This window comes from Desulfosalsimonas sp., assembly GCF_055149105.1.
This window is the reverse complement of the sequence record NZ_JBSRLA010000039.1, coordinates 1-57,354: the sequence shown is the minus strand read 5'-3', so window position 1 is coordinate 57,354 and position 57,354 is coordinate 1. Positions and strand designations below refer to the sequence as shown.

General features: G+C 53.1%; 54 protein-coding genes (1 of these 54 only partly in view). 35 read left to right on the top strand and 19 right to left on the bottom strand.

Annotation, left to right across the window (positions count from 1 at the left end):
- The 4 genes from ACTCIA_RS10600 to lepA all read left to right on the top strand — a co-directional run.
- On the top strand, positions 1-416 hold the final stretch of the coding sequence (locus ACTCIA_RS10600; RefSeq protein WP_463001788.1) for a valine--tRNA ligase. 2,263 nt of this gene lie to the left of the window's left edge; the window shows 416 of its 2,679 coding nt (coding positions 2,264-2,679); its start codon lies off the left edge, out of view; it ends in the stop codon at positions 414-416.
- On the top strand, positions 413-1,270 hold the full coding sequence (gene nadC / locus ACTCIA_RS10595) for a carboxylating nicotinate-nucleotide diphosphorylase (RefSeq protein WP_463001787.1): 858 nt from the start codon (positions 413-415) through the stop codon (positions 1,268-1,270). The genes ACTCIA_RS10600 and nadC overlap by 4 nt, the downstream gene beginning before the upstream one ends.
- Before the next feature lie 50 nt (positions 1,271-1,320).
- Positions 1,321-2,304: a rhomboid family intramembrane serine protease gene (locus tag ACTCIA_RS10590; protein ID WP_463001786.1), complete on the top strand. Its 984-nt coding sequence runs from the start codon at positions 1,321-1,323 to the stop codon at positions 2,302-2,304.
- A gap of 115 nt (positions 2,305-2,419) precedes the next feature.
- Positions 2,420-4,213 (top strand): translation elongation factor 4, encoded by a 1,794-nt coding sequence (lepA, locus tag ACTCIA_RS10585; protein ID WP_463001785.1) that lies wholly within the window; start codon positions 2,420-2,422, stop codon positions 4,211-4,213.
- 44 nt (positions 4,214-4,257) lie between these two features.
- Here lepA and ndk read toward each other — a convergent pair whose 3' ends face one another.
- A complete protein-coding gene (ndk, locus tag ACTCIA_RS10580; protein WP_463001784.1) occupies positions 4,258-4,674 on the bottom strand; it encodes a nucleoside-diphosphate kinase in 417 nt (138 codons plus the stop codon).
- A 344-nt stretch (positions 4,675-5,018) separates the two neighbouring features.
- Between ndk and ACTCIA_RS10575 the strand changes: the two genes are divergently transcribed.
- Positions 5,019-5,204 carry a hypothetical protein gene (locus ACTCIA_RS10575; protein WP_463001783.1) on the top strand — a complete coding sequence of 62 codons (186 nt, stop codon included), beginning with the start codon at positions 5,019-5,021 and terminating at the stop codon, positions 5,202-5,204.
- A 159-nt stretch (positions 5,205-5,363) separates the two neighbouring features.
- Here the strand turns inward: ACTCIA_RS10575 and ACTCIA_RS10570 are convergent, their stop codons facing one another.
- Both ACTCIA_RS10570 and ACTCIA_RS10565 read right to left on the bottom strand, forming a co-directional pair.
- Positions 5,364-5,633, bottom strand: a complete 270-nt coding sequence (locus ACTCIA_RS10570) for an HU family DNA-binding protein (protein ID WP_463001782.1) — start codon at positions 5,631-5,633, stop codon at positions 5,364-5,366.
- Positions 5,634-5,918: 285 nt separating this feature from the next.
- Positions 5,919-6,698 (bottom strand): prepilin peptidase, encoded by a 780-nt coding sequence (locus tag ACTCIA_RS10565; RefSeq protein ID WP_463001781.1) that lies wholly within the window; start codon positions 6,696-6,698, stop codon positions 5,919-5,921.
- Positions 6,699-6,932: 234 nt separating this feature from the next.
- Between ACTCIA_RS10565 and lon the strand changes: the two genes are divergently transcribed.
- The 8 genes from lon (at position 6,933) to folE2 (ending at position 14,548) form a co-directional block, all read left to right on the top strand.
- A complete protein-coding gene (gene lon, locus ACTCIA_RS10560) occupies positions 6,933-9,404 on the top strand; it encodes an endopeptidase La (RefSeq protein ID WP_463001780.1) in 2,472 nt (823 codons plus the stop codon).
- A 16-nt stretch (positions 9,405-9,420) separates the two neighbouring features.
- The gene (tsaB, locus tag ACTCIA_RS10555; protein WP_463001779.1) at positions 9,421-10,125 is read left to right on the top strand and encodes a tRNA (adenosine(37)-N6)-threonylcarbamoyltransferase complex dimerization subunit type 1 TsaB; all 705 of its coding nucleotides are present in this window, start codon (positions 9,421-9,423) and stop codon (positions 10,123-10,125) included.
- A gap of 141 nt (positions 10,126-10,266) precedes the next feature.
- A complete protein-coding gene (locus ACTCIA_RS10550; RefSeq protein ID WP_463001778.1) occupies positions 10,267-10,938 on the top strand; it encodes a phosphatidylserine decarboxylase family protein in 672 nt (223 codons plus the stop codon).
- 80 nt (positions 10,939-11,018) lie between these two features.
- Positions 11,019-12,086, top strand: a complete 1,068-nt coding sequence (locus tag ACTCIA_RS10545) for a 3-isopropylmalate dehydrogenase (protein ID WP_463001777.1) — start codon at positions 11,019-11,021, stop codon at positions 12,084-12,086.
- Positions 12,087-12,099: 13 nt separating this feature from the next.
- Complete coding sequence (greA, locus tag ACTCIA_RS10540; RefSeq protein WP_410270118.1) at positions 12,100-12,567, top strand: transcription elongation factor GreA; 468 nt, start codon at positions 12,100-12,102, stop codon at positions 12,565-12,567.
- A 19-nt stretch (positions 12,568-12,586) separates the two neighbouring features.
- The gene (rpoZ, locus tag ACTCIA_RS10535) at positions 12,587-12,898 is read left to right on the top strand and encodes a DNA-directed RNA polymerase subunit omega (RefSeq protein WP_463001776.1); all 312 of its coding nucleotides are present in this window, start codon (positions 12,587-12,589) and stop codon (positions 12,896-12,898) included.
- A 17-nt stretch (positions 12,899-12,915) separates the two neighbouring features.
- The gene (locus ACTCIA_RS10530; RefSeq protein WP_463001775.1) at positions 12,916-13,662 is read left to right on the top strand and encodes a tRNA lysidine(34) synthetase; all 747 of its coding nucleotides are present in this window, start codon (positions 12,916-12,918) and stop codon (positions 13,660-13,662) included.
- Between the two features lie 97 nt (positions 13,663-13,759).
- A complete protein-coding gene (folE2, locus tag ACTCIA_RS10525) occupies positions 13,760-14,548 on the top strand; it encodes a GTP cyclohydrolase FolE2 (protein WP_463001791.1) in 789 nt (262 codons plus the stop codon).
- A 61-nt stretch (positions 14,549-14,609) separates the two neighbouring features.
- Here folE2 and ACTCIA_RS10520 read toward each other — a convergent pair whose 3' ends face one another.
- Both ACTCIA_RS10520 and dtd read right to left on the bottom strand, forming a co-directional pair.
- Positions 14,610-15,830 carry a D-alanyl-D-alanine carboxypeptidase/D-alanyl-D-alanine-endopeptidase gene (locus ACTCIA_RS10520; protein WP_463001774.1) on the bottom strand — a complete coding sequence of 407 codons (1,221 nt, stop codon included), beginning with the start codon at positions 15,828-15,830 and terminating at the stop codon, positions 14,610-14,612.
- Complete coding sequence (gene dtd, locus ACTCIA_RS10515; RefSeq protein WP_463001773.1) at positions 15,827-16,276, bottom strand: D-aminoacyl-tRNA deacylase; 450 nt, start codon at positions 16,274-16,276, stop codon at positions 15,827-15,829. The genes ACTCIA_RS10520 and dtd overlap by 4 nt, the downstream gene beginning before the upstream one ends.
- 239 nt (positions 16,277-16,515) lie before the next feature.
- Between dtd and ileS the strand changes: the two genes are divergently transcribed.
- The 6 genes from ileS to ACTCIA_RS10485 all read left to right on the top strand — a co-directional run bounded on the left by ileS (position 16,516) and on the right by ACTCIA_RS10485 (position 25,746).
- On the top strand, positions 16,516-19,329 hold the full coding sequence (gene ileS, locus ACTCIA_RS10510) for an isoleucine--tRNA ligase (protein ID WP_463001772.1): 2,814 nt from the start codon (positions 16,516-16,518) through the stop codon (positions 19,327-19,329).
- The gene (lspA, locus tag ACTCIA_RS10505) at positions 19,326-19,814 is read left to right on the top strand and encodes a signal peptidase II (RefSeq protein WP_463001771.1); all 489 of its coding nucleotides are present in this window, start codon (positions 19,326-19,328) and stop codon (positions 19,812-19,814) included. Before ileS ends, lspA begins: the two co-directional genes overlap by 4 nt.
- Before the next feature lie 64 nt (positions 19,815-19,878).
- Positions 19,879-20,643, top strand: a complete 765-nt coding sequence (gene lgt / locus ACTCIA_RS10500; RefSeq protein ID WP_463001770.1) for a prolipoprotein diacylglyceryl transferase — start codon at positions 19,879-19,881, stop codon at positions 20,641-20,643.
- Positions 20,644-20,652: 9 nt separating this feature from the next.
- Positions 20,653-21,963, top strand: a complete 1,311-nt coding sequence (gene holA / locus ACTCIA_RS10495; protein ID WP_463001769.1) for a DNA polymerase III subunit delta — start codon at positions 20,653-20,655, stop codon at positions 21,961-21,963.
- The gene (locus ACTCIA_RS10490) at positions 21,950-24,847 is read left to right on the top strand and encodes a DEAD/DEAH box helicase (RefSeq protein ID WP_463001768.1); all 2,898 of its coding nucleotides are present in this window, start codon (positions 21,950-21,952) and stop codon (positions 24,845-24,847) included. The genes holA and ACTCIA_RS10490 overlap by 14 nt, the downstream gene beginning before the upstream one ends.
- 284 nt (positions 24,848-25,131) lie before the next feature.
- Positions 25,132-25,746, top strand: coding sequence for a TetR/AcrR family transcriptional regulator (locus ACTCIA_RS10485; protein WP_463001767.1), 615 nt, complete (start codon positions 25,132-25,134; stop codon positions 25,744-25,746).
- Here ACTCIA_RS10485 and ACTCIA_RS10480 read toward each other — a convergent pair.
- The 3 genes from ACTCIA_RS10480 to recJ form a co-directional block, all read right to left on the bottom strand.
- Positions 25,724-26,767: a ribonuclease Z gene (locus ACTCIA_RS10480; RefSeq protein ID WP_463001766.1), complete on the bottom strand. Its 1,044-nt coding sequence runs from the start codon at positions 26,765-26,767 to the stop codon at positions 25,724-25,726. The two genes, ACTCIA_RS10485 and ACTCIA_RS10480, sit on opposite strands and share 23 nt — an antisense overlap.
- Positions 26,767-27,192, bottom strand: coding sequence for a hypothetical protein (locus ACTCIA_RS10475; RefSeq protein ID WP_463001765.1), 426 nt, complete (start codon positions 27,190-27,192; stop codon positions 26,767-26,769). Before ACTCIA_RS10475 ends, ACTCIA_RS10480 begins: the two co-directional genes overlap by 1 nt.
- 83 nt (positions 27,193-27,275) lie before the next feature.
- Positions 27,276-29,015, bottom strand: a complete 1,740-nt coding sequence (gene recJ, locus ACTCIA_RS10470) for a single-stranded-DNA-specific exonuclease RecJ (protein ID WP_463001764.1) — start codon at positions 29,013-29,015, stop codon at positions 27,276-27,278.
- 68 nt (positions 29,016-29,083) lie between these two features.
- Between recJ and ACTCIA_RS10465 the strand changes: the two genes are divergently transcribed.
- From ACTCIA_RS10465 to ACTCIA_RS10400, 14 genes are all read left to right on the top strand, one after another.
- Positions 29,084-29,335, top strand: a complete 252-nt coding sequence (locus ACTCIA_RS10465; RefSeq protein ID WP_463001763.1) for a DUF4911 domain-containing protein — start codon at positions 29,084-29,086, stop codon at positions 29,333-29,335.
- A gap of 7 nt (positions 29,336-29,342) precedes the next feature.
- Positions 29,343-30,827 (top strand): tRNA (N6-isopentenyl adenosine(37)-C2)-methylthiotransferase MiaB, encoded by a 1,485-nt coding sequence (gene miaB / locus ACTCIA_RS10460; RefSeq protein WP_463001762.1) that lies wholly within the window; start codon positions 29,343-29,345, stop codon positions 30,825-30,827.
- Entirely contained in the window at positions 30,817-31,314 is a 498-nt protein-coding gene (locus tag ACTCIA_RS10455; protein WP_463001761.1) for a bifunctional nuclease family protein, read from the top strand. The genes miaB and ACTCIA_RS10455 overlap by 11 nt, the downstream gene beginning before the upstream one ends.
- Positions 31,315-31,988: 674 nt before the next feature.
- Complete coding sequence (locus tag ACTCIA_RS10450) at positions 31,989-32,792, top strand: 2-amino-3,7-dideoxy-D-threo-hept-6-ulosonate synthase (RefSeq protein ID WP_463001760.1); 804 nt, start codon at positions 31,989-31,991, stop codon at positions 32,790-32,792.
- A gap of 32 nt (positions 32,793-32,824) precedes the next feature.
- The gene (locus ACTCIA_RS10445) at positions 32,825-33,820 is read left to right on the top strand and encodes a 3-dehydroquinate synthase II (RefSeq protein ID WP_463001759.1); all 996 of its coding nucleotides are present in this window, start codon (positions 32,825-32,827) and stop codon (positions 33,818-33,820) included.
- Entirely contained in the window at positions 33,820-34,671 is an 852-nt protein-coding gene (locus ACTCIA_RS10440) for a shikimate dehydrogenase (RefSeq protein ID WP_463001758.1), read from the top strand. The genes ACTCIA_RS10445 and ACTCIA_RS10440 overlap by 1 nt, the downstream gene beginning before the upstream one ends.
- Before the next feature lie 207 nt (positions 34,672-34,878).
- Positions 34,879-35,154: a type II toxin-antitoxin system Phd/YefM family antitoxin gene (locus tag ACTCIA_RS10435; protein ID WP_463001757.1), complete on the top strand. Its 276-nt coding sequence runs from the start codon at positions 34,879-34,881 to the stop codon at positions 35,152-35,154.
- On the top strand, positions 35,154-35,483 hold the full coding sequence (locus ACTCIA_RS10430; protein ID WP_463001756.1) for a type II toxin-antitoxin system RelE/ParE family toxin: 330 nt from the start codon (positions 35,154-35,156) through the stop codon (positions 35,481-35,483). The genes ACTCIA_RS10435 and ACTCIA_RS10430 overlap by 1 nt, the downstream gene beginning before the upstream one ends.
- Positions 35,484-35,490: 7 nt before the next feature.
- Positions 35,491-36,756: a 3-phosphoshikimate 1-carboxyvinyltransferase gene (gene aroA, locus ACTCIA_RS10425; RefSeq protein ID WP_463001755.1), complete on the top strand. Its 1,266-nt coding sequence runs from the start codon at positions 35,491-35,493 to the stop codon at positions 36,754-36,756.
- Entirely contained in the window at positions 36,753-37,301 is a 549-nt protein-coding gene (locus ACTCIA_RS10420; protein ID WP_463001754.1) for a shikimate kinase, read from the top strand. Before aroA ends, ACTCIA_RS10420 begins: the two co-directional genes overlap by 4 nt.
- Positions 37,270-38,346, top strand: a complete 1,077-nt coding sequence (gene aroC / locus ACTCIA_RS10415; protein ID WP_463001753.1) for a chorismate synthase — start codon at positions 37,270-37,272, stop codon at positions 38,344-38,346. Before ACTCIA_RS10420 ends, aroC begins: the two co-directional genes overlap by 32 nt.
- 65 nt (positions 38,347-38,411) lie before the next feature.
- Positions 38,412-38,600, top strand: a complete 189-nt coding sequence (locus ACTCIA_RS10410) for a hypothetical protein (RefSeq protein ID WP_463001752.1) — start codon at positions 38,412-38,414, stop codon at positions 38,598-38,600.
- 44 nt (positions 38,601-38,644) lie between these two features.
- Positions 38,645-39,085, top strand: coding sequence for a type II toxin-antitoxin system VapC family toxin (locus ACTCIA_RS10405; RefSeq protein WP_463001751.1), 441 nt, complete (start codon positions 38,645-38,647; stop codon positions 39,083-39,085).
- Positions 39,082-39,288, top strand: coding sequence for a hypothetical protein (locus tag ACTCIA_RS10400; protein ID WP_463001750.1), 207 nt, complete (start codon positions 39,082-39,084; stop codon positions 39,286-39,288). The genes ACTCIA_RS10405 and ACTCIA_RS10400 overlap by 4 nt, the downstream gene beginning before the upstream one ends.
- Positions 39,289-39,306: 18 nt before the next feature.
- Here ACTCIA_RS10400 and ACTCIA_RS10395 read toward each other — a convergent pair whose 3' ends face one another.
- The 3 genes from ACTCIA_RS10395 to ppdK form a co-directional block, all read right to left on the bottom strand.
- Positions 39,307-42,834: a DUF748 domain-containing protein gene (locus ACTCIA_RS10395; protein ID WP_463001749.1), complete on the bottom strand. Its 3,528-nt coding sequence runs from the start codon at positions 42,832-42,834 to the stop codon at positions 39,307-39,309.
- A 78-nt stretch (positions 42,835-42,912) separates the two neighbouring features.
- Positions 42,913-43,344, bottom strand: coding sequence for a nucleotidyltransferase family protein (locus ACTCIA_RS10390; RefSeq protein ID WP_463001748.1), 432 nt, complete (start codon positions 43,342-43,344; stop codon positions 42,913-42,915).
- 163 nt (positions 43,345-43,507) lie between these two features.
- Entirely contained in the window at positions 43,508-46,222 is a 2,715-nt protein-coding gene (gene ppdK, locus ACTCIA_RS10385) for a pyruvate, phosphate dikinase (RefSeq protein ID WP_463001747.1), read from the bottom strand.
- Positions 46,223-46,600: 378 nt separating this feature from the next.
- Here ppdK and ACTCIA_RS10380 point away from each other — a divergent pair, with 378 nt between their 5' ends.
- Entirely contained in the window at positions 46,601-46,897 is a 297-nt protein-coding gene (locus ACTCIA_RS10380) for a toxin-antitoxin system TumE family protein (RefSeq protein WP_463001746.1), read from the top strand.
- The gene (locus tag ACTCIA_RS10375; protein ID WP_463001745.1) at positions 46,878-47,225 is read left to right on the top strand and encodes an HVO_A0114 family putative DNA-binding protein; all 348 of its coding nucleotides are present in this window, start codon (positions 46,878-46,880) and stop codon (positions 47,223-47,225) included. Before ACTCIA_RS10380 ends, ACTCIA_RS10375 begins: the two co-directional genes overlap by 20 nt.
- A gap of 101 nt (positions 47,226-47,326) precedes the next feature.
- On the opposite strand, the gene ACTCIA_RS10370 is transcribed toward ACTCIA_RS10375, so the two are convergent.
- From ACTCIA_RS10370 to ACTCIA_RS10335, 8 genes are all read right to left on the bottom strand, one after another.
- Positions 47,327-50,350 carry a pilus assembly protein gene (locus ACTCIA_RS10370; protein WP_463001744.1) on the bottom strand — a complete coding sequence of 1,008 codons (3,024 nt, stop codon included), beginning with the start codon at positions 50,348-50,350 and terminating at the stop codon, positions 47,327-47,329.
- Between the two features lie 661 nt (positions 50,351-51,011).
- Entirely contained in the window at positions 51,012-51,323 is a 312-nt protein-coding gene (locus ACTCIA_RS10365) for a hypothetical protein (protein ID WP_463001743.1), read from the bottom strand.
- Between the two features lie 73 nt (positions 51,324-51,396).
- Positions 51,397-51,981 carry a PilX N-terminal domain-containing pilus assembly protein gene (locus ACTCIA_RS10360; RefSeq protein ID WP_463001742.1) on the bottom strand — a complete coding sequence of 195 codons (585 nt, stop codon included), beginning with the start codon at positions 51,979-51,981 and terminating at the stop codon, positions 51,397-51,399.
- Positions 51,982-51,986: 5 nt separating this feature from the next.
- A complete protein-coding gene (locus ACTCIA_RS10355; RefSeq protein ID WP_463001741.1) occupies positions 51,987-52,376 on the bottom strand; it encodes a type IV pilus modification PilV family protein in 390 nt (129 codons plus the stop codon).
- A 26-nt stretch (positions 52,377-52,402) separates the two neighbouring features.
- Positions 52,403-53,077, bottom strand: coding sequence for a PilW family protein (locus tag ACTCIA_RS10350; RefSeq protein WP_463001740.1), 675 nt, complete (start codon positions 53,075-53,077; stop codon positions 52,403-52,405).
- Positions 53,078-53,087: 10 nt separating this feature from the next.
- Complete coding sequence (locus ACTCIA_RS10345; RefSeq protein ID WP_463001739.1) at positions 53,088-53,633, bottom strand: GspH/FimT family pseudopilin; 546 nt, start codon at positions 53,631-53,633, stop codon at positions 53,088-53,090.
- A gap of 259 nt (positions 53,634-53,892) precedes the next feature.
- Complete coding sequence (locus tag ACTCIA_RS10340; protein ID WP_463001790.1) at positions 53,893-55,059, bottom strand: vitamin K epoxide reductase/DsbA family protein; 1,167 nt, start codon at positions 55,057-55,059, stop codon at positions 53,893-53,895.
- Positions 55,049-57,148: a tetratricopeptide repeat protein gene (locus tag ACTCIA_RS10335; protein WP_463001738.1), complete on the bottom strand. Its 2,100-nt coding sequence runs from the start codon at positions 57,146-57,148 to the stop codon at positions 55,049-55,051. Before ACTCIA_RS10335 ends, ACTCIA_RS10340 begins: the two co-directional genes overlap by 11 nt.
- Positions 57,149-57,354 lie beyond the last annotated feature (206 nt).

Below are 57,354 nucleotides of genomic sequence, written 5' to 3'. Positions count from 1 at the left end.
CGGCTTCCTTGTCCGTGCTTGTTCAGGCAGAGGATTCAGCGGTGCGCACAAACCTGGAAAGCCACAAAAACATGATTGTCACCCTGGCGCGGATTGCAGATCTGGAAATCGCTTCTGCAGGTGAAAAACCCAGGGGAACAGCCACGGCCATTGCCAGCTGCGCAGCCGTATCGGTTTACCTGGAAGGGGTGATTGATTTTGCAAAGGAACTGGCACGGCTTGACAAGGAAATCACCAAGCTGGAAAAGGAAATCCAGGGTCTGGACAAAAAATTAAACAACCAGGGGTTTTTGTCCAAGGCACCGGCTGATGTGGTGGAGCAGGTCAGACAGCAGCACGCGGATGCAACCGAGAAAATCCAAAAGCTGCAGGCCAACCGGGAAAAAATCAGGCAGCTTGAATCGGTGCAGACATGACCCGGGTCAATGAAATTTTCTTTTCCCCGCAGGTCTCCCGGTTAATCGATTTGGCCGTGGAAGAAGACATCGGCCACGGGGATATCACCACCAGTGCCCTGGGCCTGTCAGGCCGGCAGGGCAGGGCGTGGATCGAGACCAAAGAGCCAATGGTCATTGCCGGGCTGAGCCTTGTGCCCCGGGTCTATGATCGCGTGGGCGGGCTTGGCGCATTTCAGGCAAAGGCTGAAGACGGGGATTTCATTGATTGTCCCGGCACAGTGGTGGCTGAAATGACCGGCAGCCTGGACACCCTCCTGATTGGCGAGCGCATTGCCTTAAATTTTCTCCAGCGCCTGTGCGGGATTGCCACTCACGTGCGCAGGCATGTGGATACTCTGGGCTCCTCACCCATCCGGCTTACGGATACCCGCAAAACAGTGCCCGGCTGGCGGGTCCTGGAAAAATACGCCGTTCGCGTGGGCGGGGCGTTTAACCACCGTATGGGACTCTATGACGGGGTGCTGATCAAAGACAATCACATTGCCGCGTGCGGCGGTATCACGGCCGCGGTCAATGCCGTCCGGGGGCGGATTTCCCATCTTGTGCGAATAGAGGTGGAAACCGAAACCCTGGCCGAGGTTAAAGAGGCCGTGGATGCCGGGGCGGATGTGATCATGCTCGATAACATGGATGATGCCGCCATTGCAGAGGCTGCGGCACATATTGGCAATGCGGCTGAAATCGAGGTTTCCGGCCGGGTGGATGCCGGGCGCATTGCCCGCCTGGCCGAGCTTGGCGTAAACATTGTTTCCATGGGGGCGCTGACGCATGCCGCCCGGTTTGTGGATCTGAGCATGACCGTCGGGCAATAAGTGACCGACTTATTTTTTCCGGGGCAAAAGCCCGGGCAAGGCCGGCATAAATGATTCCATTGCGCGATACCATACCGGCCAGGCACTATCCCCTGGTCACCCATGTGCTCATTGCCGTCAATGTCCTGGTTTTTTTGTCCCAGATCAGTTACGGACCCCGGGAACTCCAGCAGTTTATCGTCACCTACGGCCTGGTGCCGGCGCGTTATACTTCCGGGGAGATATCGGCGTATTTTACGCCATTTCAGCAGGTCTTTTCCCTGTTTTCGTTCATGTTTCTCCACGGCGGGTTTCTGCACCTGCTGTTTAACATGTGGAGCCTCTATATTTTCGGCGACAACGTGGAGGACCGGCTCGGGTCGTTTTATTTTCTGATTTTTTACGTTGGCTGCGGCCTTGCTTCCGGGTTGTTTCACTTTGCATTAAACGCCCAGTCCACAACCCCGGTTATAGGGGCCAGCGGGGCGATTGCCGGGGTTATGGGAGCCTATTTTCTGCTTTATCCCCATTCCCGGATTCTGACTTTGATCCCGATTTTGTTTATTCCGTTTTTTGTGGAGATACCGGCTTTTTTCTTTCTGGGGCTGTGGTTTCTGATGCAGCTGCTCAATGCCGCCGGCGCCCAGGCCCAGCAGGCGGGCATTGCCTGGTGGGCCCATATTGGCGGGTTTGTCTGCGGAATGATCGCATTGAAACTCTTTCCCCTGCTGCCAGACGGGCGCAGCCAGAGCGGTTTTGGCCGGGGCGGCATCCGGCGGAAAAAAAGTGATCACCTCCAGGTCTTCCGGCCCGGGGGCGGGGGCAGTGATCCGGATTTTCATGAAACCCTCCGGATTACCCCGTATGAAGCCGCTGCCGGGGCCACGAAAAGAATCAACGTTCCCTGGGGGTTTCAAAACCGCATGTACCGGCTCAAAATCCCGCCCGGAACCCGGGACGGAAAAGTGCTGCGGTTAAAAGGCCTGGGCCGGGATGACGGTTCAGGAAACAAGGGGGATTTGTATTTGACCGTTCGCATTGAGCAGCCCTGGTAAAACGCTGCGTCAGGCGGGTCTGTCTTGACAGGCCTGTTTTGAATTGATAGGAGAACACATTTTTCTCCGGGTTTTTTCCCGGAGAGTTTGAATCGTTTTATCCAATTGGAATTATATGAAAAACATTCGCAACTTCAGCATTATCGCCCATATTGACCACGGAAAATCAACCCTTTCCGACCGTCTGATCCAGTCCACCGACATTGTGGCTGAAAGGGATTTCAAGGACCAGATGCTGGACAGCATGGACCTGGAGCGGGAGCGGGGCATTACCATCAAAAGCCAGACCATCTGTCTTCCGTATACCGCAAAAGACGGCCATCTTTATTATCTCAATCTCATTGACACCCCGGGCCATGTGGATTTCTCCTACGAGGTCTCCCGGGCCCTTGCCTCGTGCGAAGGCGCGCTGCTGCTGGTGGATGCCAGCCAGGGGGTTCAGGCCCAGACCATTGCCAACCTTTACCTGGCCCTGGAGCATGACCTGGAAATCATCCCGGTGATCAACAAGATTGATCTGCCTTCGGCTGACATTGAAAAGGTAAAGCTCCAGATTGCAGATGAACTCGGCCTTGATCCGGACACGGCCATCCTGGCTTCGGCCAAGGACTGGATCGGCACCGAAGAGATCCTGGAAGCCATTGTCACCCAGCTGCCTCCGCCCCAGGGAGATCCGGATGCACCTGTCAAGGCCCTGATCTTTGATTCCCATTACGATCCGTTCAGGGGCACTGTGGTGCATTTCCGGATGATCGACGGCACCCTGCGGCCCGGTGACAGGGTTATGTTCATGTCCAACCACGCGGAATACACGGTGGAGGAAACAGGGATTTTCCAGATCAAGCGGGTGCCCCAGAAGTTTATCACCGCAGGCCGGGTGGGCTATATCATTGCCGGGATCAAGACGGTGAGCGACACGCGCACCGGAGATACCATCACATTGAAAAAACGCCCTTGCAGCCGGGCCCTGCCGGGCTTCAAGGAACCCAAGCCCGTGGTGTTTTCATCCATTTACCCGGTGGACACAGACGAGTATCCCGATCTGGCCGCTGCCATGGACAAGCTGAAATTAAACGATGCCTCGCTTGTGTATGAAAAGGATACATCCGCGGCGCTGGGCTTCGGATTCAGGTGCGGATTTCTGGGGCTGCTGCATCTGGAGATCGTCCAGGCGCGCCTGGAGCGGGAATATGATCTTTCCCTGATTATCACCGCGCCCTCGGTGCAGTACGAAATCGGGCTGAATGACGGCACAGTGCTGACAATCGAAAATCCGGCCCTTTATCCGGACCCGGTCAATATTGCCTATATCCGGGAGCCCTACATCCGGGCCTCGATTTTCACGCCGGATACCTACATGGGCCAGATCATGCAGCTTTGCCTGGAACGCCGGGGGATTAACACCAATTACCAGTACTTTGGCAGCAACCGCATGGAAATGGTGTTTGAAATGCCCCTGGCCGAGGTGGTTTATGATTTTTACGACCGGCTCAAAACCGTCACCCAGGGCTATGGCTCATTTGATTATGACATGCTCGATTACCGGGAGTCGGATATCGTGCGTGTGGATATTTTGATCAACAGCGAACGCGTGGATGCCTTGTCCCAGCTGGTGCACAAAGACAAGGCCCCTTTTCGGGCCCGGCAGACCTGTGAGAAGCTAAAAGAGGAAATCCCGCGGCACATGTTTAAAGTCGCCATTCAGGGGGCCATCGGCGGCAAGGTCATTGCCAGGGAAACCATCAACGCCTACCGCAAGGACGTGACCGCCAAGTGCTATGGCGGTGATATTACCCGGAAGCGCAAGTTGCTGGAAAAGCAGAAAAAGGGGAAAAAGCGGATGAAGATGGCCGGGGAGGTGATGATCCCGCAAAGCGCGTTTCTTTCAGTGCTCAAAAGCAAGGAGTAGGATGGATCAGGGGGCGAACAGCAAATCCGCCCCCCGGCAGGGACTTAGCTGACCAGTTCAAACTGATTGAAAAAATAGCTGATTTCAAAGGCCGCGGTTTCGGGTGAATCCGAGCCGTGCACCACGTTTTTTTCAATATCCGTGGCAAAATCCCGGCGGATGGTGCCTTCCTCTGCTTCCTTGAAGTTGGTTGCGCCCATGAGCTTGCGGTTTTTTTCAATCACGTTTTCGCCTTCAAGCACCATGGCCACAACAGGGCCCGAGATCATGAAATCGGTCAGGCTTTCAAAAAACGGCCGCTCCTTGTGGACGGCATAAAAGCCCTGGGCCTGTTTTTTTGTCATCTGCAGCATTTTCATGGCCGCAATCCGTATGCCGTTTGTCTCAAAACGCTTTATGACTTCGCCGATCAGGCATTGGCTGACGCCGTCGGGCTTGATAATAGACAGGGTTTGTTCCATGCTTGTATCCTTTCTTTTTATTGAATCGTGGTTATTGTGTATATGCGGCGCCGGAAAATGGCAGCCGGCTAAAAAACAATCTGCCGTGTTTTCAGGTTTTCGGTGCAATAGCAGATTGGCAAAAGCAAGTCAAAATAAAATTTTTGTTGACAATGACGATATTTGCGGCTAGTTTTTAAAACTTTTAATTTGTATCGTCATAATATGAATCTTTTGGAGGGATAAACATGCTTGAAGTAACGGATGCAGCATACGAGAAGATCTCGGAGTTTTTCAAAGACAAGGACCCCAAGCCCATACGGGTCCTGCTCAACCCAGGCGGGTGAGGGGGGCCGTCTTTGGCCATGGTTCTGGATGAACCAAACGAATCCGATGAAGTTTTTGACGTGAATAATTTTCAGTTCATTGCAAACAAGGACTTCCTGGCCGAAGCCCAGCCCATTAAAGTCGATTTTACCGGGTTCGGCTTTGCCATCAGCTCAAGCATTGATCTGGGGCAGGGGTGTTCAAGCTGCGGGGGAACCTGCTAGATTTGATTTGAACACGGCGTTTGCCGGGTTAACCGGAATACATAAAAAGGCGACACGCAGCCTCAGGCTAGGATTGGCGTGTCGCCTTTTTTAAAACGGGTTTTGGCGCAATGGCCTGCCCAAAGGCTGTGGACTGCATTTCAGCAGGGGCCTGTACAATTAATTGAGCGCTTCTTTCAGGCCTTTTCCCGGAGTGAACTTGGGGACCTTGCGCGCCTTGATATTGATGGCGGCTCCGGTTTGCGGGTTTCTTCCGGTGCGGGCTTCACGTTTGACCGGTTTGAATGTGCCGAATCCGACCAGAGTTACGCTGTCTCCTTTTGACATGGCGTCTGTGATACTCTGGATCACACAATCGACTGCTGCCTGGGCCTCTTTTTTGGTGCTGACGACTTTTGCCACTTCGTTTACTAAATCTGCCTTGTTCACTGCACGACTCCTTTCATTGCTTTTGGGGTGGTTGATATTGAGGGGTTCGTCTGCCTTGATCAATCCGGCAGAAACGATTAAAGGCGATGATTTATGGCGCCCATTGAGGCCAAATACGGGTCAGCAGTCATATTTTTTTTGCAATTCTGTAAAGGCTGTTTTCTTGTAAATCAATTCCTGTGATCTTGTCCTGCGATCTTGATTTCTGATAACAATACTTCTGCAAAACAGCCGTGTCAAGCATGATTTGAAGACTATTCAAAATTCATAGGGGTTTGCCGTGGCCTACCACGGCCCGGCGCCGTAAAAATACCATTGAATGATGCTTTGTCCGAAAAACAGGTAAATAACCGCGCCCACAGACAGAAAGGGGCCGAAAGGCACTGCAAACTTGAGGTTTTTGCCGGCTGCAAGCATCATGGCCACCCCGACGGCTGTTCCGATCAATGATGCCGCAAAAATGGTGAAAAAAACGCCTTTCCAGCCGATAAAGGCCCCGAGCATGGCCAGCAGCTTGATGTCGCCGCCGCCCATGCCTTCCTTGCCGGCAAACAGGTAATAGCCCAGGGCTACGGCATAGAGAATGCCGCCGCCAACCAGTATGCCGATCAATGAATCAAGCCAGGAAAGTTCAGGGAGCAGAAACGAGGCCAGAAACCCGGCGGCAATGCCTGGCAGGCTGATGGAATCCGGGATGATGCGATGATCCAGATCAATCAATGAAATGGTGATCAGCGCGCAGATCAGCAGAAAATATATCAGTGCGGAAACAGACAGTCCGTATTTGAGCATCACAAGTACGGCCATGACGCCGGTTGCCAGTTCCACCAGGGGATAGCGCAGAGAAATGGTTTTGCCGCAGGCCCGGCACCGGCCTTTCAGCAAAACCCAGCTGATAACCGGAATGTTGTCATAAAAGGCAATGGCAGCCAAACAGTCCGGGCACCGGGAGCCCGGCCGAACAATGGACAATCCCCGGGGAATTCGGCTGATGCAGACATTTAAGAAACTGCCGATGCAAAGCCCCATGAAAAATACCAGAAACCGGAAAATCAGATTTGACATGTCTTCAACCCTGTTAAATAATGAATCATACATACAGGCGAAAAATAAAATGGGTTTATTCTTCAGCCCCATATTTCAAAACACTGACGCAGTAAAACCCCAATTATCATATCCCCGGGGGATGCAAAATCGTTTTTTGCCGTCACAAGGCTATTGACTCGGGACCGCGGTTTGATTACAAACGGCGGTCAGGACGGCAAAATTTAAATATTTGACTTTTTTTCAGGAGTAACAATGGCCGAAAGTGATAAGGACGATCTGATTCGACTCATAGATGAAAGCGACGATCGGGAGGTTGAAATCCCGGATCGACTTCCTCTGCTGCCCGTGCGGGACATGGTGATTTTCACGGACATGGTTTTGCCCCTTTATATCGGCCGGGAAAAATCCCTGCGCGCAGTGGAGGCGGCCATGAAAAAGGAGCGGCTGCTTTTTCTGGCCGCGCAAAAGGACCCCATGGCCGAGGATCCGAAATCCAAAGACATTTACCGGGTGGGAACAGTTTGCCGGATTCTGCGCATGATCAAGCTGCCTGACGGGCACTTCAAGGTGCTGATCCACGGCCTTGAAAAGGGCCGGGTCAAACGGTTTGCCAGTAAAAAACAGTTCTACGAGGTGTCATTTGATTTGATCCCGGATGATTCGGCGGATATCTCCGATGTGGAGCATCAGGCTTTGATGCGAAATGTCCGGGAAAACTGTGAAAAAATTCTAAACATCCGGGGCGAGTATACCGGTGAGATCAGCATGCTGCTCGATGAGATCGAAAATCCCGGAAAACTCGCTGACCTGGTTTCCTCCAACCTGAAGCTCAAAACCGAAGAGGCCCAGGGTCTGCTGGAGACCGAAGACCCCGTGGAACGCCTCAAGCAGGTCAACAACTACCTGGCCAAGGAAGTTGAGCTTTCCACGGTCCAGGCCAAGATCCAGTCCCATGTGCGCGATGAAATATCGAAAAATCAGCGGGATTATTTTTTGCGCGAGCAGGTCCGGGCCATTCACAAGGAACTGGGTGAGCAGGATGAGCGCTCCGCTGAAGTCGAGGAGTATCGCAAACGCATCAAAAAAGCCAAAATGCCCAAGGAAGCGGGCAAGGAAGCCGAAAAGCAGCTCAAGCGCCTGGAACAGATGCATCCGGATTCCTCGGAGGCCACCATTGTCCGCACCTATCTGGACTGGCTGGTGGATCTGCCCTGGAGCCGCTCCACAAAGGATGTTATCGACATACCCAAGGCAAAAAGCGTGCTGGACAAAAACCATTATGGGCTTGACCGGGTCAAGGACCGGATTCTGGAATATCTGAGCGTGCGCAAGCTCAATCCCAACAAAAAAGGGCAGATCCTTTGTTTTGTGGGCCCCCCCGGCGTGGGCAAGACCTCGCTTGGCCAGTCCATTGCCGATGCCATGAACCGAAATTTTTTCCGCATGTCTCTTGGCGGCATCAGAGACGAGGCCGAAATCCGGGGACACCGCCGCACCTATATCGGCGCCATGCCGGGCCGGATTCTCCAGGGACTGAAGCACTGCAACAGCAACAATCCGGTTTTCATGATGGATGAAATTGACAAGATCGGCATGGATTTCCGGGGTGATCCGTCCTCGGCCCTGCTCGAGGCCCTGGACCCGGAACAGAACACCAATTTCAGCGATCATTTCGTGAACATGCCCTTTGATTTGTCCAGGGTGCTGTTTATTCTCACGGCCAACATGACCGATACCATCCCCTCGGCCCTGCTCGACCGCATGGAGGTTATTCAGCTGGCCGGCTACACCGAGGAGGAAAAGCAGGTGATTGCCAGAAGGTACCTGCTGCCCAGACAGCTGTCAGACAACGGGCTTAAGCCCAAAGACCTTTCGGTCAGCAATTCGGCCCTGGCGCGCTTGATCACCGAATACACCTCCGAGGCCGGCCTGCGCAACCTGGAGCGGGAACTCGGGGCCTTATGCAGAAAAGTCGCCCGGAAAATGGCAGAGGGCAAAAAAGGCCCGTTTCGCATCACCCGTGGCAGTTTGAACACCTATCTGGGCCCGCCGCGCTACATTCCCGAGCTGGATCAGGACGAAACCCAGGTGGGTCTGGCCACGGGCCTGGCCTGGACCCAGGTGGGCGGGGAGGTGCTTTACGTTGAAGTCTCCCTGCTTGAGGGAAAGGGAGAGCTGATTATCACCGGCCAGCTCGGAGAGGTGATGCAGGAATCAGCCCGGGCCGCGGTCAGCTATGCCCGGGCCCACCAAAAAGAGCTGGGCCTTGAGAAAAACGTGTTTGAGTCCATTGATATCCATATCCATGTGCCGGCCGGGGCCATCCCAAAGGACGGGCCATCTGCTGGCATTGCCATGGCAACGGCACTGATTTCCGCGCTCACCGGACAGCCCGTGGACAAGTGCGTGGCCATGACCGGTGAGATTTCCCTTCGCGGACGTGTGCTCCCCATCGGCGGCCTGCGGGAAAAAGCCATCGGCGCCCTGCGATTTGGCATCAACACCATCATCATCCCGGAGAAAAACAAGCCCGAGCTTTCTGAGATTCCCAAAAACGTGCGCCGAAAGATCAAGTTCATACCGGTCAGCACCCTGGATCAGGCCATAGAGGTGGCCATTGGAAAGGATCTGGCCAAAAAATCCGCTGCTGCGGCCAAAAAGAAGAAAACCCCGGCGCGGTCAACAAAAAAGCCGGCCAAAAAACCGGCCAATGCAGCCGGATAGCCGGGACAAACACACGATGAACCTGTTGGCCGTAGACAGCGCAACACGCACCTGCAGCGTGGCCCTGATGCAGCAGGGGACAATCACGGCCGAATTCGGGGCGGATTTGGACCAGACCCATGCCCGGCACCTGATGCGGCTGATTGACGCTGTTCTGGAACTTTCCGGACAACAGGTCTCTGAACTCGACGCCCTGGCCGTGACAAGCGGACCGGGCAGCTTTACCGGCCTGCGCATTGGCATGGCCACGGTTAAGGGTTTTGCCATGGCATATGGCCGCCCGGTGTGTCCGGTATCGTGTTTGGAGGCCCTGGCATGGCCTTATCTGGGTGTTTCCGGATTGTTTTGTGCCATGCTCGATGCCAGAAAAAAACAGGTTTATGCCCAGGTTTTTAGCCTGGAGCAGGGACGCCTGGAGGAAATTATTCCGGCGCAGGTGGCTGACCCGGACATGGTGATCGATGAAATTTCGGCCCTGGGCCGGCAGCCCTGCTGGTTTGCCGGTTCGGGTGCCGTGCTTTACAATGAGCGCATCATCAGCCGTCTTTCCGGCAGCGCGCGGCTGGCCCCGGGCGTTCAGAACCGGATCCGTGCGGCCGTGGTTGCGGAAATAGCGGGTAAAATGCTGCGCTCCGGTGCGGTCAGTGACGCCGCCGGGGTTGTGCCGCACTATATCCGCCAATCCGATGCAGAGCGAAAGCAGAAAATCCGGGGGAAATAAAGGCTGTTTTGCTCTCCGGGGCTGCAAATCGCTTCTCGGACAAGCATTTGCTGCGCGTTTTTATTGACAGGAATTGTTTCACCGAATACAATATCCGGATTCAAATAACCAGTACCAGTTGATTTGAGAAAGAGGATTGATATGGGGGGTTTTCGATGGGCCGACCCGCAGAGCCGGTCGGCCTTTGCTATTGCCGCACCCGGCTACCCGCTGATTTTTGCGGCCGGTTTTGCCACGCTGATTTTTGCGCTTCTGGAAATTGCGGCACTTGCATTGGCGGGCCTTGCTGTGACGTTTTTCTTCTGCTGGTTTTTTCGGGACCCGGACCGGGCAACCCCTGAGGCGGAAAACGCGGTGATATCCGCGGCCGACGGAAAAGTGGTGTGCGTGCGCCCCCTTGAGTCCAATCCCTTTGGCACGGGCCGGTGCCTGAACATCGGGGTTTTCATGAATGTATTCAACGTGCATGTCAACAGGATTCCGTTTGACGGCACTGTAGCGGCCATCCGCTATGCGCCCGGACGGTTTTACCCGGCTGACAAGGACCGGGCCTGGCGGTTAAACGAGCACAACGCAGTGCTTTTGAAAACAGAAAACGGCCGCGAAATCGCCGTGGTTCAGGTCGCCGGTCTGGTGGCGCGCAGAATTATCTGCACTGTCGCACAGAATCAGAACATGACCGCAGGTCAGCGTTTCGGCATGATCTGTTTTGGCTCCCGGGTGGATTTGTATCTGCCGGAGAATACTGAACCGGCGGTCCGCGTGGGCGACAAGGTCAAGGCGGGCCAGAGCATCATGGGATATATGCAATAACGCATCAGATGACACAGCGCAGCGCATCCTGGAATAACAACCTGCAACCGCGTAACTGCAAGACAAAAAAGAGGACATCAATGGGAAAATCCTATAACATCGCCGTGATACCCGGCGACGGAACCGGACCGGAAGTGGTGGACGAAGGACTGAAAGTGCTTGAGCGGGCGGCACAGAAACACGGATTCTCGTTTCAATTCAAACATTATCCCCTGGGCGGGGAGCATTATATGAAAACCGGTGAAATCCTGCCGGAAAACGTCATTGACGAACTTCGCACCCAGGACGGCATTTTTTTGGGCGCCATCGGCCACCCGGATGTCAAACCCGGGATACTGGAAAAAGGCCTGCTGCTGCAGCTTCGCTTTGAGCTGGACCAATATATCAATCTTCGGCCGGTCAAGCTCTATGAAGGGGTGAGCACACCGTTGAAGGACAAAGGGCCTGCAGATATTGATTTCGTGGTCATCCGGGAAAACAGCGAAGGCCTGTATGCGGGTGCCGGCGGCATTTTAAAGCGGGGCACCCCGGATGAGGTGGCGGTTCAGGAATCGATTAACACGCGCAAAGGGGTTGAGCGCTGCATCCGCTTTGCATTTGAATACTGCCGGAAGCGCAATCAAAAGAAAAAGGTCACCCTGTGCGGCAAAACCAACGTGCTCACCTATGCATTTGATCTGTGGGAGCGCGCATTTTACGAGGTGGCCAAAGAATACCCGGATATTGAAACCGATTATGCGCACGTGGATGCCACCTGCATGTGGATGGTTAAAAATCCCGAGTGGTTTGACGTTATTGTCACGGATAACATGTTCGGCGATATCATCACCGATCTTGGCGCCATGATCCAGGGGGGAATGGGCATTGCCGCAGGCGGCAATTTCAATCCCGAAGGGGTTTCCATGTTTGAGCCCATTGGCGGGTCTGCGCCCAGGTACGCGGGCAAGCAGATCATCAATCCGCTGGCCGCCATCAGTTCTGCCCAGCTGCTGCTCGAAGCTTTGGGAGAGGAAAGAGCGGCAGCAGACGTGGAAGAAGCCGTGAAAAAAGTGCTGAAAGACGATCTTAAAGATGTGGCTGCAGGAAAAATGGGTTACACCACCGCAGAGGTGGGCAGCCTGGTGGCCGATTATATTAAAACCGGATAACAGGGGAAGGATTGTGAGACAGGTACCGATCACCAGACAAGGGTTTGAATCCTTAAAAAAAGAGCTTCACCAGCTTCGCAAAGTTGAACGGCCCGGAAATATCCGCGCAATCGAGGAAGCCCGGGCCCACGGGGATTTATCGGAAAACGCCGAGTTTTCCGCGGCAAAGGAGCGCCAGAGTTTTCTCGACGCCCGGATCAACGAGCTGGAATACAAGCTGGCCAATGCCGAGGTGATCGATCCCGACACCCTGCCAAAGGACAAGGCCGTGTTTGGCTGCACGGTTGTGCTGGAAAACATTGATACCGGCGATGAGGTGAGCTATCAGCTGGTGGGTCCGGAGGAATCCAATATCAAGGAGGGGCGCATCTCGGTTGAATCGCCTCTGGGAAAAGCCATTATCGGCAGAAAGCTCGGGGATGAAATCGTCATCAACGCCCCGGGCGGCCGCAGAAATTACGAACTTGCGGATATTGTTTAAATAAAGGAGGGTTGCACCCATGGCAAGGGTTACTGTGGAAGATTGTCTGAAGCGCATTCCGAACCGTTTTCTGCTGGTGCACACGGCAGCAAAGCGCGTCCGGCAGCTTCGGGAAGGCACCGATCGCCTGATCAAGGCGCCGAGCAACGGAGATATCGTGGCGGCCCTTCGGGAAATTGCGGCCGGAAAAGTATTTGTTACCGAACATGCCGAAGAGACCTTTATCCCGGATGACGTGGAAGTCAATGCGGGTGCCGGTACTGAACCTGAAAATCCGGTGGAATCCGGCCCGGAGCAAGACACCCCGGAACCGGATACTGAAACCGACTGACAGGTTTTTTTAAGCACATGTCGGATTATTCCTACAAAGCCGTCAACCGGGACATGGGTCGGGTGATTCACGACTATGACCTGATCTCAGCCGGAGATCGCATCCTGGTGGGTGTATCCGGGGGCAAGGACAGCCTGAGCCTGCTGTGGATGTTTGCAGAGCGGCTGCGGCGCATTCCCATTGACTACCAGCTGGTGCCCCTGTATGTGGATCCCGGGTTTGACGGCGGTTTTGCTTCAGAGCTCAAGCAGTGGTGCCGCAGGCAGCTTGACCTGGACCTGCTGGTGGAATACACGGATCACGGGATCGTGGCCCACAGCGATGAAAATCTGGAAAACCCGTGTTTTTTGTGCGCCCGCAGGCGGCGGCAGCGGATTTTTGAAAAGGCCGAAGAAACCGGATGCAGCAAAATCGCCCTGGGGCATCACAAGGACGATATCCTGGAGACATTTTTCATCAACATGTGTTATACAGGGGTCATGAGCACCATGCGGCCGGCCCAGCAGATGTTTGACGGCAAATTCACCATCATCCGCCCCCTGGCTTATGTGGATGAAGACCGGCTCCGGCGGTTTGCCGAAGCCATGGATTTTCCGGAGTTTGTCAATCCGTGCCCCTCGGGGGACAGCTCCAAGCGACGGGAAATCAAGGAGATCGTGGCGGGCCTGACCCGCGGCAAAAAGAAGATCAAAAACAACATGTTCAGATCTTTGGGCCACATCAACATGGATTACATGCTCAAACCGGCAGGCCGGCTGCGCTGATGCCCGGACCACCGGAGAAAACAGGGACAACGGTTTGACAAAAATGATCGGCGACGAGACAGAGGCGGAACTGCGGCGGCTCAATATTGAACGAACCATGAAAGACGTTCAGAATGAGCGGGATTACCGCAACATTGCCATCAACAAGGTCGGCATCAAGGGCCTGCGTTATCCCGTGACCGTGCTGGACCGCAACAACGGCCATCAGCACACCGTGGCGTCCATCAACATGTACGTGGATTTGCCCCATGAGTGCAAGGGAACCCACATGAGCCGGTTTGTGGAACTGCTTCACCTGTTCCGGCCCAAGCTTTCCTTAAAAACCTTCTCGGATATCCTCAACCAGATGAAGGCTCATCTCAACGCGGAATCCGCCCACATCGAGGTCACTTTCCCGTTTTTTATTGAAAAGCAGGCCCCGGTCACCGGATCGCCCGGACTCATGGACTATACCTGCCGGTTTATTGGTTCGGTTAATTCCAAATCCAGCGTGGATTTGGTTTCAGAGGTCGTGGTCCCCATCTCCTCGGTCTGTCCCTGTTCCAAGGAAATCAGTGACCACGGCGCCCACAATCAGCGGGGCAAGGTATATCTGAGCACCCGGTTTAAAAAATTTATCTGGATTGAGGACATGGTTGCGCTTGTGGAGCGCACTGCCTCCTGCGATGTGTATTCGGTGCTCAAGCGCTCGGATGAAAAACATGTGACTGAAAAGGGCTTTTCCAACCCCAAGTTTGTGGAAGACATTGTCCGCGATATTGCCCTGGCGTTAAAAGCGGACAAAAACATTACCTGGTTTGCCGTGGGTGTGGAAAACTACGAGTCCATTCACAACCACAACGCCTATGCCTGCATTACAAGCGGGCAGGAACCGTCTCTGCTGTAAAAAAAGCGGCACTCCAGCTCCTGGCGCAAAATCTGTTTTTCCGTTTTCAACTTCAGCCCTGTCAGTTATTCCGGATGCAGCCGGCAATGGTTTCTGCTATGGGAGCGGCCAGTTTTTCCGGGGTGTTGATCAGCACGGCAAAGCCGTATAGTCCGTCCTTGTGGGAAACAAATCCCACCCGGGTCTGGATGCCGCTCAATGTTCCGGTCTTATAGAAAATGCCGTTTTTCTCCGTTAACAGGTCATGATACGGGGCAAAGGCGCAGAGCACCGGGCCGAACATGTTTGCGCTGATCCGGTTTTTCCTGGAAATGCCCGAACCTTCGACAATTTGCGGGGAAATGCCCAGCTTTTGGGCGGCAAAATCGGAAAGCACGGCCACGCCTTTTTCCAGTGTGGCCGGCGGCCCGGATTTTTCCGCCCCCAATGCCAGCAAAACCTGGTTGGTCATGAAATTGTTGGAATAGGCCATGATCTGCGAGACAACCGCTGTGAGTGCAAAGGCCGATTTGTGGCGGTATACGAGTTGGCCGGCGTCCGTATTGGCTTTTGCCGCGCGGATTTCTCCGCTCGGGCCAATTCCGTGTTTGGAAAGAAAATGGGCAAACAACTGGCCGGCGTAGATCAGGTTGTCCTGGTTTGCCGAAGACAAAAGAACCCGGCCCGACTTGGGCCGCACTTGGTTTAGCCGCTTTTTGGCAACAGGCAGAAGCGGGGTCTGGGGCTCTGCGCTGACCCAGGTATTGTTGCGCCGTTTTGCGGCCACGGTGTTGAAGTTCACACACAATGCCCCGGCCGGCGCATCATAGGGCTGCAGGGAGCGCGCCCGGGTGCCGGGAATGTCGATTTCGGGATCCGCCCATGTGTCATCCAGAATCAGATGCCGTACCTGCGCAATCCGGCCGGCCAGAATTTTGGCGATTTCTGCCACCTGTTCGCTGATCAGCAAAGGATCGCCATATCCCTTGATGATCAGGTCGTTTTTGTCATTGAGATAAAACCGGGTTTCAAAACGGAAATCAGGACCCAGGCGCTCAAGGGCGCACAGGGCGGTGAGGACCTTGAGCGTGGATGCCGGGATTTGCATCTGATCGGCGTTTTTGGAGTACATGACCCGGCAGTCCGGGGCGAATACAGCGGCTGCATCATCCGGGCCGATCATCTGATCCACGTCCTGCCAGGGGCCGGCCGCGGCTGCTGTTGCCAGCAGCAAAACCAAAAAACAGCAGATCCATGAAGTCAAAGCCGTTATGCGCACGGAAGCTGTATCTTTGGGTCTCATGATCCGGGCCTGCTTTCCACGGTCAAGGTCACCGGGCCGTCATTGACCAGGCTGACATCCATCATGGCCTGAAATTGTCCGGTCTGCACATCAATGCCTTTTTGGCGCACATGTTCGGCAAATTCCAGGTAAAAGGATTCGGCCTTCTGTGGATCTGCGGCATGGACAAATGAGGGCCTGCGCCCCTTGCGGCAGTCGCCCAGAAGGGTGAACTGGGAGACCACCAGCATCTGACCGCCCGTGTCGGCCAGGGATTTGTTCATCTTGCCCTGATCGTCTGCAAATATGCGCAGGTTGACGACCTTGTCGGCCACATGGGAAATGTCTTTGGGTTCATCGGTGTCGGCCACGCCCAGCAGCACCAGCAGGCCTGCGTCAATGGCACTGATTTGTGTGCCGTCAACAGAAACGGAAGCGTTTTTTACCCGCTGGAGTACAGCAATCATTGTCTTCTCCGGTTATTCTCCGAATATTTTCCGTTTTTGCCGTTTTTGCGGCCATGGTTTTCCAGGGCAGGCCATGTTTTCTTTTTTGGTATAAGCTGCGGGTTTTGATCCTGTCAAGCAAAACACCCGCGCACAGTGTCAAAGTCCTTGACATATTCCATGGCCTTGACATAAATTTAAAAGCTTTTGAGTCGGTTAATGCCCATGCAAACAGATCCCAAGAATACAAGGTGGCTGATATGGATTATAAAAAAACACTGAACCTGCCCAAGACCGGTTTTCCCATGAAGGCCAACCTGGCCAACCGGGAACCGGAACAGCTCAAAAAATGGGAAGCGTTAAACCTCTATGACATGATCCGCAAGGATTCGGCTACCCGCAGGCCTTTTATTCTTCATGACGGCCCTCCTTATGCCAACGGCAATATTCATATCGGCACGGCCTTAAACAAGATTTTAAAAGACATTGTTGTTCGCTCCATGCAGATGACCGGCTACAACGCCGAATACGTGCCCGGCTGGGACTGCCACGGCCTGCCCATTGAGCACAACGTGGACAAGGCCCTGGGGCCGAAGAAAAAAAACATGTCCGCTGCTGAAATCCGCCAGGAATGCCGCAAATATGCGGAGAAATACATTGATATCCAGCGAAACGAATTCAAGCGCCTGGGCGTGATGGGCCAGTGGGATGACCCGTATCTGACCATGAGCTATGCCTATGAGGCCGAGATTGCCCGCCAGTGCGGTGAATTTGCCCTCCAGGGCAGCCTGTTTCGCTCCAAAAAGCCCATTTACTGGTGCTCGTCATGTAAAACCGCCCTGGCGGAAGCCGAAATCGAGTATGCCAACGAGGCCTCGCCGTCCATCTATGTCCGGTTTCCACTGGCAGAAGATCCCGCACAGATCGATCCGGCCCTGGCTGGAAAAGACGTGTCCCTGGTGATCTGGACCACCACGCCCTGGACCCTGCCGGCCAACCTGGCCGTGGCCCTTCACCCGGATTTTGCCTATTGCGCGGTGGAAACACCCGATAACGGGGTTCTGATCCTGGCCCGGGACCTGGTGGAGACCTGCATGCAGGTATTTGGGATCACCGATTATCAGACCATAGCAAAGATCAATCCCGCGGATCTGGAAAAGCGCAAATGCCGGCACCCGTTTATGGACCAAACCTCGCTGATTGTTTTGGCCGGCCATGTGACGCTGGAAGCCGGCACCGGTTGCGTGCACACGGCCCCTGGCCACGGCCGGGAGGACTATGAGGTGGGCCTTTCCTACGGTCTGGAAGCGTATTCCCCGGTGGATGACAGCGGCCGGATCACCGAAGATATCCCGGAGTTTTCCGGTCAGTTCGTGTTTGAGGCGGATTCCGGCATCATTGAACGGCTCCGGGCAGATGGAATGCTTTTGGCCAAACAAAACATGACCCATTCTTATCCCCATTGCTGGCGGTGCAAAAAACCGGTGATCTTCCGGGCCACGCCCCAGTGGTTTATTTCCATGGACCGCACCGGCCTGCGGCAAAAAGCCCTGCAAGCCATTGACACGGTGAAATGGATTCCGGCCTGGGGTCGGGAGCGCATTTATTCCATGATCGCCAACCGGCCGGATTGGTGCGTATCCCGCCAGCGCTCCTGGGGGGTGCCCATTGCCGTTTTTTACTGCGCCCAATGCGGCGAGCTCATGATCAGTCGGGAGGTGGTGGACCGGGTGTATGCGGCATTTCTGGAAAACGGGGCAGACATCTGGTTTCAAGAGGATGCCGCTTATTTTCTGCCGCAAAACACTTGTTGTGAAAAATGCGGGCACACGGAGTTTGACAAGGAAACCGATATCTTAGATGTTTGGTTTGACTCCGGGGTCAGTCACGCTGCGGTCCTGGATGCCAGAGACAACCTGACCTGGCCGGCCGATCTTTACCTGGAAGGCTCAGACCAGCACCGGGGCTGGTTTCACAGCTCTCTTCTCACAGCAGTGGGGTTAAAGGACAAAGCCCCTTACCGCTCGGTTCTCACCCACGGGTTTGTGGTCGACGGGGAGGGCAGAAAGATGTCAAAGTCCGTGGGCAACGTGATTGCCCCCAAAAAGGTGATTGACAAATACGGGGCGGAGATCCTGCGGCTATGGGTGGCGGCCTCGGATTACAAGGATGATATCCGGATATCGGACAATATCTTAAAGCAGCTAAGCGACGCCTACCGCCGGATTCGTAACACCTGCCGGTTCATGCTGGGCAACCTCTATGATTTTGATCCGGAAAAAGACCGGGTCGGCTACGGGCAGATGCCGGACATGGACCGCTACATGCTCCACCGTCTGCAGAATCTGGCGGGCAAATGCACGGCAGCCTATGAAAAATATGACTATCACGTGGTCTACCATTCCCTGTACAATTACTGCACCATTGATCTGTCCTCGGTGTATCTCGATATTTTAAAAGATCGTCTCTACACGTCCCCGGACCAATCCCGGGCCCGGCGATCGGCACAGACGGTGATGTTTCACACACTTTCGGCCCTTGTCCGGATCATGGCCCCGGTGCTGCCCTTTACAGCAGAGGAGATCTGGTCGTATGCCCCGGACTGGCACGGCAAGCAGTCCAGTGTGCATCTGGCCGTGTTTCCGGAAATCCGCCCGGATTTCACGGATGCGGACCTGGCGGCCCGGTGGGAGAAACTCCTTGAGATCCGCGGGGAGGCCACCCGGGTCATGGAGGCGGCCCGGGCGAAAAAAATCATTGGCCATTCACTGGATGCGCACTTGACCATTGCCGCGGCCTCAACGCTTTATGAACTGCTGGCATCCTACAAACAGGATCTGCGCGGCTTCTTTATTGTCTCTGCTGTGGATCTCGTGGCTCTGGAAGAGGCGGATGCCGATTTTGAGCAAACCGCCATGGAGCGCATCAAGATCCGGGTTCAGCCCGCTGATGCGGAAAAATGCCAGCGCTGCTGGGTCCATGACCCAACCGTGGGACACGATTCGGATCAGCCGGGCATCTGCCGCAGATGCGCCTCGGCCCTGGCCGAATCCGCCGCACAGGAGAACTCTTGAATCCCGGGGCAAAAAGACACGGGCTGTTTGCGGCATTGGCCGCTTTTGTGATTGCAGCCGATCAGGCATCCAAATTCGCTGTTGTCAGCCTGGTGCCCTTGTACGAACGCATCCCAGTGGTGCCCGGATTTTTCAATATCGTGCATTACCGCAACCCCGGAGGCGCATTCGGGCTGTTTTCAGACAATGCCGGGCTGTGGATGGCAGGGATTTTCATCCTGGTCACACTGGCGGCCCTGGGTTTGATCATTTATCTTTATGTTCAAACCCCGCCGGAGCAGCCGGTACTGGCAGCCGGCCTGAGCCTGGTGCTGGCCGGAGCTGTGGGCAATCTCATTGACAGGCTCAGATACGGCCAGGTCATTGATTTTCTCGATGTTTATGTGCGGACCTGGCACTGGCCGGCCTTTAACGTGGCAGACAGCGCCATTACCATCGGCATGATCATTTTTGCCTGGCATGTATTTTTCAAAAAAACATTTTAATCAAATAATATTTGATTTCAATATGTTAGAATACAGAAATTAAAGTTTTTTCTCAAGGATAAATATGTTTCCGGTATTGTTTGAAATCGGGCCTGTGACCGTTTATACGTATGGTTTTTTTGTCGCTGCAGGCGCACTGGCCGCAATTGTGTTTGCCCGCAGCCAGGCCCGGCGCTGGGGGATTGATCCGGACCGGATCACGGATCTGTGCTTTTTTTTGGTCATTGCTGCAATTGTGGGCTCCAGGCTTTTTTACGTGGCCATCAACGGGGATTATTTCATTGCCAATCCCCTGGAGGTGTTTAAGATCTGGAGTGGCGGACTGGTGTTTTACGGCGGGTTTGTCGCAGCCTTGATGACGGCTGTGATTTTTATCCGCACCCACAGCCTGCCGTTTGGGCTGACCGCAGATATTGCCGCCATGGCCGTGCCCCTGGGTCATGCCTTTGGCCGGCTGGGCTGCTTTTTTGCCGGATGCTGCCACGGCAGCCAATGTGATCTGCCCTGGGCGGTGACATTTCACGATGCTCACTCCCTGGCGCCCTTAAACACGCCAGTACATCCAACCCAGTTGTATTCGGCCGCGGCCAATCTGGCCATATTCGGTCTGCTGTTGCTGCTTCGCTCCAAAAGGCGTTTTGAAGGCCAGTTGTTTTTGTACTATGTCCTGTTCTACGGCATTGCCCGCTCATTTATTGAAATTTTCCGGGGCGATGACCGGGGCGCGTTTCTGGCCGGCGTGCTTTCTGTATCCCAGGTGATGGGATTGTCTGCTGCGGCTGCAGCACTTGTTTTGATGATCTGGATGCTGCAAAAACAAGGCAAATAAAGAGAGCCGATGAGTGAAATCAGCCACAGGCAAACAGGCCGCCATTTGGAAGCCTGCCAAAAAAACGGGTTTTCTCCGGTCTACCTGATATTCGGGGAGCCCTACCTGTGCCGGCGGGCCAGGCAATCCCTTGTCGAAGCGCTGATTCCAGATGAGCAGGCCCGCCAGGTAAGCCTGGAGATATTTGATGCCAAAGAAGGGCAGGGCGCCAGCCAGGCGGTTGAAAGCGTCGGCACGTTTTCCTTTTTTTCCGGTCCCCGGGTGGTGGTATATGAAGCCCCGGCTTTGTTTGGCACAGGCGCCGGCCAGGGCACAGAAACCAAAGGCCAGGGGGGCCAGGCTTCCAATGACGCAGCCATTTTCGAGGCGGCCGTGGAAAGGGGTTTTCCCAAAAATCACCACCTGATCATTGTCACTTCCAGGGCGGATAAACGAAAGCGGCTATACAAGGCGGTTGCCGCTGCAGGCACGGTCATTAACTGCGCTGTGGCCACAGGCAGCCGCAAGGCGGATTTAGACGAGCAGCGCCAGGTGCTCCGGCAGCTGGCCGCCGAAACCCTGGGGCCGCGAAAAAAAAACCTTGAGCCGGCCGCATTTGAGCACATTTTTGATCTTACCGGGTTTGATCCCCGCAGCTTTGTCAACAACCTGGAAAAGCTGGTCCTGTATACTGCGGAGCGCTCCCGGATTACAGCCGCGGATGCGGCCGAAGTCCTGGAAAAAACCCGGGAAGATCCCATATACCTGTTTACCGGGGCTTTGGCTGAACGCCGGCCGGATCTGTCCCTGTATTACCTGGATTCCCTGCTGGCCTCTGGTTATCATCCCATGCAGCTTCTGGCCGCTGCCGCCAACCAGGTGCGCCGGATACTGGCGGTCAAAAGCTTTGTGGAAGACACCCCCGGCGGCAGCGAGTGGAAACCGGCCATGTCCTTTGACCGGTTCAAGGCCCGGGTTTTGCCCCAGGTGACAGAACATGACAAAGCGGTTGCCGCCTATGCTGTCCAGGCCGGACAAGATCTTGAAATTGATTCGGGCTCCGGAAAAGATAAGGCCGGCACAGATATGGTCATTGCAAAAAATCCCAAAAACGCGTACCCGGTCTACCAGGTGTTTATCCAGGCAGACCGGTTTACCGGCCACGAGTTAAGCCAGGCCCTTGCCGCCATTGCCCGGGCGGATCTGGCCATGAAAAGCACGGCAACCTCGCCCCGGACCGTGATTGAATCCCTGATATTTACGGTTTTTGCCCCTGCGTCTGAAACATCTGAAAAAACAAGTCCAGCCACCGGCGATTTTTTATCCAATGTCAGATTATAGTCCATCCGGCGGCATCCATGAATACGTGGAATCGCTGAAAACATCGGCGCGCCTGGGCAGCCAGGTGGTTTATCACACCCGTCTTGCGCAAAAAAAAGCCAGATTCGCCGATTCCGGCAAAGAGCCGGAACTTTCCGCCCTGCTGGCGCAAGTCGGCATAAACGCCCTTTACAGTCATCAATACGAAGCCATTTCCATGATCCGCAACCGCGGCCATGTTGTGGTGGCAACCCCCACGGCCAGCGGCAAGACCCTGATCTATAACCTTCCGGTCATTGAGCGCATTTTGCAGGACCCCGGGGCCCGGGCCCTGTATTTGTTTCCGTTAAAGGCCCTGGCCCAGGATCAGCTGCGCACGTTTGTGGAGATGAGCGGGGGCTTTGCCGGGTTTTCACCCACTGCAGCCATTTATGACGGGGATACCACGGCCTGGCGGCGCAAGAAAATCCGGGAAAATCCCCCAAACGTGATCATGACCAACCCGGAGATGCTGCATTTGACATTTCTGGCCCATCACGAGAAATGGGCCGGGTTTCTTTCCGGGCTGGAGTTTGTGGTCATCGACGAGGTCCACACCTACCGCGGGATTCTGGGCTCTCACATGGCCCAGGTGCTGCGCCGGTTCCGCCGGATCTGCGCGGAATACGGGGCTGATCCCGTGTTCGTGTTCAGCTCTGCGACCATCGGCAATCCCGGGGATCTGGCCTCTGCCTTAACCGGCCTGAATGTAAAGTCCGTGGACCAGGCCGGCGCGCCTGAGGGAAAACGGCACCTGGTGTTTATCAATCCCGTGGACAGTCCTGCGAGAACCGCGATTCTGCTGCTCAAGGCCGCCCTGCACAGGCAGCTCCGCACAATTGTCTACTGCCAGTCCAGAAAAATGACAGAGCTGATCTCCCTGTGGGCCGGAAGTCAGAAAGGGGCTTATGCCGGCCGGATCAGCGCCTACAGGGCCGGATTTCTGCCCGAGGAGCGCCGGGAAATCGAGCAGAAACTGGTCACGGGCGAGCTTTTGGCCGTGATTTCCACAAGCGCGCTGGAACTGGGAATCGATATCGGTGATCTGGATTTGTGTATTCTCGTGGGCTATCCCGGAACCGTCATGGCCACCCGCCAGCGCGGGGGCCGGGTGGGCAGATCCGGCCGGGATGCGGCCATTGTCATGATCGCCGGAGAAGACGCCCTGGATCAGTACATCATGCGCCATGCCGCAGACGTGGTCAACATGGCCCCGGAGTCGGCCATGGTCAACCCGGACAACGCCGACCTGCTGGAAAAGCATCTGGTGTGCGCTGCTGCTGAAAAGCCCCTGGCCGCAGATGATCCGGTGTTTCCCGAAACCCGGGTGAAAGACAGCCTTGCCCGCCTTGTGCAAAAGGGACATCTGCTGCGCTCCGAGGCCGGGGGGCTGTATTACGCGGCCCGCAAACAGCCCCATCGCCACATTGACCTGCGGGGATCAGGCAGCCGGTATAACATCATTGACGGTAAAACCGGGGAAAACATGGGCGAAGTGGACGGCTTCCGGGCTTTTCGGGAAACCCATCCCGGGGCCGTGTACCTGCACATGGGAACCAGCTTCCGGGTGGACCGTCTGGACCCGGAAACAAAAACCGTCACGGTGTCCCGGGCCAACCCCAACTACTACACCCGGGTACAGGCAAGCAAGCAGACCGAAATCCTGGAGGAATACAGCCGCAAATCCCTGGGTTCCACCTGGGTGGGCTTTGGCCGGCTGCGGGTCACAGACCAGGTCACCGGCTATGAGCGCCGGCAGATCCGGGACCAGAAACGGATCAATATCATGGCCCTGGATCTTCCGCCCCAGGTGTTTGAAACAGAGGGGCTTTGGATTGCCATTCCAACGGGAGTCCAGGAAAAAACTGAAAACGCGGAAATGCATTTCATGGGCGGCATTCACGCACTGGAACATGCGGCCATCGGCATATGTCCGCTTCTGGTGCTGTGTGACCGCGACGATCTGGCCGGTATTTCCACCCCGTTTCATTCTCAGGTGCAGAGTGCGGCCGTGTTTGTCTATGATGCCTTTCCCGGCGGCATTGGCCTGTGCAAAAGCGCCTGGGCCCGTGCCGGGGATTTAATGACACAGACGCTAAAAGCCATTTCAGACTGCGAATGTGAATCCGGGTGTCCGGCATGCGTGCATTCGCCCAAGTGCGGATCAGGAAACCGCCCCATTGACAAGGATGCGGCGCAATTCATCATTGAAAGCCTCATGGAGAAAAAGTCAATGCAAAATTCCAATCAAGGCGGAGAGCAGGCGGTTCCAGGCCCTGTCATAACCACGGATTCCGGTCGGTCCAAAGCCCCGCAATCGGTTTACGCCAAGATCCGCCGCTACGGCGTTTTGGATATTGAAACCCAGAAAAGCGCCGAAGAAGTCGGCGGGTGGTCCCGGGCGGGCAAAATGGGCGTTAGCTGCGCAGTGCTTTATGACGCCCAAAAGGATGATTTTGCGGTCTACCGTGACAATGAAATCGCGGCACTCATGGATCATATCACCAGCCTGGACCTGGTGGTGGGCTTTAACATCAAGCGTTTTGATTATCTTGTGCTCTCCGGTTATGTGACTTTTTCCTGGCATCAAATCCCCACCCTTGACATCCTTGAAGACGTCCACACCCGACTGGGCTACCGCCTGTCGCTGGATCATCTGGCCCGGGTCAGCCTGGGGGCGCAGAAAAACGGAGACGGCCTGCAGGCCTTAATCTGGTGGAAGCAGGGCCGGGTAGATGAGATCATCGCATACTGCAAAAAGGATGTGGAAATCACCCGGGACCTGTTTTTGTTCGGCCGCCAAAACGGCTATCTATTGTTTGAAAACAAGGCCGGCAACCGCGTCCGCCTTCCGGTAAACTGGTAAAAACCCATTCTTTTTCCGCCAACTTCCTGTTGCAAATTTTTAAGTTTGTGATATAGTTGTTTGCTTATGGTTTTTGCTGGCTATTTTTTAGCCGGGTATCGAACGGGCTGAAATGTCTGTATATCCATATTTCCGGCACCCGGTTCAAGAAAAACAGCCGGATCCATTTCCAACCAGTAAAAAGAAATGCAAAAAACGTTGTTTAGATAAACAAACTATGATAATCTAAAAAACAGGATTTTTTGTTCAAATCGGTTATCTGATAGATTCCAAGGAAGTTAAAAATGCCCGAAAAATCAACATTTGAGCAATTACGAGAGGATGAAAGGGAAGTCCGCAAGCGTCTGATTATTGAAGCGGCAATGGAGTTGTTTGAGGAAAAGTCCTTTCATGAAATCGGAATGCGCGATATCGCATTAAAGGCCGGGGTTTCGGCAGCCTCCATATACCGCTATTTCCCGAGCCGGGATGATCTGTTCGTGGAAGCCCTGATCCGGGACATCAACAATATTGAAAAACGGCTCAGGGATCGCGTGGAAAACGGCGGCAACATGGAGGAACTGGCCATTGCCGTGGTGGATTATCTGGTTGAAAACGAGGCCACTTTCCAAATGATGGTCCATTTCATGATCCGCGGGGAGTTAAACCCCCAGGCGTTGAAAAAGTTCAACAGTGTCCAGCGCTACTTTCTCAAGATGTTTTCCAAGGTGGTGGAGCAGACCGAGGGCTCGGACCAGTTTCGCTTAAACGCCCAGGCTTTCTTTGCGTCCATGGCCGGTGTGGTGCTGACCTACAGAAACTATCCGGGCCGCACTGCTGAAGAAAAACGAAAGGCCATTCACCGCCTGGCGCTGATGATCTTGCATCAGGGGGAGTTCAACGAGATGGAAACCGAGTGAAAGCATATTCGGTTCCGGCATTTTTCCAGGCCTTTTGGGCCTCCTGATCGACCCGGTCCCGGTTTCCTGAGTAGCGCGGGGAAAAGTGAAACAGGGTAAACCGCCTCGCCCCGGCCCGGGCGGCAATCCGGCCCGCCGCAGCCGCGGTGAGATGTTTTTTACGCCGGGCAAGGTCGCGGTCTTCATCCAAAAAGGCGGCTTCAACAAACAAGTGATCCGCATCCCTGGCCAGAGAAATCATTTTTTCCGTGTTTTGTTCATGGCCTGCAGCATCGGTAATATAGGCGATCTTGTGTCCTTTTGTGACCACGGCCAGCCGGTCTGTCAACTCCCTAAGGGAAAATCGGGTTTGTGCATTCTTTGGCGCGTATTGCCGGGGGATTTCAAACAGGCTTTCCGGGTCGGATTCGGCATACAAGGTCTGCTTGAACGCATAAAGCCAGGGGCCGGGCACAAATCCCATTTCCTGCAGTATATCTTTGCGGATGTTGACGCTGAACCGTTCCTTTATCGCATATCCAATGCATTCAATATCATGATCCAAAATGGCCGCATCCACGGAAAACGCCGCTTCAGTGTGAATTGTCCGGGATTGAAGGCGCCGGGTGGCGTAATTTTGCGGGACAAAACGGTTGCTGCAGTCAAAGATGCAGGAGACCAGTTCATTTCTGCGGATCTCGGTTGCGGTGATCCGAAGCGGGTTCTGGTAGTTTTCCACCAGGTTCCAGGTGTAGGCGGAAAGCCGTGCCGCCATTTTTTCGATAAATCCTTCCGGACCAAAGGTGTGCAATACCTTGTTTCTGCCCAGGCAGATCCGCAGGATCCGGTCAAAGCCGATAAAATGATCCATGTGCGTATGGGTGATAAACACGTGGGTGATTTTCAGGATATCTCTGGCAGACAAGGCCGAAAGATCTCCTGCGTCAATGAGCAGGGCCCGTTTTTCATAAAAAAACGGAACAAACAGACCCGGGTCTCCGGCCGGATCATTTACCAGGCGGGGATTGAACAGCGGCGGCATCAGGTCATGAGGTAGCGGACCACCTGGCGGTGGATGCAGGCATAGATCTCTTCATCAGAGCCGTAGATGTCAATGATATCCGGGTGCTTGATGAGCTGCTCGATTACAAAGGCCGTGATGTAGAGGGTTACCACGTGGGGGTTGGCCACCAGGTTGCGCATGGGAGCGATCTGGAAGTCGATGTCAAAGTCATCTGCGCGCGAAAGCCTTTCCAGGCAGTGTTCTGTCTGCTCGCGAACCGCATGGGCGTTGTTGGTTTCCACCAGACGGTTTTCCAGAAGCTTTGCGGAAATGGCATTGGCAAGGGCCCCGACCACTTCCCCCACGGCGTGGATGGCCCGGCGCCGCTCGTATTCCTTGGATGTCTCAATGCGGGAAATCAGGCGCGACTCCCCGCTGTTCTCCGGTCGAAATCGTTTGGACATAACCGATTCCCTTTTTTATGAGGTTTTGAAAAAACAATAGATTTGCATCATAAAGCCATACCCGTTGGATTTCAAGAAAAAACTCAGGAGTTGGCGATTTGCGGAGTTTCAGCGGTTTCCTCGATGATCAGCTGCAGATCCTTTTTGCCGTTGTAATAATTCCAGCGAAGGCGGAAGGCGATCCATTTCAGATGCCGGGGAAGGGACTGCTGCGTATCGATGTTAAACCACACCGCAGGCAACGTCTTTTTTCCCCTGGATTCTGGCTGACGCAGCATCAGCCGCAGGTGCCGGCCGCCAATGATCTTTGAGAAAACCACTTCCACATCTTTTGCTGCAAACACCGGCTCCGGGTTCTGCTCCCCAAAAGGTTCCAGGCCGGCCAGCTCATCTGCAAGGGTTTCGGTGAGGGCATCAAAGGAGATCTCACAGTCCAACGGCAGTTGGGCGGCAAATGCCGATTCCGGGCAGCAGTCGCGAATCCGGCAGGCAAATTGGGTGCAGAAATCCTGAAACTGACCGGGCCGGGTCGAAAGGCCGGCTGCCATGGCATGGCCGCCAAAGTTTTCCAGATACCCGGAACACGCGGACAGATGCTCGTATAAGTCAATGCCGGGCCGGCTTCTGGCTGATCCCTTCAACATGTCCGCACCTGCGGCAAACAGCACAACTGGCCGGCAATACTTGTCTGCCAGCCGTGAGGCCACAATGCCGAGCACACCGGGATGCCAGTCTGCATCGGCCAGAACCAGGGCCTTTTGCTCAAGGATTTGCGGCGACTGTTCCAGATACATTTCAATGCGGCGAAGAATCCGGGCCTCGACATTTTGGCGCTGGGTGTTTAGGTCATGGACGTGTTTGGCAAGAGAGCCGGCCTTTTCTATATCATCTGTTGTCAACAGTTCCACGGCAATGCTGGCGTGTTCCATGCGGCCGGCGGCATTTAAGCGCGGGCCCAGGCGAAATGCCAGATCCTCGGTTTCCAGGGCGGGCTTTGTGATGCCGCAGACCTCCGCAAGGGCCCGGATGCCGGGACGCGGGCTGTTGTTGAGGCTTTGCAGACCGATTTTTGTGATAATCCGGTTTTCATGGATCAGGGGCACGATGTCGGCAATGGTGCCAAGGGCTACCAGATCACAGATTTCTTTTAAATTCGGTTCAGGGATTGTTTTGAAAAAACCCTTTTCGCGCAGATGCCTGCGAAGCCCCAGCAGAAGGGCAAAGGCCACGCCCACCCCGGCCAGGTGCGCCAGGCCGGCATCACAGTCGGCTCTTTTGGGGTTGACCACCGCACATGCCGGGGGGATGTCGTCAATGTCATGATGGTCCGTGACAATGACCTCAATTCCGGCCTGTCCGGCCCGGGCCACGGCCGGCCGGCTTGCAGAGCCGCAGTCCACGGTCACGATCAGCTCCGCGCCCAAAGGCACGGCCACCTCGTCGATGTGTTCCGGCTTTAACCCGTATCCCTCGTCGATTCTGTGGGGGATGTGAAAATGCACGTCCGCGCCGGCCCGGCCCAGAAAATCCACCATGATGGTGGTGGCGGTAATGCCGTCCACGTCATAATCACCGAATACCAGGATGCGCTGGTTTTCACAAACGGCCTCCGCAAGTCGCAAAACCGCCGTATCCAGGTCCTTTAAGGCAAACAAAGATTCAATGTCGGCAAGGGAAGGGTTTAAAAACCGCGCGGCTTTTTCATCCGAATCCATTTTTCGGTTGACCAGCACCGCGGCGGTCACCGGGTGGCACCCGAGCTGCCGGCAGAGCCGGCCGACCAGGCGCTGGTCGGGTTGTGCAATGACCCATTTCTTTTCCATGCCGCCGGTATAACGCACCCGGTTTTATATTGCAAAGTGAAAAACGCAAGTGTTATGATTGATCTCAAATGACAGCGCATCCCGGCATATACCGCACCACAACCCGGCAATTGAAAGTCGAGCGCCGGGATATCTGTTTTCTCAAGTTTATATTTGAAGCTTATGAAGGCATTGCCGTGCTTGAAACCATAAACGGCAAAACCGGACATGTGGCCCTGCACACGGCCCCGGGCTGCGAGGACATGGTGGCCGGCATCCTAATGGACCTGGCCCGGCAATGCCGGATGGAAGATATCAATGAAAAACAAATACAAGAGTAACCCGGCAATGGCCCAACAAGAACCAAAGTGCGTTATGATCCAGACCCTGGGCTGCCAGATGAATGTCTATGATTCCGAAAAAATGCAGCAAACCCTGGCGGAAATGGGATATGCGCCTGTGGATTCGCCCTGGAAGGCGGATCTGGTGATCGTCAACACCTGCGCCATCCGGGAAAAGGCCGAGCAGAAAGTCATGAGCTCTGTGGGCCGGCTTTGCGGGATCAAGCGAAGAAGGCCGCACATGGCCATTGCTGTGGCCGGGTGCGTGGCCCAGTACCAGAGTGAAAAAATTTTTAAAAGATTTGACGGTGTTGATCTGATTCTCGGCACAAGGGTGATCCATCGGCTGGCCGATCATGTGCGTGCCCTGGAACAGGGGGGCGGCCGGATCGTGGATGTTGAAATGCCGGAAAAGGACGCAGACGAGACAGGCACTGAGCCGGAAATCCGCATCCCCCAAAAGCCGGAACCCGAGCCCGTCAACCCCGCCCCGGCCCGGGCGGAGTCGGGCATATCCAGGTTTGTGACCATTATGCGCGGGTGTGACAATTTCTGCGCCTATTGCGTGGTACCCCATGTTCGCGGGCGGGAAACCAGCCGCCGGCCCGAAGACATCATCGCCGAGGTGCGCGCCTGCGTGGATGCCGGCGCCCGGGAGATCACCCTGCTGGGACAGAACGTCAATTCCTACGGCAAGAAAGAGGGGCTGTGCACATTTGCCGAACTGCTCGACCGGGTCAGCGAGATCAGCGGCCTGGAGCGCATCCGGTTTGTGACCTCCCATCCCAAAGATCTGTCTGATGAACTCGTGGCCGCATTTTCCCGGCTTGACAAGCTGTGCAACCATATCCATCTTCCTGTGCAGTCAGGGGCAAATGCAGTGTTAAAACGCATGAACCGCAAATACACCCGGGAGATGTATCTGGAACGGGTGGAAAAACTCCGTTCGGTTCGCCCGGATATCGCAGTGACAAGCGATTTTATCGTTGGTTTTCCCGGTGAGACGGAAGATGATTTTGAAATGACCCTGGATCTGCTCAAACAAGTTGAATTTGACACTTTGTTTGCCTTTGAATATTCAGACCGGTCCCTGGCACCGGCCCGGCGGTTTTCCCCCAAGGTTGATGATGAACAAAAGCATCATCGCCTGCGGCACCTGCTGGACTGCCAGGCGCAGATCACCCGCAGAATCTATGCAGGCCTTGTCGGACAGACCGCCAAAGTTCTGGTTGAGGGTTTCAGCAAGCGAAGCCGGCAGATGGATTTACAAGGCACGGACCATGACATTGAAATGTCGGGGCGCACATCTGAAAATCGGATTGTGAATTTCAGCGTTGACCTGCGGCACGGCAGCCCGGAAAAACTGGCGGGAAGCCTGGTTGATGTGGTCATTGAAAGGGCGTGCGCCAATTCGTTGAAGGGGGCCATGCCAATGCCTGAGGCGCCGGTGGCGGGTGCCATAACCAAGGGAGGAAAAACCCATGCTGCATGAAATGACAGTGGCGGGACTGGCCGTTGACCCGTCCTCCAACGCGCCGATACTGATATTGAACTCAAAGGATGAAGAGTTTTCCGTACCCATCTGGATCGGGTTGATGGAGGCCGCAGCAATCGCTTCTGTGCTGCAGAACATTGAATTTGACCGGCCCATGACCCATGATTTGTTCCGCAACTTCATCGAGCAGGCCGGTGTCAGTGTGCCCCGCATCGAGGTCTGCGATTTGCGGGAAAACACCTTTTACGCCAAAATCCTGTGCAACGCAAAGGACGGTGAATTTGTGGTGGATGCCCGGCCCAGCGACGCCATTGCCCTGGCCCTGCGCCTGAAAGCCGACATTTACGTGGATGATACGGTGGTGCAGCAGCTCAAGGTGAAAAACGGTGAATACGAGGTGGCCGATCACAGTGATCAGGGCCAGAAATGGGCGGAATATCTGCAGAATCTGTCGCCGGAGGATTTCGGCAAATACAAGGTCTGATGAAAAAGTTCAAGGTTCAAAGTTCAAGGTTCAAAGTTGATGGCACCGGAAAAAGTCTGATTATAGATGGTGCCGCAAAAAGTTCAAGATCAAGGCTTGGGCAATTTCGAAGAATGCAGGGTGGTTATCCGTACTTGAAATTCTGGACAATTGCGCATAGCGCAGATATTGAACTTTTTGCGGCACCATTAAAAAAAATGCTTGACAATGGGGTCTGAATCAGAAAGATTGTTTCCCCGCAGGCACAGCATTTTTATGAATTGACCGTAAACAGTTCAAGATCAAGGCTTGCGCAATTTCGAAGAATGCAGCGTACTTATCCGTACGTGAAATTCTGAGAAATTGCGCGTAACGCAGATATTGAACTTTTTACGGTGCCATCATGAATTGAAACCATAGAAAGAAATTCGCATGGCAGACACATACACCGGCAGCACCTGGTTTTATTACGGCTATTATTTTTATTTTTACGCCACGGGTCTGCCGGCAGCGCGCTGATGCGAGTTTGAATAAAAAAATCGTTTAAAAGCCGCGGGCAGACCCGAAACTGCCCGCGGCTTTTTTTGTGCAAAAAGGCCGTGGGGAAGACATTCCTTCACGGCCTTTTTTTGTTTTCCGGTGCATCTGCCGGCCGGACAAAAATTTATCATTTTTTTACAAAGGAGGACCCAGTCATGACAATTATCGGCAAGCAAATCCGCATGGAACGCATCATGGACAGAAATTCAGGCCGCACCATTATCGTGCCCATGGACCACGGGGTCTCGGTGGGGCCCATTGACGGCATCAAGGACATTAAAAGTGCCGTGGCCACAGTGGCAGAGGCCGGGGCCAACGCCATTGTTGAGCACAAGGGGCTTGTGGGCGCAGGCCACCGCCGGGGGGGATCGGACATCGGCCTGATCGTTCATTTGTCCGCCTCCACGAGCCTGTCTCCGTTTCCCCATTCCAAGACACTTGTCTGCAGCGTGGAAGAGGCCATCAAGCTGGGCGCGGATGCCGTGTCCATCCATGTCAACATCGGTGATCACCAGGAAAAGGAAATGTTAAACGATTTCGGCCGGGTGGCCGCAGAGGCACGCACCTGGGGCCTGCCGCTTCTGGCCATGGTTTACCCCCGGGGCGAGAAGATCAGCGACGAATACGACGTCTCTGTGGTCAAACATGCCGCCCGGGTGGGATGTGAAATGGGCGCAGATATTGTCAAGGTCTCGTATACCGGCTCCACTGAGTCTTTTCGCGAAGTGGTGGACGGTTCCACCGTGCCGGTAATCATTGCCGGGGGCGCGAAAATGGATTCTGACCGCGATATCCTGGAAATGGTGAAAAGCTCCGTGGAGGCCGGCGGCGCCGGGGTGTCCATCGGCAGAAACGTGTTTCAGCACGCATCGCCTGCAAAGCTGATCCAGGCCATGGCAACCATCATCTTTCATGACGGCACCGTGGAACAGGCCTTGGCCGTGCTGGGCAAGGCATAGAAATCATTTTTGGAAAGGGGGCGTTTGAAGCCATGAAAAAAACCATCTGGGTCAAAGTCGATCCCTGGGACAAGGACCTGGTCACCACCGCACTTGAAGGGGGCGCGGACGGGGTGGTCATCCCTGAAGGATATGCAGACCAGGCCAGGTCCCTGGGCCGGATTCTGACCATTTCCGAAGACGGGGATTTGCAGATCGGCAAAGATGTGGTGTATTATACAGTCTGCAGCGGAGAAGACGAAGAGGAGATCGCCCAACTGGCCCGGGACCGCCAGGTGATTCTCACCTGCACGGACTGGACCGTGATTCCCCTGGAAAATCTCATTGCCAGGGGAGCAAAAGTGATCGCGGAGGTGCAGAGTCTTTCCGAAGCCCAAACCGCATTTGCCATTCTTGAAAAGGGCGTGGATCACATCCTGTATGTACCCGAAGACGCAGCAGATCTCAAAAAAGCCCTTTCTGTGCTCACCGGCCAAACCGAAACAATCGGCCTGGAAACCGCGGAAATCACGGAACTGCGGCCCGTGGGAATGGGCGACAGGGTGTGCGTGGACACATGCACGGAAATGGCCCCGGGCCAGGGCATGCTGGTGGGAAACAGCAGTTCAGCCCTGTTTCTGGTGCATGCCGAAAGCATCTCCAACCCGTATGTGGCCCCGCGGCCATTTCGGGTCAATGCCGGGCCGGTGCACGCCTACACCCGGGTGCCCGGGGGAAAGACCCGGTATTTGTCCGAGCTGGCCGCAGGCGATGAAGTGGTGATCGTGGATTTCCAGGGAAACACCTCGGTGGGTGTTGTGGGCCGGCTCAAGATTGAAAAACGGCCCCTGATGCTGGTAAGGGCAAAAATCGGCGACCACGAGATCACCACTATTTTGCAGAACGCGGAAACCATCCGGCTCACGGATCCGGACGGCAAACCCGTGTCCGTTGCCGTTTTAAAGGCCGGCGACCGGGTGCTTGCGGCAACCGAGGACTCCGGGCGGCATTTTGGCATGAAAATCCATGAAACCATCACGGAGAAATAATGACGCAGGCATTTGGACATCCGGTTTCAATTGACGCATCCACTGAAGTCTACGGGGTTATGGGCCACCCGGTGGCCCATAGCAAAAGCCCGGTCATGCACAATCAGGCCTTTGCCGAAATCGGGTATCCAGGGGTATATGCGGCCTTTGATGTTACGGATGTGGCCGGTGCCGCAGCCGGGATCCGGGCTTTGGGCATACGGGGCATGAGCGTAACCATTCCCCACAAGGTGGCTGTAATGGCTTATCTGGATGAAATCCATGATCAGGCCCGGGAAATCGGGGCGGTCAACACCATTGTAAACGACCACGGCCGGCTCATCGGCCATAACACCGACGGCGAGGGTGCGGTGCAGGCGCTGCTGGATCATACCACGCTTTCCGGCAAAACCGTTGTGGTGCTCGGCGCAGGGGGCGCGGCCCGGGCAGTGGGCCACGGGCTCTGCGGCCAGGTTGATACCCGGGTGATTTTTGTAAATCGCACGGAAAAAAAAGCCAGACACATGGCCCAGGACTTGGGGGCTGAATTTGTGCCAATGGCGGATCTGGAAAACAGCCGGTTTGACATTCTGGTCAACACCACGCCCGTGGGCATGCATCCGCAAACACAGGCCATGGCCGTATCCGAATCTGTTTTGCGCCCGGGTCTGGTGGTCATGGATATTGTCTACAACCCCCTGGAAACCCGCCTGCTCAGGCAGGCCAGGCAATGCGGATGCACAGTGATCGACGGGGTGGGGATGTTTGTTTACCAGGGCGCCCGCCAATTTGCCCTCTGGACCGGCCGCAAACCCCCGGTCGCCCGGATGCGCCAGGCAGTTTATGACGCCTTAAACTTGATGGTCTTGTAAAAGTCGGTTTTCAGATGGCGCCGTAAAAAATTCAAGATCAAGGCTTGCGCGATTTCGAAGAATGCAACGTACTTAGCCGTACGTGAAATTCTGAGAAATCGCGCGTAACGCAGATATTGGATTTTTACGGTGTCATCAAACCCTGTTGACAATTGACCTGTTTATGGACCATATTAAGTCAGGTTCACAAAACAGGGAGGAATGCATATGAAACTGTCTGACCGGATAAAGCCCATCAGTTACCTAAAGGCCCATACCGCCGAAATCGTGCGCAACCTGGCCCAACAGCAGGAGCCTTTGGTGATTACGCAAAACGGTGAGGCCAGAGTGGTGATCCAGGACATCAAGTCCTATGAGCAGACCCAGCAGACCCTGGCGCTGCTCAAGATCCTGGCGCTTGGGATGCATCAGGTGGAACAAAACCATGTGGTGACGCCCGGGCAAGTTATAGACGGATTGCGCCGGCAGCAGGAAACCGGATAATGGCCGGCTTTGATGTCCTGCTGACCCGTGATGCGGCAAGGGATTTAAAGGAAATCTATCATTATATTGCCGCCCATGACGCGCCCGGCAAAGCCGAATATGTGCTTTCGCGGATTGAAAAGGTTTTTTCCACGCTACCGGAATTTCCCGAGCGCGGAGTACGGCCGGCCGAGCTGATGGCAGTGGGTGTTGGCGAATACAGGGAAATATTTTTCAAGCCCTACCGCATTATTTACAGGATAATGGAAAACCGGGTGTACGTGATGTTAATCGTTGACGGCCGCCGGGATTTGCAGTCCGTGCTGCAGGACCGGTTGTTGAGGGGATAATCAAACTATGCGTCCCGTGAAATGCGCTGATAAAATCCATGCGGATATAACCGTTCCCGGCTCCAAAAGCTATAGCCACCGCACGGCCATTGCTGCTGCTTTGTCAGATGGTAAATCCTTTATTTACAATCATTTAAATAGCCAGGACACAAGTTATACTTTAAGTGCGCTTGCACAACTTGGCGTTGCAATAGCGCATCAGGACGATTACATTGTCATCCAGGGCAGGGCAGGGCGGTTTGATCCAGGGCCCAAATCAATTTACCTTGGCAATTCCGGCACTTCCATGCGCCTGCTTGCGGCTGTGGCCGCTTTGGGCAAAGGGCCTTATCTGCTTTCCGGCACTGAGCGGATGCATGAACGGCCCATCGGCGAATTGCTCCATGCCCTGGAAAAAACAGGTGCCTCTGCCCGGTCTGTGAACCAAAACAACTGCCCGCCGGTGGAAATCCGGGGCGGCAGCCGGGTCGCGGAAACCGCAACAGAAATCGACTGCTCGGCAAGCAGCCAGTATCTTTCCGGCCTGCTGCTCATGGCCCCGTGCACGAAAAACGGCCTGGACATCCGTGTCACCCATGGCCCGGTATCCAGACCGTATGTGGAAATGACTTTGGATATCATGACCCGGTTTGGCATTGAATTTCAAAGAGACCAATATGAACGCTTTTCCGTGCCCGGCGGCCAGGCTTACAAGGCCGGCACATACACGGTTGAACCCGACTGCTCCCAGGCGGGCTATTTCTGGGCGGCAGCGGCGATCACCGGCGGACGGGTGAAAGTAACCGGCATTGACCGAAACACCCGCCAGGGAGATATCGGCTTTCTGGATATCCTGAAAAAAATGGGATGCCGGGTAAAAGAAGACCCCGGCGGCATCACCGTTTCCGGCGGCCAACTGACAGCCGTGGATGCGGATATGGGCGACATGCCAGACATGGTGCCAACACTTGCGGTTGTGGCATCCTTTGCCAAAGGCACCACCACCATCACAAACGCCGCACATCTGCGGGCCAAGGAAAGCGACCGGCTGGCGGCCATGGCCGCGGAGCTGACAAAGATCGGCGTTTCCGCCCAAGTCACGCCCGACGGCCTTGTGATCACCGGCCCGCCCGACCGCGGGGCGCAGATTGCCACCTATGACGATCACCGCATTGCCATGAGCTTTGCCGTGGCCGGCCTTGCCGTACCCAACATCACCATTGCCGACCCGGACTGCGTGGAAAAATCCTTCCCGGATTTCTGGGAGGTGTTGGAAAAGGTCTATACCCCATGAACATTTACCTGATCGGATACCGGTGCACCGGTAAAAGCTCCGTTGGCAGATGCCTGGCCGATGGTCTGGACATGGCGTTTGCAGATGCTGACGATATCTTTGAGCAGCGCGCTGGCGCCTGTATTGCCGATTTTGTGGCCAAAAACGGGTGGGACGCGTTTCGCGACACAGAAACGCAAATCCTGGCTGATCTGTCCCGGCAGACCGGCCTGGTGGTGGCCACCGGCGGCGGTGCGGTTCTGCGGCCGGAAAATGTATCCGCCATGAACAAGTCCGGCATTGTTGTATGGCTTACGGCCCGGCCAGAAACCATTGTTTTACGCATGCAGGCCGATCCCGCCACCGGCTCCCGGCGTCCGGCTTTGGGCACCGATCCGGTGTTCCAGGAAGTGGTTGAAACCCTGGATTACCGCACGCCCCTGTATAAAAACGCCTGCCGGATGCAAATAGCAACCGATGACAAGGATACTGACCGGATTTGCCATGATCTGGTTTTACAGATAAGGAGCCGTTATGGCAGGCAATACCTTCGGAACCCTGTTTAAAGTCACCACCTGGGGCGAATCCCACGGCCCGGCAATCGGCGCGGTCATCGACGGGTGCCCCCCGAAAATCGATCTGAGCGAACAAACCCTGGCGGCAATGCTGGATCGCAGAAAACCGGGCAGCACCAAAACCGGCACAGCCCGGCGCGAGGCTGACTGCGCAAGGATTCTGTCCGGAGTGTTTGAAGGAAAAACCACGGGAACGCCCATATCCCTTGTCATTGAAAACAAGGATGCCCGTTCAGATGCCTACAAGCCCTATGCCGAAATGTACCGGCCCGGACACGGGGATTTCACCTACGATGCCAAGTACAAAATCCGGGACTGGCGGGGCGGTGGAAGGGCATCCGCCCGGGAGACCGCGGTTCGGGTGACGGCCGGCGCCGTGGCCGCAGCGGTTTTGAAAAACCATAAAATAAGCGTTTCTGCATACACCCAAGCCCTTGGCGGCATTGAATGCCGGCATTTTGATCCCGAGGCTATCTGCCAAAACCCGTTTTGCACACCGGATATGGAAGCTGCCGCAAAAATGGAACAGCGGGTGGATGAAGTGAAAAAAGCCGGGGATTCCCTGGGCGGCATTGTGGAGATCCGGGCTTCAGGGGTTCCGGCGGGCCTTGGGGAGCCGGTTTTTGACAAGCTGGATGCAGACCTGGCAAAGGCGCTGATGAGCATCGGCGCGGTCAAGGGCGTTGAAATCGGGGCCGGGTTTGGCGCAGCCGCCATGACCGGTTCGGTTCATAACGATCCCATCACCCCGGAAGGGTTTTTGTCCAACAATGCCGGCGGCATCCTGGCGGGGATATCCAGCGGCCAGGACCTGGTGATGCGCGCGGCAGTCAAACCCATTGCCTCCATTGCCGTTGAACAGGACACCATTGACAAACAGGGCCGGCCACAGCGCATCTCAGTTCAGGGCCGCCACGATATAAGCGCCATTCCCCGGGTCAACGTGGTATGCGAAGCCATGGTCTGCCTGGTCCTGGCCGATCATCTCCTGCGGCAGCAGGCGGTTTTGTCTGAAGATAACAAAAATGCATTATAGGCGGAATATTGACAACGTACTGGAGTTAAATTAAATTTAGAGAAAATATTTATAGGAGAATGAAAATGCATCCCACAAAAGAAATGATAAAAAGTGAAATTGATCGGATGCCCGATGAGATGGTAGAGAAAATATATGAATTTATTCAAACTATAAGAAAATCCGAAAAACAGCATGAAAAAATTCATACCTACAGTCTAAACGGCAGGTTTGATCACAAGGATATCCGAGAAGAAGCCTATTGCAATCTTTAATATAGCAACGATCTCGCCTGTAGCCCAACCATGAAAGAGGCTTCATGAAAATTTATCTCGACTGCTGCTGTCTTCAGCGCCCGTTTGACGATAAATCCCAGCCGAGGATAGCGGTTGAAGCTGAATCTGTTCTGGCCATCCTCTCATTGTGCGAATCCGGGAAGCTGACACTTATTTCCTCAGATGCCCTGTTGTTTGAAATTCATCGCATTCCCGACCCCAATCGTAAAGATGATGCCCTGGAAATTCTCTCAATGGCAAGTGAGACGATATCACTTACGGAAGAAGTGGAATTCGTCGCCCGAAAATTTGAAAAAGAAGGATTGCAGCCATTGGATGCTTTACATTTGGCGTTTGCATCTTGTTGGAAAATTGATTATTTTTGCACATGCGATGACAGGTTTTCAAAAAAGGCAAAAAATTTTAAAGAATTGAACACCAACGTGGTATCACCAATCGAACTGGTGATGGAGTTGCATATATGAATACACAAGCGAGCAGATCGATTGCGGAAATAAGCAGGAGAGCAACCCATATTCTTTATAAAGAAATGGGCGTTGTGGATACGATACGATTTTTGAATCAATTCTCGGTGGGGACGGGCGACTATACCCGGGATCGCGAAAACTGGCTTAAAGACCTTTCTCTTGAAGAAATGATTTCTGAAATTAAATCCAGAAGCAAGTAACATTATTATTCGTTTTACTCATTCCGCCTCCAGTTCAAACTCCACCCTGGGCTGATCGGTTATTTCCGGGGATACCATAAACACCCGGCCGGACTTGATTCGGTCATCTGCCAGAAGGGCGTTTCGAACCCGCTCACCGCGCTGGTCAGCCAACTGCCGCAGCCGGGTATTCGGGATTTCAATGGTTTGTCTGAGCGCTGCTTCCATTTGAGCCACAGACAGGTCTTTTACACTGATATCTGCATTCTTGCAGAGTTTTTTCAGGATCTTTTCATATTCCTTGTCTGAAAGCGGCTGCTCACCATTGCCTTTTTCCGCCCTGACCCGTTTTTCAATCTCCTGCTGCTGCAGTGCCTGCCGGTCCCTTTGCTCAGCCGCACCCGGCCGCACCAGCAGGCGCAGGCTCGGCCGCTCGTAAAGGGCTGTTGCCAGTTTTTCCAGTTTATCACGCTCCTTGTCGGTCAGCTCAGGGCTGCCAGGTGCAAAATCCACATATCTGAGGTCCTCGGCCCCGGGCACCAAAGAGGCCAGGGCGGAAAACGGCGAGGTGACCAGTCGCTTTAACAAATTGACAAACGCGTCAAAGATCACTCCTCCCAGCCGGAATTTGGGGCTTCCCATATCGCCTTCAACCGGCACGTTCAAATCAATTTTTCCGGCCCGGTCCCGGAGCAGGGCCAGGGCCAGTTTCAGGGGCAGACTGATGGCGTCGTCGCTCTGCACGCTTTCTCCCAGATAAAACTGATTCAGGCGCACCTGGTTTTTCCCGTCAAGCTTCAAGGAATCCACCTGATAGCCCAGATCCAGGTGAAGTTTGCCCTTCTGGATTTCATATCCCAGATATTTTCCGAAATAAGGTGTAAACATGGGCATTTCAATGTTGTCGAATTTCACCTGGGTCAGGGTCATGTCTTTGGGGGCCAGGGGCCGGATTTTGCCGCTCACCGTAAAGGGGGACTGTCCGTCGAGCCGGCCCTTGACCGTAAAGTCCGTTACATTTTCCGGATCCAGCCGCACATCGGAAAGATTGGCATCAATGGGCGAAAGCCGGGTGGCAAACGGCGGGGAAACCGAATGATCAAAAAAGTCAAACCCGCCTTCCTGTATTTCAATTTTACTGATATCGGCTTTAAAGGACGGTGTCTCTGATTGCCGCCCGTCACCAGATCCAGCCGGCGCTCTTTGCGCAGAAGCGCTTTGATCCCTTGCCCGGGCTTTATCCGTGGTATCTTTGGCATCACTATCCTCCCCTCCGGCCAGGGCGGACGGAAACATGCGGCCGTCTTTTTCAACGCCCAGGGTGAACACCGGCTTTTGAAGCAAAATCCGATCCATTGACACGGCAGTGGTATCCGCGGATTTGGCCAGGATATTTTCAAATCCGAGCTGATCAAATGCCAAAAACGGTTTTCCGGTTTCCGGGTCTGCTGCAGTGAAATCCTCGATTCGTGCCTTGCCCTCAAACCGGGTTCCGGAATTTTCAGCACCTGTGCGGGCGTCCACGCTGCCGGATACGTTGACCCGGCCTTCCTGGATATCTGCGCCATACGGCACAGCCAGCGGGCTTGCACCAGCCAGGGAAAGATCGGTTAGCTGGAAATCAAGGGCCGCGCCCTTTGGGGCCAGGCGGAAATCCGAGACCTGCAAATTTATGGGATCCAGACGGCCGGCAATTTCCGGGGCAACTGTTTGGTCAGTAAAAACAAACCCGCCGTTTTCCAGGTCAATGCGGTTGACAGTGACTTCGTAGGCCAGGGCATTTGCCTGCGTGCCGCCATTTTCACCTGATTGGGATTTCTCTGCTCCCGAAATCTGGTTTTGATTTTCCGTAGCATCTGACTTGTCGTTTTTGCTGCTTTTTCCTGCCAGAAGTGTCGGCAGCAGGCTGCCGTTCTGTGCCAGGCCTGCGGAAAATCGCGGCTCCTGAATCAAAATCCGGTCCAGGGAAACAGAAACCTGATCGGCCATTTTAGCGCGGATGTCTTCAAATCCCAGGTGGACAAATTTCAGAAATTCGTTTCCGGTTTGGGGATCTGTTGCCGTAAAATCGTCAATCCAGGCTTCTCCGGCATATTGGGCAGAAAATCCCTCCGGTGTTATGCCCGCCTCCACGCTGCCGGCGGCATGGACGATCCCCTTTTGAATATCTGCGCCAAAGTCTTTGGCATACGGAGCCGCACCCGCCAGGTCCACTTCGCTGACCCTGAAATCAAAGGACGCTGCCACGGGATCGAGCCCAAAAGTGCCCTGGGCAGAGACAATGCCGGGCCGGGCAAGGGATGCAAAGGACCACTCGGTTAGATGATCTTGTTGCAGGGCCATGTCATAGAGCCGGATGGTAATGCCGTCAAGCCCCAGGGAAACCGTCTCTTTGGGCACGGCATCGGTATATGCCACGCTGTAGCCGCTGACGCTGATCCTGCCAAGATGCACGTTCCAGGGGTCAGGGGAGGGCTTTGGGTCTGTTTTTTTCGGTGTTTGTTCTGTATCACTCCCGTCTGCCTGTTTGGAGCCGGCTGTGAGTTTGGAAAAATTCAATCTCCCGTTTTCCGTCCGCTCGCAAAGGATTTTTCCGCCTTGGGTGGATATATTTTTGACATCCACGGACCGCTTTTCGGGATTGACCCGGATTCCCGAAAGGCTGAACTCGTCAATGTCCAAAGCCGCATTGCCCGTATCCGGATCATGAACCAGAAGCGAGCGGATGCGGAGCTGACCGTTTTCAAGCAATGGGTTTTCCGAAACAGGGGAGGGCTGGGGATAAATCATGTCTCCGGAAACATCCACGCGGCCGTCCCTGATCTCCAGGCCGGTCAAATCCCGGTAAAACGGGGCATAATGGGCCACAGACAGATTCTGCGCATCCAGCCGCGCCTCTGCAGACACCGGAAACAACCCCAGCCGGCCCGTGCAGGCAATGGTTTCTTTTGCATTGCTTTGCAGACGAACCTCCAGGTCGGCCATGGCGTTGGGTTCACTGCTTAAATTTTCGATCAAAACAAATACCGGGTCAATGGTTGTGTCAAACCCGGAGGCTTGATCGGTAAACACAACCTGACCGTCTGTGAGGCGCACCTCTGCAACCGAGAAATAAACCGGGCTGGTGCCGTTTTCATCTGCCGGGGTTTGTTTTTCAACGTCCCCGTCATCGCCGCCGGCCAGAACCGAAAAATTCAAGCTCCCGTCAGCCCGGCGCACCACATTAACCCGGGGCGCTATGATTTCAACGGACTTGAGGACTGCCCCCATCTTTACAACAGAGGCCAGCTGCACGTTGGCCGAAACATGCTCCGCCTCTAGCAGGGGCGCGCCGTCTTTCCCGGACACGGACAGCCCGTTTACCGCCGCGCGAAAGGTAAACGGGTTAAAATCAATGTCGTCAACAATGACATCCGCATCAAGGGCATCAGAAAGAATCCCGGGCAGTTTTTTTTCCGCGATCATGGGGACGGCCACAAAACCGGCAAGACCATAAACAACCACAATACAGCCAACAATCCAGCAAATCAGCCGGAATCGGTTACGGAGGGAAGATGTTGTTTTCATGGATTAAAAATAACCAAAAGGTTTAAGGTTGTAGCAAAAATCCGGATATATTGAATAACTGAAGATTGTTACTGCGATTCAATCTTTTCTGCAGTCTTTAATCGCCTGATCAATGTCATTGGCATCAACTCCCTGAGCCTTGAGTTTACTTCCCACACGCTGCCATAAATCATCTATATACAACCCAGCGTCTCCAAATTCTTTGGCCGTATCAATCCATACATGCAGCGCCTCCCCTAAAATTTCATCTTTAAGGGCAGGATGAAGGGCCTCCGGAGTTGCCAGGTCCACAGGCACTCCAAGCAGCTCGCTTAATGATTCCTTTAGGGATATGAATTCAAACAGGCCGATCGGTGCGTCGGATTCAAACTCCACCAGAATATCGATATCGCTGCGATGATCTGTTGCATCGCGGGCAACCGAACCGAATACAGACAAGGACCGCACTGAAAATCGTTCCAGAATCTCGGGATGCGCTTTGATCTTTTCAATCACTTCAGCCTTGTTCATTGCGTCACCTTTATAATTTCCCGCTGTTTCTTATATTCATACGCATTTTTTCAGTGTGATGCAACCATGCACAGCTGTTGCGCCCCACATAAAAAACCCCCTCCTGCAAGCAGAAGGGGGTTTTGGGGAGGGGGGAAAGTAAAAACGACTTTTTACAGGCTAATCAGTTCTCTTCTTCTTCCACAGCCGCCTGGGCCGCTGCCAGCCGGGCAATGGGCAGGCGGTAGGGCGAGCAGCTCACATAATCAAACCCCGCCCTGTGGCAGAATTTCACAGACGGCCCGTCACCGCCGTGCTCACCGCAGATACCCACCTTGAGATCCGGCCGGGTGGTGCGCCCCTTTTTTACAGAATCTTCGATCATGGGGGCAATACCCTCCATGTCCAGGGTCTGGAAGGGGTCTCTGGGCAGAATGCTGCGGTCCAGATACTCGGTCATAAAGGTGACCATGTCATCGCGGGAAAACCCGAATGTCATCTGGGTGAGATCATTGGTGCCAAAGGAGAAAAACTGTGCGGTCTGCGCCATTTGATCAGAGAGCATGGCCGCCCGCGGAATTTCAATCATGGTGCCGAAATCATAATCAATTTTGTCAATTCCCACAGCCTGAACCACATCTTCGTAAACCTGGTCCACGATCTGCTTCATGATATCGAGCTCTTTGACATCGCAGGTCACCGGGATCATGATTTCAGGCCTGGGCTTTTTGCCCGCCTTTATTAGCTCGGCTGCGGCCTGCAGAATGGCGCGGATCTGGGCTTCTGCGATTTCCGGGTAGGTGATGCCCACGCGAACGCCCCTGTGGCCCATCATGGGGTTGGATTCCCGCAGAGCGGTGCTGCGTTTGACCACGGTTGCCACGTCAATATTTAAGGCTTCTGCCAGCCTTTTCTGGTTTTCTTCGCTGTGGGGGACAAACTCGTGCAGCGGCGGATCCAGCAGCCGGATGGTCACGGGCCGGTCATCTAAAATTTCCAGGGTTTCCTTGATATCGTCTTTGACATGGGGAAACAGTTCATCCAAAGCCGCCCGCCGCTCATCTTCGTTTACGCTCAGAATCATCTTCCGCAGCAGAAACAGCGGCTTTTCCGATCCCTTGCCGTAAAACATGTGCTCGGTGCGATACAGCCCGATGCCCTCTGCGCCAAACTCCTTGGCCAGTTTCACATCCTCTGCGGTTTCCGCGTTGGTGCGCACATTGAGTTTGCGAAACCGGTCCACAATGGCCATGAAATCCTGCAGCCGCGGATTTTCCGTGGCATCGATCATGGCCAGTTCGCCTTCGTACACATAGCCCTTGGTGCCGTTTAGGGTAAAGACATCGCCTTCCTTAAAGGTTTTGCCGTTGGTGGACACGGTGCGCTGCTGCAGATCGATCTTGAGGTTGCCCGCGCCCACAATGCAGCACTTGCCCCAGCCCCGGGCCACCAGGGCCGCATGGCTGGTCATCCCGCCCCGGGCGGTCAAAATGGCCTCTGCCGCCCGCATACCCTCAACATCCTCGGGGTTGGTCTCCTCGCGCACCAGGATCACATGCTTGCCTTGCCTGTACCACTTGACCGCATCCTCTGAGGTGAACACGATCTGGCCGAACGCCCCGCCCGGACCGGCGGGCAGGCCTTCTGCAATGGTTTTGGCCTTTTTTTCCGCTTCCGGGTCCACCAGGGGGTGGAGCATTTCGTTTAACTGGTCCGCAGATACCCGGGTGACAGCGAGTTTCTCATCAATCAGACCTTCTGCCAGCATGTCCATGGCCATGTTTAACGCGGCCATGCCCGTGCGTTTGCCCACCCGGGTCTGGAGCATGTAGAGCTTGCCCTCCTGGATGGTAAACTCAATATCCTGCATGTCCTTGTAATGGGTTTCAAGCTTGTTGCGCACATCCACGATTTCTTTGTAAGTATCGGGCATGGCTTCTTCCAAAGAGGGCAGGTGCTTGTTTTGCGCGCTCTTGGTGTCCATGTTCAACGGATTGGGGGTGCGGATGCCGGCCACCACGTCCTCGCCCTGGGCATTGGGCAGCCATTCCCCGTAAAACTTGTTCTCCCCGGTGGCCGGGTTGCGGGTAAAGGCCACCCCGGTTGCCGAGGTATCGCCCATGTTGCCAAATACCATGCTCTGCACATTACATGCGGTGCCCCATTCGTCCGGAATCCCCTCGATTCTGCGGTAGGATACGGCCCGCTTGCCGTTCCAGGATTTAAACACCGCACCAATGGCCTGCCAGAGCTGTTCCTTGGGATCATCCGGAAACTGGCTTCCCAGCACTTCCTTGATCTTTTTCTTGAATTTTTCAGACAGCTCTTTGAGATCCTCTGCTGAAAAATCCGTATCGCCTTCATAACCCTTCTGCTCCTTGACCGCATCCATGATGTCATCGAGCTGGGCACGGATTTCTTTTCCCTCCTCTGGCTCGAAGCCCTCGGCCTTTTCCATGACCACATCGGCAAACATCTGGATCAGCCGGCGGTAGGCATCCCATACAAACCGCTCGTTTCCGGTTTTTTCAATCAGCCCGGGAATGGTCTTGGTGGTCAGACCGACGTTTAACACGGTTTCCATCATGCCGGGCATGGATTTTCTGGCCCCGGACCGGCAGGAGACCAAAAGCGGGTTTTCAGAATCCCCGTATTTCATGCCCATGAGCTTTTCAGTCTTTGCCAAAGCCGCCTCGACTTCCTGCTCCAGGCCCTCGGGGTAATCATTGTGCTTCATGTAATACACACAGCCGTCCGTGGAGATGGTAAACCCGGCCGGAACCGGCAGGCCGATGCGCGCCATTTCCGCAAGGTTGGCGCCTTTGCCGCCCAGAAGATTTTTCTGTGACCCGCGTCCCTCCGCGGTTCCTTCGCCAAAAGTGTAAACATACTGGGTCATGGTGGATAACTCCTTTTTTATCTGAAATTAAATCAATAATGGAAAAAACCAATGTCCAGGAGTCGGAAACCGCCACGCATCAAACCCCGTGCGATCCCCCATGCTACCGTGCTGATTCAAATATATAGTGAGAATAGGCAAATACAAATGAAAATTTAACTATATAGCGATAAAACCGCAGATCAGTCAAGGAAAAATTGGCAAATCCCGGCTGTTTTCAGCCATCGAACGCTGAAAATACGGGGTTTGGTAAAAATTCAAAAAAACGATCATTATATGTGCAATCCAGTGATTCCACTCTGAGTGCGTTACAAAAAAGTGAAAAGCAAAATGTTGGTGTAATTGACAACGACCAGGAGTGTTGTTATAATTTACATCATGAAAGCCGTTAAACTCATCAGCACACGCATTATCTACTCTGAATCGGCATTTGCAGAGCTGGTGTTATGGCATCTTCCAGAGTCACTGGTGGGGTGCTCCCATGAATTTAAGTACAGGCTTGCATATGTTGTTTGCGGCGAATGTGTTTTGCGCTATGACAATGAATCCGGCAAAGGCGATCATCGGCATTTTCACGGAAAAGAAAGTGTCTACAAATTCACGACACCGGAACAATTGGTCAAGGACTTTCAAAACGATATAGAGAGGTGGAACAATGAAAATCCTGACTCTTGATATACGGGACCCTGCTGATGCAATGGCCGATTTTACACATGCCTGGAAAACCGGCAGGCCCCGGGAAACCGCCCGTGTCAGTTTTTCATCTCCGGAATTGCTTTGGCGGGTACTGACAGCCAAACGCTGGAAACTGCTCAAGGTTCTTTGCGGAGCAGGGCCTGTATCCATCCGTGAAGCCGCACGCCGTGCCGGACGTGATGTCAAGGCCGTTCATGGTGATATCACCGCACTGCTAAACGCCGGAATTCTGGATCGCACTGATGCCGGACAAATTGTTTTTCCATACGAGGCTGTGAAAGTGGAATTCGTACTGCACGCAGCCTGAAAAAACCGGGGAAACAAAGGGTTGCATGTGATGGCAGCAATCTTTGCTTCCCCGGCCTGAGAGGGGCAGGTTAATAATTGTTTGGAGCTAACGTCCCGGGGCTACCATTGTTTCCAGTAATCCACCCCTGAAGTGGGAGAGGGCGGAAAAAGGGGCACGCCGCCTTCATCCCCAGGCACTCCGGGACTGGATGAGGATGCCCCGCTTCCTTCCTCGGCGAAATCCGATCGGTGCCTCTGCTGAATATCCCCGCCGGATAACTGGGACAGATATTCAAAAGGTATATCGGTTACCGTGTAGGTGCCGTCACCGCAAATATTTGTTCCAAGTCCGGTTCCGGTGGCACAGTTAATTGCCCAGGAGCGGCTTCTGCCCCCGCATTCACAGACCACGTCTGTGGGCATGGCGGTATCAAAGAAAACAATGTTGTAATCCGAGGTAGACGGACGGGAATAGCAGCGTTCCCGAAGAAAGTTTCCCTGCTTTTGGTTTAATTCTATTTTCCATGCCCCCTGATTCGGATTGGAATTAATATTTTGAAGCTCAGAACAACCCAAGTCACTGAGGTTGTTCGCACTGTTTATGCTTTGGCCGTCATTGTTTTCATCATAGGTGAACGGTACTCCATATAAATAATTCGGATTATTGCCGGTGTCATCGTCAGAGATAAAATAGCGGCCTGTTCCAAAATATATGAAAGGAAAATCAATATACTCGGGAAAGCAGTCCATCGCCACGATCGGGCCGGTCACCGGATTGCTGATACTTGTGGTAAAAAACGTTTTATCATATTTCCATTCTCCCGGATCTGAATCACCCGTGTAGATCTTTATGATCCCGCCGCCTGTATCCGCATAAGAAGCATTTGCGTTGTCTCTTTCACTGTAACCGATTAACACGAAGTCTGTCTGTCCGTCATCGTTTACATCCAGCCCATTTGTAAAAAGTCGGCCGCCAAATGCATAAGAGAGGTTCAATTCATTGGGTGTATCGCCATACACATCAAGTTCATTGCCGGAGAGCAGATCAACCACAAAAAATTGAAGATTCTGGGTGGAAGTGCCGTCATAATCCGTGGGTCCGGATGCAAAAAGCGCGTAGTGGCGAAGGTCCCCGGAACTGTCTTCTCTTTTGATATAGGCCGGGCCGGAATAGGTGAAACCCAGACCCTCCGGAGCATAGCTCCACAGGTATTTAGGATTCTGGGGATCAGTGATATTCAGAGCAAAATAAGCCGAGCGTCCGTCCGGATCCGTGTCTGACGGCGGGGACACCGGACCATTGCCGCAAGCGCCACCCAGCCGCATGCCGCCGATCAATATCACCTTTTCGCCGGTGTCAATGACATAGGGCTTCTGGTCCACCGTGTAAACATGCTCGTAATTGGGATCTGCCATGTAGCGCAGATAGGGCATGGCATCCTTGGGTATAAAGGCCCATTCCTCTTTTCCCACCATATCCGTGTCCGTGGTTTCGTAAGAATCGCTTATCTGAATCGGAGTTTCTTTGTTGCCGCGGTTTTTCATATATCCCAGCCGGAAGGCATGCAGCATTCCGTCGTTGCTGCCGGTAAAAATCATCCGGTAATCACCGTAGTTGACCACAGTGGGGGAAGATGAAATAATATCTCCCAGCTTCCAAACGGAGTCGGAGTTATCCGCATCCCGGGATCGGCACCCGTCCACATGCTCCCCGCGCACAAAGCGGATCAAATCCTCATACTGAATATCGCCGGAGTCTATAAGGCATTCAGGAAACTCGTCAGCATCCGTGCCCAGATATTCATCAAACTCCTCGCGATTTCCGGTAGTAAACAGGGAGCGGGTCCCGTCTTCTGCCGCACCGTAAATGGTTCTTGAGCCTGCGCTTCTGTCTTTTAAGTTTTCTCCATAATTTAAAAGATGGGCCACATCTTCAATACTGTCATAAATTTGAGCCGGGGTGTCACTGGATTTTTCTCCGTCTGTTCCGGAATTAAATGCCTGAACCTCCAGGGAGTCATCCTCTATGACATATTCCAGTATCCGGTCTCCATCCACATCCAGGATGTAATCGCCGTCTGTGTCCTCCCGGATATTTTGCACCAGGGAACTCTCAATATAGGCATTCAGGTACCAGTCGCTGAACACATTGCCTGTCCAGACAACTCGCCTGCCGTCATCAAACTCCTTTTCCGGATAAAACACGGCCTGGGTCACCGCGGATCCGGATGTTGACTTGGAGGTAATGGCAGTCACCGAAGTACCCGATGAGGTTCCCTGCCGGATGGTGCCGAAAATTTTGCTCAAAGCAACCGCCATTTCCTCGCCGTTGCTTGCATTGTAATAGGCATCCGGCGCCCCGTCACCGTCTTCGTCCCATTCCCTGCAGCAGGTATCACCCGCAGAGTCACTGGGATTGCACGCAAAATCAGAATCATCAAAATCAACATTTTTGCTGTCATCATCCACATCCAAACCATACGGGGTGCCGTCAGAGCATCCGTCAACATCCTCGTAGTTGCCGAAAGCGGCAACTGCTTTCATGGATTGTTCGCCTTGGCTATCGTCTGAAAAAGTGAAAAGGCTGTAAACATCAGCGTTCTGCTCACCCGGAAATTTGTCATCATCGCCGCCGTCATCTGTTTCCCGCAGATCTTCAGTGTGCAATTCATGAGCCCAGTAATCCGGGTCTATGCCACTCCATACCCCGTCGGAAATCAGCACCACATGGCTTTTTCGGCACCAGGCAGGCTGTAGTTCCCCGTCCTCCTTTTCTTCATAATACGGATCAATCGCGGTTTCGGGGTCATAATAATCATCATTGTAACTATGCATATCGTCGTCCTGGGTGAGGTAGCGGTAGGCCTCTCGCATTGCATGCCCCGTGTGTGTTCCGTAATAAGGAACTGTTTCTTCCAGGGCTGAAATCAAATCATCCACATTGTCTTCATGCACACCATATTTGATCAGCCCCTCCTCGGCTGTATCATTGGTACCGTTTGCATAAGCCATAAATCCAAAGCGAACCTGATCGGCATTTTTCTGTACAATACCCGCACGTTCTTCAGCATCTATTTTTACCCTGGCAACCAAGTCTGTGCACCTGCCGATGGACGAATCCGTGTCTGGATCCACACTTATCAAGATGTCTTTATCCGTATAATTTCCTGAATCGTAATTTTCCGGTCGTATGTGGAAGCGGGCAATTCGGGTTCCGCCCGTGTCAGAAACATCAACCCATCTTCTCGACCCCTGAGGTCTTAGCTCGCAATAATCTACGCCCTCCGGACACTCTGCCTTTCCCCCGATCAATGCTTTTAGGGCCACATCCACTCTGGACATGACCAGAAAATTAAGAAAGTTGCCATGAAGGACAGGCGGGTTTGCATCCAAATTTCCCACTCCGGTTCCAGAATAGCCGCTTTTCTCCCAAAAATCATGCGAGTCATTGTATTCATAGTAGGAATTTGAATCAAAATAGCCGTAATATGTTTGGCTATCGTTATATTCGACCGACAAATCACCATAATAACCTACAAGTGAATTTCCAGAATGGTAATGCCAGCCTTCATCATAAATCCAAAAACCTCCACTATCATAATACCCCCTATGGTTTGATGGATAATTTGCCGGTGCCTGCATACTACCAGAATAGTCCATCACCAAGAGAACATTGGGTTTCACTGCCGCTGAAAGAAAAGGCGGGAGGGCGGTATAATCTTCGTTTGCAGAAAAAGCGTTTGAAGATAAAAAGACAGGAATCACAACGAGTATGAAGATGATTTTTTTTGCTTTCTTCAATAAATCAGGCATTATCACCACCCTCCCTTTCAACGTGGATCAAAACCAAATGACCATCTTTTGATAAAACATAGACAAAGTCATATTTATTTACGTAATAATGCTCACCCCTCTGATCCATAACGTCCAGTTTTTTGTAAGCAAGCGTGCCATGGTTATAGAGTTTAATTTTTCTCAGGGTTTTTCCAAGATATTGAACCGGCCCCAAAACCCTGTAGCCTTCGGCCCGGAACTCATTTATCAGGATTTCTGTTTCCGGCATTTCCCTGGAACCATTCGGGCCTTCCGGCTCTGCAAAAAGGTTCGGGGCGGCCATCAGGCAGGCCAGAACCAGGGCTGTGGCTAAAAAACGTTTCATATGATCGTCCTCCGGCTTGCAAGATTATGGATTATTGTCTGTCTATTCCTGCCTCGACAACCACATGGCCGCCGTTTTTTTGGGATCGGGCGATAATGACGGCGTCGCCCTTGTAATTGGGGTCATCGTCTTCATCGCCCACAGTGGACACGTAAACAACGTACTGGGTGTCGCTCTGGCCCGAAGACAATGATACAGGCGTAGTCACTGTCTTTTGACCGAAATCACTGATTACTGCATTCACGTTGATCTCACCGAGCACAGGCAGAATGTTTTCATCATATTCATCCGAATCTTTTAAGTATTTGTCCTTGTCTTCATCAATGAGATCCTGGATATCGTAGAATCCATCCAGCTCGTCTTCATCCAGACGATCTCGTAAAAAGCCGGTCGGAGCATCACTTGGTATGCTGTTGTGCACAATAATAGAAGCCTGGTTTACGGCTGCGTCTGCAAGCATCAGGTTTTCCTTGTAAACTCTGTAATTGCGGGTGATCTGAAGATCATTGGACGCCGTATTGATGCCGCTGACACCAATTAAGGTCAGCAAAAGCAGGATAATGACGGTGACCAGCAGAACCGAGCCTTTATCATTCAGAGGGGGTATTTGATTCATTTGCCTTACGTGCTCCTTGCCCATTGAAACGTGATATTGTGAGGCTGACCGCCCGTGGTCCAGTCCACCTCTATGTCAATAACAAGAATCTGGTCCCCGGTGTCGGTGGTATCCTGCGTAACTGTCCAGGAAAGATCATAATCCAGGGGATAATCCGTTATGGTAACAGGCCCGTGGTTTCCAGCGTTCAAATCAGTGTCACTGGAATCCGCGTTGGACAGCTCCTCTATCTTGTCCGCCACAATATCGGTGGCGTGGGTAATCTGCCGGGATCTTGCATTGCCCTCGGCAAAATGGCCCTGCATCAACCCCAGGCCCAGCAGACCCACAGCCAGCAGCGCCATGGCAAAAAGAACCTCTATCAGGGTAAATCCGGATTCGGTTTCATGGATCATTTTATCGTTGCTCCAAGTTGGGCTGTTTACAGATTTCTGGGTCTGACAACATTTGAAAAGCAAAGCTCATTGTTCAAATCCTCAGCATATGCCCCGGTGATGGTCCCGCAGATGGTTATTCTCACGATTTCGATATCTTCGAGGTTGGCAGCCGGGTCTGAAATGGTCGTGTTGCTGTCCAGGGCATCCTTGTCCTCAAAATATTCAAATTCCAGGGATGAAATAGTGTTGTCCTGGGTAAGCGACTGGGCGCCCGGCCAGTTGGCGCCCCCGTCATTTGACCATCGATACATGATTTTGCCGTTGTCTTCATCGAAACTGTAGCACACATGTTCCCTGTCATCATCGCAATCACCGTCACTGTAGGGATCTCCAGCGTCATCATAATAATCAAATGCAAAAGCAATGGAATTGCTATTTGTCCCGTCGCTGTTATCAGTGAATCCGGCATCCGCATCCTTAGTGGGGTCAAGTCCGGCCATGCGCAGATCCCGGGTGATCATCTCCATCACCGTTCGGACATCCTGCTGTGATGCAGCCACTTTTTCCTGGATGGTATTGGTCTTGTTGGTGGAAATAAAAAACTGGCCCAGTGCCAGCAGCACAATTGAAGAAATGGCCACTGCCACCAAAAGCTCGATCAGGGTAAAACCCGCCTGTTTCCATTGCAGCCGAATCCCGGCATGTGTATGCATCATCATCATCATTTTCCTAATCGATCCGTATTCTTCCTGAAGGACTGACAGTAATGGACAGAGTATAGTTGCTGTCCTTTCCGTTTTCTATCTCCACGCTCCCGCTGCTGAAGTACGAGCCGTCATCCTGCACCGGTATGCCCCGGCTGTTGAATTTGAAGTGTTCCCCGTTTGTAAAGCCCGGATTTTTGAGAAGTGCATGCTTGTAATTGTTGGCAGTAAACGTTTTTTGAGCAAGGATGACGTCTCCCTGGGCTTCGTCGCAGATTTGATTGCCGTCATTGTTAATACACGTTGTATACCCGCCCTGGCTGCCGGCATCTGCCTTGTCAAAAGTGATCAGGGCCTCCTGGTTGCTTTTGACCGCCTCCATTTTGACCCTCTGCAAATCCGACCGCAGATCCTGTGCAGCGGATTTCACCTGGTATCTGGGCACAAGGGTGTTGAGACTGCCAAATGCAACGGCAGCCAGAATGGCCACAATGGCTATGGCCACCATGAGCTCCAGCAGGGTAAAGCCGGAAGACTTTTGAGGGATCGAATGAAGTTGCTTCAGTGTCACGAGACTGGCTCCTTGTTTTCATAGCCGTGATAGAATTGAAGGTATATATTCAAAAAACCATACAAGAATTGTACCGCAGCATTCTCAAGGTAGTTCAAAACGCAGTTTTTTTGATTTTAATTCTTTGAAATTGATATGAATAAACAAAAAAGCAGATTTTTTGAGCGGCCTGCCAAAAAATTTTCAATAACAAAATAATGCGCTATTCTATTATAATTTTTAATACCTGCCTTAAAATTTTTTAATAGCGCAGCAGGGATTATTCCAGAATTTTTTTTATGGCTTCCACCGGTATTTGGCCTTGGAAAACCTCGCCGTCAATGACATAGGCGGGCGTGCCCCGGATACCCAGTTCAATGGCTTCTGTCATATCCCGTTTCACCTTGTACCGCAGTTTCTTGATTTGGGGCGCCACGGATAGTCTTTGCAGGTTCACGCCGGTTTCTTCTGCCAGTTTTTTGATATCTATGGATTTTACGCCCCTGGGGATATCGTACAACCGGTCGTTCATTTCCCAGAACCGGCCTTCATACTGGGCATAGGCAGCAGCAATGGCCAACTTGCCGGCGCCTTCATGGTATGGGGAGTCCACAATGGGATTGCCAAACCCGTGGTCCATGGGAAAATGCTTGTGCACCAAACGGATCTTGTCGGGGTTTTTCTCCACGATCTGGCGAAGGTAGGCATGCATCTTCTTGCAGTGAAAACACATATAATCCGTGTACTCGGTAATAACCAGCTCCGGGTCTTGCGCGCCGATCCAGGCCGATCCGTCTTCTGTGACGCCCGTGGAGATTTCCGCGGAAACCGGCGGCAGTTCAAAGCCCCAGTAATTCGGGAAAAACAAAAGCGCCCATACAACCACCAGCAAAAGCGGTGAAAACACCCAGAAGACCTTTTTCCTCAATGCCCACAAAAAGGCAATATCCTTGTAAACACCCCTGAAAATCCCTTTTTCCGGAAACCGCCGCCTGACGATCCATACAAAATACAAAAGGGCCAGATTGATTCCATAGCCGGTAATACACATGATGCAATAGGCACGGATATAATACTTGGAAATATAGGCCAGATAAACGCTGTATCCGCAAAATCCCAGGGCGATGAAAAACAAAACCGGCCAGACCCGGGTTTTTCCGGCCTGCCTTGTGCCGGCAAAAAACACCAGCCCCAGAAAGACCAGATACCCGAAAATTCCCCATACAGGTACAGGGACACCCAGTAATATGGAATAAGGGCTCTGGGACACAGTATCACAGTTAATGGCCTGGGATACCGCACAAAAGCTGGTATACATAATATCCGTATGCACCCGGTAATGGGAGAACGCAAGATAAACCGAGTTGGCCAGACCGCCTGCTGCAACAGCACCAACCGCCCAAAAGTAGACAGGAAAGGGGAGGGGTTTAACGTTCTTAACCTTCATCATTCGCCGTTTTTTTAAGCAAGCCTGACATGTTTAGGGATTGCTTCTGAAGCACTTCAGCGATCACCGGTACCACCAGTTCTTCTGAAATAGGCCACGTAAGGCCCGGCTCGTTAGCTTTTTGTATGGTTTCGCGGATTTTTTGCGGACTCGTCCTTGCTATAAGCTGTTCTGCATATTCCTTAGCTTTTGAAGTGTCTCCGCCACGCACACTGTTCTCAATTTGTAAAAGCAAAGCTGTTGCTTTTTGTGGTGAGCGACCAGGAATGCGGCTTAGAAAATGGGTTGCGGATTCGTGTTTCCCGATCAATAGTTTGGCCAACCCTGCGTTGAGAAGTGTTTTTTCATCATCTGGATTTTCTTGTATAGCTCTTTTCAAATTCGGGAGTGCATCCTTAGGATTATTTTGCTTAAGGAGGATAAAAGCTTTAATGTTTAAATACTGCACAGTATCGGGGTGATTCATTGATAATTGGTTTATGTTTTCAAGGGCCTTATCTATTTGCCCAGTGTGGATTAAGGCAAGAGATAGGTGATATCGACTTCTCGATCTTTCCGGTTCGATTTTTAGTACCTGATTATAAATTCTTATCACTTTATCATAATCTTCATCACGCTTGGCATAGGCATTGGCAATATTGTCAAGGGATAGAATTTTTGCCTTATGTTTCGTGCTGTCGTATAGGCCCATAGCTTTTTCACAAAGTTCTTCTACCTTATCATAATTACCAATCTCTGCGTAAAAGCCCGTTGCAAGGTTGTGATATGGTCTGGCGCTTTGGGGGGCTTTATTCAACGCATCCCGCCAAAGGGTTTGTTCATTGGCCCATGCTATATTGCGAACGTATGTGCCTATGCCAAGGACCATAACTAGGAGTGAGACAAATCCTATAATGACCCCTGCCATTACCTTTTGTTTATTTAAGTAATAATCGATTATCCATTTGAATCCTGCTGCAACCGGCACAAACAGAAAAAGGGATGGCAGATAATTTCGATGTTCAAAAACCAGTTCAAGCGGGATAATCGAGGACTCGATAACATGATTTAAAAAGAAGAACAAAATAGCAAATGAAATTAGCGGATGTTTTTTTATCTGCCAGAAAGCTGCTCCTATAAGCCCAAGGATAAACAAGATTGCTGGTAATGTAGTCCATGGACGAAAAAGACCTGTGGAAATCTCAAAATCATGTACAATGGAAAGCCGGTCAGCTATCGGGTAAAAAATTTGCGAAATATAGAAAATTACTATCCTTGGTTGGGTTAAAAGACGCTCTGTTAACGTGAAAGTTCGGTTAGCGTAACCTTCTTGAAGGCGAGAGATAAACCCATTGCTCATAAAAAGCATCAAGCCTATAGCAAAAAGCACAACTGATAAAGCGCACCCTAACCATATGAAATGTTTTCTTGTTCTTGGGTTAGAGATGTCTCTAAAAAACACCAACTCTACCACAAACAGTGAAACAGGAAGCATAAGGGCGTTTTCCTTAGATCCCACCGCAAGTGCAAAAGATAGAAAAACTCCAAAATAAAATATTAGCTTGACACTCCATAAAGAACAGATTCTTCCCTTTATATAAAAGAGTATTCCTATCAAATAAAACAAAGCAGCCATGGAGGCCATACGCTGAACGATATAGGTTACAGCTTGGGTTTGTATAGGATTGACTGCCCAAAGGACGGCAGCAAGAAAAGCGATAAAATGTTCACGGCCCGTATATGTGCCAAGCAGATTTGGTGTTTTAAAAAGCGAAACTATTGTGAAATATAAAAAAAAAGCCGTAAAAATGTGAATTGTTGTATTTATTGTATGGTAACCAAAGACATCTTTCTGAGAAAAATACCAGTTAAACGCAAAGCTTAAGTGCGAGATAGGACGGTCAAAAATTTTGTTGTTGCTTGACGCATTAAACAGTACATTATGTAATGTACTGGGATAAAGGTTCTCTATCTGGTTTCTATTATTTTCTGTGATATTATGGAAATCATCAAATTGCCAAGAAGCATCGAATGTATTGCTGTAAGCAAGAAGGATAAGAGCACATAGCAAAATCATCACATACCAGTTACTCGGTTCCCGTGCTTGCATACCCTGATACTCCATTCTGCATCTGGCCTTAAAGTTTGTAAAAATATTAGAAAGCCTTTCCCGACCATACAGTCAGGAAAGGCCTTTTGTTAATAAAAAATGTTTTTACTAAAGTTTCCCGTTTTTTAAGGGCGCCGCACCGGCGGGCGGGGCAAGTCGGCACGATGAAAACTCAATAAAATCAATGGCTTACAAAAAATCGATTT

What these genes read in the sequence shown, in the direction of transcription:
- nadC (WP_463001787.1), top strand. Translation starts at nt 413, where the DNA reads ATGACCCGGGTCAATGAAATTTTCTTTTCCCCGCAGGTCTCCCGGTTA.
- ACTCIA_RS10590 (WP_463001786.1), top strand. Translation starts at nt 1,321, where the DNA reads ATGATTCCATTGCGCGATACCATACCGGCCAGGCACTATCCCCTGGTC.
- lepA (WP_463001785.1), top strand. Translation starts at nt 2,420, where the DNA reads ATGAAAAACATTCGCAACTTCAGCATTATCGCCCATATTGACCACGGA.
- ndk (WP_463001784.1), bottom strand. Translation starts at nt 4,674, where the DNA reads ATGGAACAAACCCTGTCTATTATCAAGCCCGACGGCGTCAGCCAATGC.
- ACTCIA_RS10575 (WP_463001783.1), top strand. Translation starts at nt 5,019, where the DNA reads ATGGTTCTGGATGAACCAAACGAATCCGATGAAGTTTTTGACGTGAAT.
- ACTCIA_RS10565 (WP_463001781.1), bottom strand. Translation starts at nt 6,698, where the DNA reads ATGTCAAATCTGATTTTCCGGTTTCTGGTATTTTTCATGGGGCTTTGC.
- lon (WP_463001780.1), top strand. Translation starts at nt 6,933, where the DNA reads ATGGCCGAAAGTGATAAGGACGATCTGATTCGACTCATAGATGAAAGC.
- tsaB (WP_463001779.1), top strand. Translation starts at nt 9,421, where the DNA reads ATGAACCTGTTGGCCGTAGACAGCGCAACACGCACCTGCAGCGTGGCC.
- ACTCIA_RS10550 (WP_463001778.1), top strand. Translation starts at nt 10,267, where the DNA reads ATGGGGGGTTTTCGATGGGCCGACCCGCAGAGCCGGTCGGCCTTTGCT.
- ACTCIA_RS10545 (WP_463001777.1), top strand. Translation starts at nt 11,019, where the DNA reads ATGGGAAAATCCTATAACATCGCCGTGATACCCGGCGACGGAACCGGA.
- rpoZ (WP_463001776.1), top strand. Translation starts at nt 12,587, where the DNA reads ATGGCAAGGGTTACTGTGGAAGATTGTCTGAAGCGCATTCCGAACCGT.
- ACTCIA_RS10530 (WP_463001775.1), top strand. Translation starts at nt 12,916, where the DNA reads ATGTCGGATTATTCCTACAAAGCCGTCAACCGGGACATGGGTCGGGTG.
- folE2 (WP_463001791.1), top strand. Translation starts at nt 13,760, where the DNA reads ATGAAAGACGTTCAGAATGAGCGGGATTACCGCAACATTGCCATCAAC.
- ACTCIA_RS10520 (WP_463001774.1), bottom strand. Translation starts at nt 15,830, where the DNA reads ATGAGACCCAAAGATACAGCTTCCGTGCGCATAACGGCTTTGACTTCA.
- dtd (WP_463001773.1), bottom strand. Translation starts at nt 16,276, where the DNA reads ATGATTGCTGTACTCCAGCGGGTAAAAAACGCTTCCGTTTCTGTTGAC.
- ileS (WP_463001772.1), top strand. Translation starts at nt 16,516, where the DNA reads ATGGATTATAAAAAAACACTGAACCTGCCCAAGACCGGTTTTCCCATG.
- lgt (WP_463001770.1), top strand. Translation starts at nt 19,879, where the DNA reads ATGTTTCCGGTATTGTTTGAAATCGGGCCTGTGACCGTTTATACGTAT.
- holA (WP_463001769.1), top strand. Translation starts at nt 20,653, where the DNA reads ATGAGTGAAATCAGCCACAGGCAAACAGGCCGCCATTTGGAAGCCTGC.
- ACTCIA_RS10490 (WP_463001768.1), top strand. Translation starts at nt 21,950, where the DNA reads ATGTCAGATTATAGTCCATCCGGCGGCATCCATGAATACGTGGAATCG.
- ACTCIA_RS10485 (WP_463001767.1), top strand. Translation starts at nt 25,132, where the DNA reads ATGCCCGAAAAATCAACATTTGAGCAATTACGAGAGGATGAAAGGGAA.
- ACTCIA_RS10480 (WP_463001766.1), bottom strand. Translation starts at nt 26,767, where the DNA reads ATGCCGCCGCTGTTCAATCCCCGCCTGGTAAATGATCCGGCCGGAGAC.
- ACTCIA_RS10475 (WP_463001765.1), bottom strand. Translation starts at nt 27,192, where the DNA reads ATGTCCAAACGATTTCGACCGGAGAACAGCGGGGAGTCGCGCCTGATT.
- recJ (WP_463001764.1), bottom strand. Translation starts at nt 29,015, where the DNA reads ATGGAAAAGAAATGGGTCATTGCACAACCCGACCAGCGCCTGGTCGGC.
- ACTCIA_RS10465 (WP_463001763.1), top strand. Translation starts at nt 29,084, where the DNA reads ATGACAGCGCATCCCGGCATATACCGCACCACAACCCGGCAATTGAAA.
- miaB (WP_463001762.1), top strand. Translation starts at nt 29,343, where the DNA reads ATGGCCCAACAAGAACCAAAGTGCGTTATGATCCAGACCCTGGGCTGC.
- ACTCIA_RS10455 (WP_463001761.1), top strand. Translation starts at nt 30,817, where the DNA reads ATGCTGCATGAAATGACAGTGGCGGGACTGGCCGTTGACCCGTCCTCC.
- ACTCIA_RS10450 (WP_463001760.1), top strand. Translation starts at nt 31,989, where the DNA reads ATGACAATTATCGGCAAGCAAATCCGCATGGAACGCATCATGGACAGA.
- ACTCIA_RS10445 (WP_463001759.1), top strand. Translation starts at nt 32,825, where the DNA reads ATGAAAAAAACCATCTGGGTCAAAGTCGATCCCTGGGACAAGGACCTG.
- ACTCIA_RS10440 (WP_463001758.1), top strand. Translation starts at nt 33,820, where the DNA reads ATGACGCAGGCATTTGGACATCCGGTTTCAATTGACGCATCCACTGAA.
- ACTCIA_RS10435 (WP_463001757.1), top strand. Translation starts at nt 34,879, where the DNA reads ATGAAACTGTCTGACCGGATAAAGCCCATCAGTTACCTAAAGGCCCAT.
- ACTCIA_RS10430 (WP_463001756.1), top strand. Translation starts at nt 35,154, where the DNA reads ATGGCCGGCTTTGATGTCCTGCTGACCCGTGATGCGGCAAGGGATTTA.
- aroA (WP_463001755.1), top strand. Translation starts at nt 35,491, where the DNA reads ATGCGTCCCGTGAAATGCGCTGATAAAATCCATGCGGATATAACCGTT.
- ACTCIA_RS10420 (WP_463001754.1), top strand. Translation starts at nt 36,753, where the DNA reads ATGAACATTTACCTGATCGGATACCGGTGCACCGGTAAAAGCTCCGTT.
- aroC (WP_463001753.1), top strand. Translation starts at nt 37,270, where the DNA reads ATGGCAGGCAATACCTTCGGAACCCTGTTTAAAGTCACCACCTGGGGC.
- ACTCIA_RS10410 (WP_463001752.1), top strand. Translation starts at nt 38,412, where the DNA reads ATGCATCCCACAAAAGAAATGATAAAAAGTGAAATTGATCGGATGCCC.
- ACTCIA_RS10405 (WP_463001751.1), top strand. Translation starts at nt 38,645, where the DNA reads ATGAAAATTTATCTCGACTGCTGCTGTCTTCAGCGCCCGTTTGACGAT.
- ACTCIA_RS10400 (WP_463001750.1), top strand. Translation starts at nt 39,082, where the DNA reads ATGAATACACAAGCGAGCAGATCGATTGCGGAAATAAGCAGGAGAGCA.
- ACTCIA_RS10395 (WP_463001749.1), bottom strand. Translation starts at nt 42,834, where the DNA reads ATGAAAACAACATCTTCCCTCCGTAACCGATTCCGGCTGATTTGCTGG.
- ACTCIA_RS10390 (WP_463001748.1), bottom strand. Translation starts at nt 43,344, where the DNA reads ATGAACAAGGCTGAAGTGATTGAAAAGATCAAAGCGCATCCCGAGATT.
- ppdK (WP_463001747.1), bottom strand. Translation starts at nt 46,222, where the DNA reads ATGACCCAGTATGTTTACACTTTTGGCGAAGGAACCGCGGAGGGACGC.
- ACTCIA_RS10380 (WP_463001746.1), top strand. Translation starts at nt 46,601, where the DNA reads ATGAAAGCCGTTAAACTCATCAGCACACGCATTATCTACTCTGAATCG.
- ACTCIA_RS10375 (WP_463001745.1), top strand. Translation starts at nt 46,878, where the DNA reads ATGAAAATCCTGACTCTTGATATACGGGACCCTGCTGATGCAATGGCC.
- ACTCIA_RS10365 (WP_463001743.1), bottom strand. Translation starts at nt 51,323, where the DNA reads ATGGCCGCCCCGAACCTTTTTGCAGAGCCGGAAGGCCCGAATGGTTCC.
- ACTCIA_RS10360 (WP_463001742.1), bottom strand. Translation starts at nt 51,981, where the DNA reads ATGAATCAAATACCCCCTCTGAATGATAAAGGCTCGGTTCTGCTGGTC.
- ACTCIA_RS10355 (WP_463001741.1), bottom strand. Translation starts at nt 52,376, where the DNA reads ATGATCCATGAAACCGAATCCGGATTTACCCTGATAGAGGTTCTTTTT.
- ACTCIA_RS10350 (WP_463001740.1), bottom strand. Translation starts at nt 53,077, where the DNA reads ATGATGATGCATACACATGCCGGGATTCGGCTGCAATGGAAACAGGCG.
- ACTCIA_RS10340 (WP_463001790.1), bottom strand. Translation starts at nt 55,059, where the DNA reads ATGAAGGTTAAGAACGTTAAACCCCTCCCCTTTCCTGTCTACTTTTGG.
- ACTCIA_RS10335 (WP_463001738.1), bottom strand. Translation starts at nt 57,148, where the DNA reads ATGCAAGCACGGGAACCGAGTAACTGGTATGTGATGATTTTGCTATGT.